Below are 57,671 nucleotides of genomic sequence, written 5' to 3' on the forward strand. Positions count from 1 at the left end.
TATCCAGCGAGGAGCTGGCCGAGCTGGCCGGCATCACCGTACGCCAGCTGGAGCGGCTGTTCCGTCATCACCTGGCGACCACACCCTCGGCCTTCTACCTCGGCCTGCGTCTGGACAAGGCACGCCAACTGCTGCGCCAGAGCGACCTCAGCGTGCTCGAGGTGAGCCTGGCCTGTGGCTTCGATTCGGCCTCGTATTTCTCGCGCAGCTACCGCCGGCACTTCGCCGCCAGCCCCAGCCAGGATCGCCACGAGCGCCTGGACTGAAATCCCCCAGTCCTAAAAGCCGGGACGCATCCGGCCTCGCACCGATCGCGCCAACCCCGCAACGCGCACCGACTGAACGTACACCAACCAGTAGGAGTGGGATGTCACATGCAAAGCCACATATCCGTTCGCGACCTCGGCTTGACGCTTTCGGCAAACCCCCAGTCGTTTTTGCACCGGGTCGCCCAGCCCCCCAGGGATAAGCTCTCCCCAAAGCGCCGACGACCGACTCGACGCATCCGTTTAGGGGACAAGCCTGATGAGCCCAGCCGAATTGCACGCCGACAGCATCGTCATCGACGGTCTGATCATCGCCAAGTGGAACCGCGAACTGTTCGAAGACATGCGCAAAGGCGGCCTGACCGCGGCCAACTGCACCGTGTCGGTGTGGGAAGGTTTCCAGGCCACGGTGAACAACATCGTTGCCAGCAACAACCTGATCCGCGACAACAGCGACCTGGTCATCCCGGTGCGCACCACCGCCGACATCCGCAAAGCCAAGGAGCAGGGCAAGACCGGCATCCTCTACGGCTTCCAGAACGCCCATGCGTTCGAGGATCAGATCGGCTACGTCGAGGTGTTCAAGCAGCTCGGCGTGGGCATCGTGCAGATGTGCTACAACACCCAGAACCTGGTCGGCACCGGCTGCTACGAGCGCGACGGCGGCTTGTCCGGCTTCGGCCGCGAGATCGTCGCCGAGATGAACCGCGTCGGCATCATGTGCGATCTGTCCCACGTCGGCTCCAAGACCTCTGAAGAGGTCATCCTCGAGTCGAAGAAGCCGGTCTGCTACTCGCACTGCCTGCCCTCGGGCCTGAAGGAACACCCGCGCAACAAGTCCGATGAAGAACTGAAGTTCATCGCCGACCACGGTGGCTTCGTCGGCGTGACCATGTTCGCGCCGTTCCTGGCCAAGGGCATCGACTCGACCATCGACGACTACGCCGAGGCCATCGAGTACGTGATGAACATCGTCGGCGAAGACGCCATCGGCATCGGCACCGACTTCACCCAGGGCCACGGCAAGGAATTCTTCGAGTGGCTGACCCACGACAAGGGTTATGCCCGCCGCCTGACCAGCTTCGGCAAGATCGTCAACCCACTGGGCATCCGCACCGTGGGCGAATTCCCCAACCTCACCGAGACCCTGCTCAAACGCGGCATGCCCGAGCGCGTGGTGCGCAAGGTCATGGGCGAGAACTGGGTAAGGGTACTGAAAGACGTCTGGGGCGAATAAGCCCTTCCACCCCAATTTCTGTAGGAGCGGCTTCAGCCGCGAGCCGTCCCGAAGGACGGTATGCCCTGAAGCTTCGCGGTTAAAGCCGCTCCTACGATTCGAACTCAGGAGTTTCCGTACATGGCCACCCACGCCCCCGAAATGCCCATCCAGGTCGACGACGAAACTGGCGTCTGGACCACCGACGCGCTGCCGATGCTCTACGTGCCGCGGCATTTCTTCGTCAACAACCACATGGGCATCGAGGAAGTGCTCGGCGCCGACAAGTACGCCGAGATCCTCTACAAGGCCGGCTACAAGTCCGCCTGGCACTGGTGCGAGAAGGAGGCCGAGTGCCATGGCATTTCTGGCGCCGCCGTATTCGAGCACTACATGAAGCGCCTGTCGCAGCGTGGCTGGGGCCTGTTCGAAACGCAGAAGCTCGACCTGGAGACTGGCTATGCCGAGGTCAAGCTCAAGCACTCGGCCTTCGTTTACGTCTACGGCAAAGTGAATCGCAAGGTGGATTACATGTTCACCGGCTGGTTCTCCGGTGCCATCGACCAGATCCTGGCCGCCAAGGGCAGCCCGATCCGCACCGTCACCGTGCAGGAATACAGCGGCGCCGAAGAGGGCCATGACGACGGCCTGTTCGTTACCCGCCCGCTTTAAAGCCGAACGCCACGGTGGGTGGCGCGAGCCATCCACCCCACGAAAGAACACCGCGCACCGTGAGCGCGTAGCAGCCGAATCGAGGAGAAGGTCATGGCCTTCGAAGCAATGTTCCAGCCGATCCAGATCGGCAAGCTGACCATCCGCAACCGCGTGCTCTCCACTGCGCACGCCGAGGTCTATGCCACCGACGGAGGCATGACCACCGAGCGCTACGTGAAGTACTACGAGGAGAAGGCCAAGGGCGGCATCGGCCTAGCCATCTGCGGCGGTTCGTCGGTGGTGGCCATCGACAGCCCGCAGCAATGGTGGAGTTCGGTGAACCTGTCCACCGACCGCATCATCCCGCACTTCCAGAATCTCGCTGACGCCATGCACAAGCACGGCGCCAAGATCATGATCCAGATTACCCACATGGGCCGCCGCTCGCGTTGGGATGGCTACCACTGGCCGACCCTGATGTCGCCGTCCGGCATCCGTGAACCGGTGCACCGAGCCACCTGCAAGACCATCGAGATCGAGGAAATCTGGCGCATCATCGGCAACTACGCCCAGGCTGCGCGTCGCGCGAAGGAAGGCGGTCTCGACGGCGTCGAACTGTCCGCCGTGCACCAGCACCTGATCGACCAGTTCTGGTCGCCGCGCGTGAACAAGCGCACCGACGAATGGGGCGGCACCTTCGAAGGCCGCATGAAGTTCGGCCTGGAAGTGCTCAAGGCCGTGCGCAAGGAAGTCGGCGACGACTTCTGCGTTGGCATGCGCATCACCGGTGACGAATTCCACCCGGACGGCCTGTCCCACGAGGACATGAAACAGATCGCCGCCTACTACGACGCCACCGGCATGCTCGATTTCATCGGCGTAGTCGGCTCGGGCTGCGACACCCACAACACCCTGGCCAACGTAATCCCCAACATGAGCTTTCCGCCGGAGCCGTTCCTGCACCTGGCGGCTGGCATCAAGGAAGTGGTCAAGGTACCGGTGCTGCACGCGCAGAACATCAAGGACCCGAACCAGGCCACGCGCATTCTCGAAGGCGGCTACGTGGACATGGTCGGCATGACCCGCGCGCACATTGCCGACCCGCACCTGATCGCCAAGATCAAGATGGGCCAGATCGACCAGATCAAGCAGTGCGTTGGCGCCAACTACTGCATCGACCGCCAGTACCAGGGCCTGGACGTGCTGTGCATCCAGAACGCCGCGACCAGCCGCGAGTACATGGGCGTGCCGCACATCATCGAGAAAACCACCGGCGTGAAACGCAAGGTGGTGGTCGTCGGTGGTGGCCCGGCCGGCATGGAGGCGGCACGTGTCGCAGCCGAGCGTGGCCACGACGTGACCCTGTTCGAGAAGCAGGACAGCCTGGGCGGGCAGATCAGCATCGCCGCCCGCGCTCCGCAACGCGACCAGATCGCCGGCATCACCCGCTGGTACCAGCTGGAACTGGCACGCCTGGGCATCGACCTGCGCCTGGGCACTGCGGCCGACGAGGCGACCCTCCTCGACCTGCGCCCGGACATCATCGTCCTGGCCAACGGCGGCCATCCGTTCCTCGAACAAAACGAGCACTGGGGCGCCGACGAAGGCCTGGTGGTGAGTAGCTGGGACGTGCTCTCGGGCAAGGTCGAACCAGGCAAGAACGTACTGGTGTACGACACCATCTGCGAGTTCACCGGCATGTCGGTCGCTGACTACCTGGCGGACAAAGGCTCGCAGGTGGAGATCGTCACCGACGACATCAAGCCGGGCGTGGCCATCGGCGGCACCAGCTTCCCTACCTACTACCGCAGCCTGTATCCGAAAGAAGTGATCATGACCGGTGACCTGATGCTGGAGAAGGTCTACCGCGAAGGCGACAAGCTGGTCGCCGTATTGGAGAACGAATACACCGGTGCCAAGGAAGAGCGCGTGGTCGACCAGGTGGTGGTGGAGAACGGCGTTCGTCCGGACGAGTCGCTGTACTACGCCCTCAAGGAAGGCTCGCGCAACAAGGGTCAGATCGACGTCGACGCACTGTTCGCGATCAAACCGCAGCCGTGCCTGAGCGAGTCGGGCGATGGTTACCTGCTGTTCCGCATCGGCGACTGCGTGGCCCAGCGCAACACCCACGCGGCGATCTACGACGCCTTGCGCCTGTGCAAGGACTTCTGACGGCGTTCTGATTCACGTAGGAGCGGCCGGGCGGCGATCCGCTTCAGCCACGAAGCGATGTCACTCGGAGAGTCGACGGCATCGCGGCTGAAGCCGCTCGTACAGAACTGCGCTGCGTTTCGATGAGTTCGCCAGGAGCCATCATGCTAAACACCATTCTCCCCATCCTGCTCTTCGCCGCCCTGGCCCTCGCGGTCATCGGGGCGGCCAAGCGCTTCTTCATGTGGCGTCGCGGCCGACCAGCCAAGGTCGACTGGATCGGCGGTCTGCTGAAGATGCCGCGTCGCTATCTGGTGGATCTGCACCATGTGGTCGAGCGCGACAAATACATGTCCAAGACCCACGTCGCCACCGCCGGTGGCTTCGTGCTGGCGGCAGTGCTGGCCATCGTCGTGCACGGTTTCGGCCTGCATAACCGTATCCTCGGCTTCGCCCTGCTGGCGGCCACAGTGCTGATGTTCGTCGGCGCCCTGTTCGTCGCCAAGCGTCGTCTCGATCCGCCCTCGCGGCTGTCGAAAGGCCCATGGATGCGTCTGCCGAAAAGCCTGCTGATGTTCGCCGTCAGCTTCTTTATCGCCACGTTGCCGGTTGCCGGGATTCTTCCCGCTGGTTTTGGTGGATGGATTCTCGCCGCCATCCTCGCAGTGGGTGTGGCCTGGGGCGTGTCCGAGTTGTTCCTGGGCATGACCTGGGGTGGGCCGATGAAACACGCCTTCGCCGGTGCCCTGCACCTGGCCTGGCACCGTCGCAGCGAACGCTTCGGTGGTGGTCGCTCTACGGGCTTGAAAGCCCTCGATCTGGACGACCGCAAAGCCCCGCTGGGCGTGGAGAAACCCACCGACTTCACCTGGAACCAACTGCTCGGCTTCGACGCCTGCGTGCAGTGCGGCAAGTGCGAGGCCATGTGCCCGGCCTTCGCCGCTGGCCAGCCGCTGAACCCGAAGAAACTGATCCAGGACATGGTCATCGGCCTGGCCGGCGGCAATGACGCCAACTTCGCCGGCTCGCCCTACCCTGGCAAGCCACTGGGCGAGCACAGCGGCGGCCCACACCTACCAATCGTCGCCCTCGAAGGCAAGGCGCTGGTCGATGCCGACACCCTGTGGTCGTGCACGACCTGCCGCGCCTGCGTCGAGGAATGCCCGATGATGATCGAGCACGTCGACGCCATCGTCGATATGCGCCGTCATCTCACGCTTGAGAAGGGGGCGACGCCGAACAAGGGCGCCGAGGTATTGGATAACCTGATCGCCACCGACAACCCCGGCGGCTTCAACCCCGGCGGTCGCCTGAACTGGGCCGCCGACCTGAACCTGCCGCTGCTCGCCGATAAGGGCGAAACCGATGTGTTGTTCTGGGTCGGTGACGGCGCCTTCGACATGCGCAATCAGCGCACCCTGCGCGCCTTCGTGAAGATCCTCAAGGCTGCCGACGTCGACTTCGCCGTGCTCGGCCTGGAAGAACGCGACAGCGGCGACGTGGCTCGCCGCCTGGGTGACGAGGCGACCTTCCAGAACCTGGCCAAGCGCAACATCGCCACCCTGGCCAAGTACCGCTTCAAGCGCATCGTCAGCTGCGATCCTCACAGCTTCCACGTGCTGAAGAACGAATACGGCACGCTCGGCGGCAACTACCAGGTTCTGCACCACAGTACCTTCATCGACGAGCTGGTGCGCAAGGGCGCGCTGAATCTCGGCCAGAGCAAGGCTGCCAGCGTCACCTATCACGACCCCTGCTACCTCGGCCGTTACAACGGCGAGTATGAAGCGCCACGCGCGGTGCTCAAGGCCATCGGCATCGAGGTCAAGGAAATGGAACGCTCGGGCTTCCGCTCACGCTGCTGCGGCGGCGGTGGCGGCGCACCGATCACCGACATTCCTGGCAAGCAGCGTATCCCCGATATGCGCATGGTCGACATCAAGGAAACGGGCGCCGAGTTGGTCGCCGTCGGCTGCCCACAGTGCACCGCGATGCTCGAAGGTGTGGTCGCGCCGCGTCCGGAGATCAAGGACATCGCCGAGCTGGTGGCCGAGGTACTGATCGAAGCCACCGAGGTGCCGGCCAAGCGGCCCGCCGCCAAGCGCGAAGTGGCGGAGGTGCAGTGATGAAGCCGCAAACCGCTTGTCTCCCCTCTCCCGCTTGCGGGAGAGGGGCCGGGGGAGAGGGTATGTCCGGCCACGCCGACGTCGCCTGCTTCCCCCTCTCCCTAACCCTCTCCCCCAAGGGGGCGAGGGAACCGTCCGTGCCTGACCAGGAGAGCGCAGCATGAGCGACATCATCCGCCGCGACCCTCGCGCCGAGTGGATCGCCCGCAACCGTCTGCACCCGTTGCATGCGTCGATGCAGAAGGCCGAAACCAGCTGGATGGGCCCCAATGGCATCATCCGCAAGAACCCGCATGCCATCGCCGCTGGATTCATCGGCCCGGCCGGGCTCAAGCGCATCGACCGCAGCGGCGCCCAGCAGGGCACCAGCAGCAAACGCAGCAGCGCCAGCGTCGCAGTGCAACTGCCGCTGCATATCCTCGAACAACCGGCGTTCCACATCTGCGTGGTGCCGGACATGGTCGGCGGCCGTCTGTCCAGCCATGACAAGGATCTGCTCGGCCTGGCCCGCAAGCTGGCCGGTGAAAGCGGCGCCGTGGTCGCCGTGGTGTTCGGCGAGGACAAGGAAGGCGCCTTCGACACGGCCGGCGTCGACCGCCTGTTGCGCATCGCGGGCGAAGCCTTCGACGGCTACGCCCCGGAAGCTCGCGTGCTCGCGCTGAGCGCAGTGGAAAGCCACCTAGCACCGCGCCATTGGCTGCTGCCCGACAGCCGCAGCGGTGGCGGCGAACTGGGCCGCCGCCTGGCCGCCAAGCTCGGTGAGCGCCCGGCCACGCGCGTCTGGCAGGTCGCCGGCGAGCAAGCCATCGGCCGTGCCGGCAGTGGCCAGCAGGATATCCAGCGCACGCTGCCACGCCTGATCCTGGCCGCCGCCGAATGCGCCGAACCGGTCAGCGAAACCCGCCATGAAGTCCGCTCGCTGGAGCTGGCCGAAAAGGTCGCCCACAGCCTGCCGCGCATCGAAGATCTCGGCCCGGTGGCCGTCGACCCGGCGCAGATCCCCCTGGCCGAAGCCGAGTTCATTCTCTCCGGCGGCAACGGCGTGAAGAACTGGGAGCTGTTCCACCAGGCCGCCGTTGCCCTCGGCGCCACCGAAGGCGCCTCGCGCGTTGCGGTCGACGACGGCTTCATGCCGCGCAACCGCCAGGTCGGCGCTACCGGCACCTGGGTCACCGCCCGCGTCTATCTGGCCGTCGGCATCTCCGGCGCCATCCAGCACCTGCAGGGCATCGGCGCCTGCGACAAGGTGGTGGCAGTGAACATGGATCCCGGCTGCGACATGATCAAACGTGCTGACCTTTCGGTGATCGGCGACTCGGCGGCAATCCTGGCGGCGCTGATGGAGCGCGTCGCTGCCTGGCGCCAGGAGGGCAAGCGCGATGCTGCCTAAGAACTGTGTAGCCCGGATGCAATCCGGGGCCCTCAACACCGATCCCCGGATTGCATCCGGGCTACGGGTGAAGCATGACTGATCTGAATATCGTCGCCCTGGTCTCGGTGGGCGCTCACCCGACCTCCGGTCGCCCACGGCGCGCCGAGCAGGACGCCCGTGCAGTGGAACTCGGCCTGCGCCTGGCGGGACAGAACCTGCAATTGCTGCACGCTGGCGACCCGCAGGCCGAAGCCCTGCGCGGTTATCTGGGCATGGGCCTGGAACAGCTCGATGTACTGGAGCAACCAGACAGCGCCGACGCCCTGCCGCTACTGGTCGACTACCTGCAAGGCAGCCGCACGCAGTTGGTGCTGACCGGCAGCCAGGCGGAAACCGGCGAGGGTTCGGGCATGCTGCCGTTCCTGCTGGCCGAGCGCCTGGGCTGGCCGATGGTCGTCGGCCTGGCCGAAGTGGAGAAAGTGGAAAACGGCGTGGCTCAGGTATTGCAAGCCTTGCCACGCGGTCAGCGGCGCCGGCTCAAGGTACGCCTGCCCTGTGTCGCCAGTGTCGACAACGCCGCGCCGGTCGCGCGGCAGAGTGCCTTCGGCCCGGCCCGCCGCGGGCAGGTCGAAGCGCATGAAGTGACAGTGGTGGATGACACACTGCTGGCCGAGGCTAGCCTGCAGCCGGCAAAGCCCCGCCCCAAACGTCTCAAGGTGATCAAGGCCAAGACCGGTGCGGAACGGATGAAGGCAGCGACGGCCAAAGCCAGCGGGGGTGGCGGCCAGATCCTCAAGGACGTCTCGCCACAGGAGGGAGCAGAGGCTATCTTCAAGCTGCTGATCGAAGAGGGCGTCCTGCGCTAGCAGGCAGTTTAAAAACTACCTGCGTTGCCATTGCGGCGTTAAAAACAGGCTCAAAATGCTCATTTACAACTCGTAAACTCCGCTTTTTCGCCTGTTTTTGCCTTGCACTGGCTGCCTCGCCTACGTTTTTAAACGCCTGCTTTTCCACAAGGAGTCACGACCATGATGCATGCCGATCTGATCGACCAGGAAGACTTCCGCGAACGCCTGGTAGCACTGGGCCTGAGCATTCCCGATGGTACGTCGCCAGAGCACGCTTGCGAGCTGGCCGTCAGTGGCCTCAGCGCTGAACGCGCCGTGGCCCTGCGCCATCTGGTGGAAGAGTTGCTCGGTGGCAGCGCCACCCTGCTGCCCAACGTGCGCGAAGCCATCAGCCGGCATCTATTGCCGGCGCTGGTACCGAAACCGACCTGATATTGCTCGGTGCGCACGGCGCACCCTACGGACGGACACCCTACAGCAACGACGCAATGAAAACGGGGTGCCACTGGCGCCCCGTTTTCATTGCAGTTCGAGTCAGATACGTACGCTGGCGAAAGTCGATTCACCCTGGGCGCGGTTCAGCGCCAGCACGGCACTGGAGTTGACCTGCTGCTCGGGGATTGGCAGCAGCACCACCAGGTTGTTGCCCTGCTGGCCGGCACGTTCGTCGCGCGGCGGAATGCCGAAGTATTCGCGGTAGCACTTGGAGAAATGCGGCGTGGAAACGAAGCCGCAGACCGAGGCCACTTCGATGATCGACATGCTGGTTTGCTTGAGCAGCTGGCGCGCACGGATCAGGCGCAGCTTGAGGTAGTAACGCGACGGCGAGCAGTGCAGGTACTTCTGGAACAGGCGTTCGAGCTGGCGACGAGAGATGTCGACGAAGCAGGCCAGCTCGTCGAGATCTATCGGCTCCTCCAGGTTGGCCTCCATCAACGCGACGATTTCCTGCAGCTTCGGCTGGTTGCTGCCGAGCATGTGCTTGAGCGGCACGCGCTGGTGGTCCTGCTCGTTGCGGATGCGCTCGTAGATGAACATCTCGGAGATGCCGGCGGCCAGTTCACGACCGTGCAGCTGGCCGATCAGGTGCAGCATCATGTCCATCGGCGCGGTGCCTCCGGACGAGGTGTTGCGATTGCGGTCGATGGAGAACAGGCGAGTAGTGATGGCCGCGCGCGGGAAGGCTTCCTGCATCGAGGCCAGGCACTCCCAGTGCACACTGCAATCGTAGCCATCGAGCAGACCGGCCTTGGCCAGCGCCCAGCTGCCGGTGCATACCGCACCGAGCTGACGGCCCTGGCGCGCCTGCAGTTGCAGCCAGCTGACGTGCTCACGCTTGACGCTGTGCTGGATGTCCACGCCACCGCAGACGATCACCGCATCCAGCGCCGGAGAATTCTGCATGGCGGCGTCCGGGGTGATCTGCAAGCCATCGCTGGCGCAGACCGGAAGGCCGTCATGCGTGAGGGTGTGCCAACGATACAGTTCCTTGCCGGAAAGCTGGTTGGCCATGCGCAGGGGTTCCACCGCCGATGCGAGGGAAATCAGGGTGAAGTTGTCCAGGAGCAGGAAGCCGATGGACTGGGCGACACGGTTCTGGGGTTGCGCCCCTTGGCTGAACTGCGGCATTGATGAAACCCTCACGCTAAGCACGGTATGAGCCCAATCGAGATGGGCCTCTGTTTTCTTCTCGCCCGGATTTGCTGCCCGAGCTGCTATCCATACTAAGGCAAAGGTCATGCCTAAATTGAATGGGCGTTCAATAAAAAATAGACCATGGATGCACGACGCACCAGACGGGCCTTCCAACCCTGTCTCAAGGGCCTGAGAAACGCTCTCAAAGCCTCACGGTAAAAGGCTTTGAGCATTTCGGTAGCACGGACCGAACAGCCTGCTACGGCGTCCCGGGCTGGCAGTAACGGACGGACGGTAACAACGTCGACCAGCCGGTCACACCTGACACGACCGATAGTCGCGAGCACCGCACCAAAATCTCGCGAAACCAGGGGTTTTCCAGAATCGCTGCACCAGCAAAGATCAGGACAAATCAGTGCCAGAGCAGTCGACACTCCGTCAGTCCCACAAGACGTGACGAGCACCCGGTATTACCTGGCTCGTTGGCGATAATGCAGTTTTGACCAGCGCGCCCAAACCTCCAACCGACTCCCCCTTATCCAATCACGCCGTGAGCCAAGGTCTTTTCTCGACATGCCAGTGTCGCTTCTCGCCCAGGGAGCGGCCCACCTCTTGCTGTGAAATAACCCATCGTCCTTCCCAGGAATCTTCCAGCGGTTTCAGCCGCCCGAACAGAGGCACGACCCATGAACAGATTCGCTCGCTGGCTGCTCGTGATTGCCCTCACCACCTCCAGTGCATTGCACGCCGCCGAAGCCGAGCGCTGCGAGCTGGTGCGGCTGAGCGATGTCGGCTGGACCGACATCACCATGACCACCGCTGTCGCACGCCTGGTACTGGGCGAGATCGGCTACCGCACACAGATCCGCCGCATGTCGTTGCCCGACACCTACCGCAGCTTGTCCGAAGGCCAGCTGGACGTATTCCTCGGTAACTGGATGCCGGCGCAAAGCGAGCAGGTGCAGCCGCACCTGGACAGCGGCAAGATCGAAAAGCTGCACACCAACCTGCCCACGGTGCGCTACACCCTGGCGGTGCTGGCACCAGGTTATGAAGCCGGGCTCAAGGACTTCGCCGACATTCATCGCTTCAAGGACGAGCTCGGCGGGCAGATCTTCGGTATCGAGCCCGGCAACGAAGGCAACGAAATGGTCAAAGGCATGATCCGCGACAACGTATTCGGCTTGCAGGGATTCACCCTGGTGGAGTCCAGCGAAAGCGGCATGCTCAACCACGTCGAACGCGCTCAGCGCCTGGGCAAATGGGCAGTTTTTCTGGGCTGGGAACCGCACCCGATGAACGAGCGTCTGAAGATGAGCTATCTGGCCGGTGGCGATGATTATTTCGGTCCCAATTACGGCGCAGCGCAGGTCAACACGGTGGCACGCGGCGGCTTCAGCCAGCAGTGCCCCAACCTGGCCAGGCTGTTTCGCAACATGACCTTCACCATCGCCGCAGAAAACCACTTGATGAGCGCCGTGCTGGAAGGCAATACCAATCGCCGCCGCGTGGCCAAGCAATGGATCGAAGACAATCCGCAGATGGTCGCCGCCTGGCTGGAGGGCGTCACCCGCTACACAGGCGACCCCGTCAGCAAGGTGTTCGACATATCACTGGTAGCTAATGACTGATAAATTCAACGAAATAGCCGAGAAAAACCAATAAAAATGGCAGAAAGCAGAGAGCACGCCGAAGCTCGAAGCCTCGTGTACTCCTCTCACCGACAATCACGGGCAGGCTCGCAAGAGAGATCCACCGTGACCACCTGGTCACATTGCGCCGACTTTCGCGTTTTCAGCGCTTTTCTGCACACCTGCGCCCCTGCATGTAAATTTTTTTCAACATCGCCACAGCCCCCGCAGTACGCTGCCTGCGCCTTGCCCGAAGAGCTGAAAACCAGCATCGGCGCGGCTTTGAGCCTTGGCCAAGGGACAAAAAAGTCTGTTAAGGTTTTTAAGGCACGTTCTCGAAAGCGCACTTCGATGCTCGCATCGAGCGCTATTCGCAACGGCATGCTGCAGTGCTTTCAGGAGCCGGGGAAACAACCAAAACACTGGAAAAGATGTGTCGTGATGGGCCGTGTCGTCGCCCAACACGTCAGGGTCGCAAATCGATAATTGCGCATACCCCAAGACTATATCGTTGAGTCAGCTGATGACGTCGCTGCCGTCTCCCGAGGGGAACGGCAGACTGGGGCCCACCGCCCCGGACCGAAGAACATACAAGCGCTGGCCCACTATCGATAGGGCGCCAGCCCAACAAGAAATTTCGGATGTACGCATGCGCCAGGACGACGCATGAAACCCCAAGGGAATGGGCTTCGAAACACTGCCAGAGGGTTTGGAAAGCGGTTTGCAGCACGGCAAGACAGTGGTCACTCATCGACATATTGCAACGACGCAGCGGGCAGCCTTTGCCACCAGCCGCGTCCGTTGCAGCGTGCCCGAGCGCCACATCCGACGCCTGCCGCGAAGCGCTCGTCAGCCCCGAAACTCAGCAAACACCCACACAGGTATCAGAGGCCTGACACAGCTGTTCTACGCTTCGAAGATGCGTACTCAGCCGTGCCAGCGCGAACTGGATGCCGATTGAAGGGGAAATGTCCCATGCAGTCTGGAAAGATCGTGGTCGAACACCTGTACAAGGTTTTCGGCTCCAACCCACAAGAAGCCATCGACCTGCTCAAGGAAGGCTGGAGCAAGGAAAGGATTCTGGCCGAGAAAGGCGCCGTGATCGGCGTCAGCGATGTGTCGTTCAGCGTCGAAGAGGGCGAAATCTTCGTGCTCATGGGCCTGTCCGGTTCTGGCAAATCCACCCTGATTCGTCTGATCAACCGTCTGGTCGAGCCCAGTGCCGGTGATGTCTTCATCGATGGTCAGAACGTAGCCAAGCTGCCGCAATCGCAACTGATCGATCTGCGCCGTCGCGACATGAGCATGGTCTTCCAGTCCTTCGCCCTGATGCCTTCGCGCAGCGTGCTGGACAACTCCGCCTTCGGCCTGGAAGTGGCCGGCACCGGCCGCAAGGAGCGCGAGAAGCGCGCCATGGAAGTGCTCAAGCAGGTCGGCCTGGACACCTTCGCTCACAAGTACCCGCACGAACTCTCCGGCGGTATGCAGCAACGGGTCGGCCTGGCCCGTGCACTGACGGTGAACCCGTCGATGATCATCATGGACGAGGCCTTCTCCGCCCTCGACCCACTCAAGCGCCGCGAGATGCAGGACGTGCTGCTGGAGCTGCAGAAGACTCATCGCCGCACCATCATTTTCGTCTCCCACGACATCGAAGAAGCCATGCGTATCGGTACCCGCATCGGCATCATGGAAGGCGGCAAGCTGATCCAGGTCGGCACCCCGCAGGAGCTGATCGAGAAGCCAGCCAACGAATACGTGCGCAACTTCTTCGACACCGTCGACACCAGCCGTTACCTCACGGCAGGCCAGCTCATGGCCGACAGCGTGCCAACCTACGTCTACAACGGCAGCGCGCCGGACGCTGCGAAAATCTGCAAGGAGCTGCAGGCGCTGGACAAGCACTACGCCTTCATCGTCGACGAGCAAAACAACTTCCAGGGTTCCATCAGCCTGGAGAAGATCGCTCTGATGGTCGACGGTGACGAGCCCAGACCACTCGAAACGGATGCGCTCAAACAGGTGGTGCCGGTACCCGAAGACATGCCACTGGAAGACGTCATCACCCGTCTGGTGGACAACGAAGGTCCGATCCCGGTGGTAGACGCCGACGGCCATTACTGCGGCGCCATCAGTAAGGGCCGCCTGCTGACCCGACTGCAGGGGGAATCCAATGAGTGACAAGAAACTCGACCTGGGTAGCTGGGTCAACGACGTCGTCCAGCACCTGCTGGATAACTACAGCGGCGCCTTCGACAGCATTGGCAGCGTGGTCGCCGGCTTCTCCGAGGCCATCGAGAAGGTGTTGATGCTGCCGCCGGCCTGGCTGCTGATCGCCATCTTCGTCGGCCTCGGTCTCTGGCGCATTGGTGCACGCTTCGCGGTATTCACCGCGGTGGCCTTCATCCTGATCGTCATGACCGGCTTCTGGGAGCAGACCGTGGTCACCCTCGGCCTGACCTTCTCTGCCACCCTGATCAGCCTGCTGCTGGGTATCCCACTGGGCATATGGGCCGCGCGCAGCGAGCGCGTCGCGATGATTATCCGCCCGGTGTTGGATTTCATGCAGACCATGCCGGCGTTCGTCTACCTGATTCCGGCGGCCATGCTGTTCGGCCTCGGCCGCGTACCCGGCATCATCGCCACGGTGATTTTCGCCATGCCGCCGGCGGTACGCCTGACCAGCCTGGGCATCCGCCAGGTGAACAAGGAAATCGTCGAAGCTGGCCAATCGTTCGGCTGCACCAGCCGCCAACTGCTGTTCAAGGTGCAACTGCCCAACGCCATGCCGTCGATCATGGCCGGGGTCAACCAGACCATCATGATGGCCCTGTCGATGGTGATCATCGCCTCGATGGTCGGCGCCGGCGGCCTGGGTAACGATGTGCTGGCGAGTATCCAGCGCCTGGACATCGGTCTAGGCTTCGAGAGCGGCATGGCCGTGGTGCTGCTGGCGATCATCCTCGACCGCATCACCGAAAGTTTCGGCACGCCGCAAACCGCCAAAGGCGGCATATTCGCCTGGTTCAGTGGCAAGCTGCAGCGCCAGTCTAGCTAATCCGTTTTTTCACTTCACAGGGAACCGCAGATGAAAACGATCAAGACCACCGCCGCCATCGGCCTGCTGTCCTGCGTACTGATGCAGGGTGCCATGGCCGCCGAGCCGGCGAGCTGCAAACAGGTCCGCTTCGCCGAGATCGGCTGGGCCGACATCGCCGCCACCACCGGTGTGGCCATGACCCTGGTCGAAGGCTTGGGCTACCAGCCACGCAAGATCATGGCCTCGGTGCCTATCGCCTTCACCGGCGTGAAGAGCGGCCAGGTCGATGTCTTCCTCGGCTACTGGGCGCCGTCGATGGACTCGGTGATCGAGCCCTTCCTCAAGGGCGACGGGGTCAAGGTACTGCCCAAGGCCAACCTCGAAGGCGCCAAGTACACCCTGGCCGTGCCGACCTACGCGGCCGAAGCCGGCCTGAAGAGTTTCCAGGACATCGCCAAGTTCAAGGATCAACTGGGTGGCAAGATCTACGGCATCGAGCCGGGTAACGACGGCAACCTGTTGATCGACGGCATGATCAAAAACAACCAGTTCGACCTGGGCGACTTCCGCATGGTCGAGTCCAGCGAAGCCGGCATGCTGGTACAGGTGTCGCGCGCCATCAAGAAGAAAGAGCCGGTCGTCTTCCTGGGCTGGGCACCGCACCCGATGAACACCCAACACGACATCACCTACCTCTCTGGCGGTGACGACGTCTTCGGCCCCGACTACGGCGCTGCCAAGGTCTATACCGTGGTACCGCCGGATTACGAAGCGCGCTGCGAGAACGTTGGCAAACTGCTGAACAACCTGCAGTTCACCGTCGATATCGAAAGCCAGCTGATGGAGAAGGTGCTGGAGAAGGAAAACCCGCAGGACGTCGCCAAAGCCTGGATCAAGGCCAACCCGGCGATCCTCGACCAGTGGCTGAGCGGCGTGACCACCTTCGACGGTCAGGACGGGGTTGCCGCCGTGAAGAAACACGTCGGGCTGTAACAGGCCGCGACCCGATACAGGCCCGCAACCCAAGGTTCGGGCCTGGTACCTCCTCGTTGAACGCTAGCGGCTGATTTCTGGCCGTGACGGGGAGACTTTGCCCGCGAACCGGCAATCTGCTGCGCAACACGGTTTCGCAAGGCCCGCAATGAGAACGAGCCAGTCAACGATTTTGCAACTGCCACTCACTGATGGAGCACAATAAACATGCGCGTACTTAAGCATCTCTGCCTCGGCGCTGCCGCCCTGGCCATTGGCATGGGCAGCGCCCTCGCCGCCGACAAACCCACCCTGAAGATCGGCTACGTCAACGGCTGGGACGACAGCGTCGCCGTGACCCATGTCGCCGGAGAAATCCTGCAAAGCAAACTCGGCTACAGCGTCGAACTGAAGCCGGTCGAACCCGCCATCATGTGGCAGGGCGTAGCCCGCGGCGACCTCGACGCCACCCTCTCCGCCTGGCTGCCGGCCACCCACGGCGAGTACTACGAGAAACTCAAGGACAAGGTGGAAATCCTAGGCACCAACTACTCCGGCGCCAAGATCGGCCTAATCGTACCGGACTACGTACAAGCCAAGTCCATCGAAGACCTGGAGAAATACGCCAAGGACTTCGACGGCAAGATCACCGGCATCGACGCCGGTGCCGGCGTGATGCGCCGCACCGAAGAGGCCATCAAGGAATACAACCTGGCCAGCATCAAACTGATGCCAAGCTCGGGCCCGGCCATGGCCACCGCCCTGACTCGTGCCGAGAAGGCGCAAAAACCGATCGTGGTCACCGGCTGGATTCCGCACTGGATGTTCGCCAAGTGGAAACTGCGCTTCCTCGAAGATCCGAAAAAAGTCTTCGGCGACGACGAGCGCGTCGACACCGTGGCCAACCCGGCACTGAAAGAAAAAGCCGCCGACGCGGCCGCCTTCCTCAGCAAGATTTCCTGGAGCGGCGAAGAAGTCGGTTCGGTGATGCTGGCCATTCGCGAAGGCGCCAAGCCGGATCAGGCCGCCAAGGACTGGATCGCCAAGAACCCGGATCGCGTTGCGGAGTGGCTGAAGTAAGCCTTCCTCCAGTCACATCACAAAGCGGGCTTCGGCCCGCTTTGTCGCTTACCCTAGGGTGCGCCGTGCGCACCCGGCTCCATCAGCGACAAGCCGGTGCGCATGGCGCACCCTACCCATGTAATTGATCGATCGATCAAAATCCGCCTAGACTGCGCTCCACTCGTTCCCCGTGGAGACACCCATGCCCAAGGTCGGCATGCAGCCCATTCGTCGTTCGCAATTGATCGCCGCTACCCTGGAAGCCGTCGACCAGGTCGGCATGGCCGATGCCAGCATCGCCTATATCGCCCGCCTGGCAGGGGTGTCGAACGGCATCATCAGCCACTACTTCAACGACAAGAATGGCCTGCTCGAAGCCACCATGCGCCACCTGATGCAGGCGCTCAGCGAGGCCGTGGGCGCACGCCGCCGTGCGCTGCGCGAGGACAACCCGCAAGCACACCTGAAGGCGATGATCGATGGCAACTTCGATGAAAGCCAGGTAAGCGGCCCGGCGATGAAGACCTGGCTGGCGTTCTGGGCCAGCAGCATGCACCAGCCGGCCCTGCGCCGCTTGCAGCGGGTCAACGACCACCGCCTCTATTCCAACCTGTGTGGCCAGTTCCATCGCGTACTGCCGCAAGATCAGGCACGCTTCGCCGCCCGCGGCCTGGCTTCGCTGATCGACGGCCTGTGGCTGCGCGGCGCGCTCTCCGGCGAGGCCTTCGATACCGAACAAGCGCGGCGCATCGCCTATGACTACCTCGACCTGCAGCTGAGCAAAGCCCTGTAAGGCAATCCATCCTGCCCTTGTGGGCTGAAGCCCACCCTACGGGCTGAGCAAAGCTCAGTAGCGTAGGGCGGGTGTAACCCGCCGCCCAAGATGGCGGGTTACACCCGCCCTACCTGACTGTGATGCCTGGCAGGCGTGCAGCTCTATGATTTTTAGCCTCTCAAGATCGCTCGGTGCGCACAGCGCACCCTACGGCCATGTACATGGCGTGCATGTCGCGTTTGGCTGTGCGCTGTCGTTTTTATTGATTGATCGTTCAATTTAAATAAAATAGGCTGTTCTTCAAGCAGATTGCCAAGTGCAGAGGACAGCCCATGCCCCGTTTCGCCGAACAGCAGCTCTACATCGGTGGCCAGTACGTCGCCGCCAGCAGTGGAGAAACCTTCGACAGCATCAACCCGGCCACCGGTGAGGTGCTGGCCAAGGTGCAACGCGCCAGCCAGGCAGACGTCGACCACGCCGTGGCCAGTGCAGCCGAAGGGCAGAAGGTGTGGGCAGCGATGACTGCCATGCAACGCTCGCGCATCCTGCGCAAAGCCGTAGATATCCTGCGTGAGCGCAATGATGAGCTGGCCGAGCTGGAAACCCTCGACACCGGCAAGCCACTGTCCGAAACCCGTTACGTCGACATCGTCACTGGCGCCGACGTGCTGGAGTACTACGCCGGCCTGATCCCAGCCATCGAAGGCGAGCAGATCCCGCTGCGCGAGACCGCCTTCGCCTACACCCGCCGTGAGCCGCTGGGTGTTGTCGCCGGCATCGGCGCCTGGAACTACCCGATCCAGATTGCCCTGTGGAAATCCGCCCCGGCCCTGGCCGCCGGCAACGCGATGATCTTCAAGCCCAGCGAAGTCACCTCGCTAACCGCGCTGAAACTAGCCGAAATCTACACCGACGCCGGCCTACCCGACGGCGTGTTCAACGTGCTCACCGGCAGCGGTCGCGAAGTCGGCCAGTGGCTGACCGAGCATCCGGGTATCGAGAAGATTTCCTTCACCGGCGGTACCGTCACCGGCAAGAAGGTGATGGCCAGTGCCTCCAGCTCCAGCCTCAAGGAAGTGACCATGGAGCTGGGCGGCAAGTCGCCGCTGATCGTGTTCGAGGACGCCGACCTGGACCGCGCCGCCGACATCGCGGTGATGGCCAACTTCTACAGCTCCGGCCAGGTGTGCACCAACGGCACCCGCGTATTCGTGCCGCGCATGCTGCAAGCGCGCTTCGAGGCCAAGGTGCTGGAGCGGGTCAAACGCATCCGTCTCGGCGATCCACTCAGCGACGCCACCAACTTTGGCCCGCTGGTGAGCTATGCGCACATGGACAGCGTGCTCGGCTACATCGAGAAGGGCCGCAGCGAGGGTGCACGCCTGCTGATCGGCGGCACACGCGTCACCGATGGCGACTACGCCAAAGGCGCCTACGTGGCGCCGACCGTATTCACCGACTGCCGGGACGACATGACCATCGTCCGCGAGGAAATCTTCGGGCCGGTGATGAGCATCCTCGTCTACGACAGCGAAGAGGAAGTGATCCGCCGCGCCAACGACACCGACTACGGCCTGGCCGCCGGCGTGGTGACCCGTGACCTCAATCGCGCGCACCGGGTGATCCACAAGCTGGAAGCCGGTATCTGCTGGATCAACACCTGGGGCGAATCGCCGGCCGAGATGCCAGTGGGCGGCTACAAGCAGTCCGGCGTTGGCCGCGAGAACGGTCTGGTCACCCTCGGCCACTACACCCGTATCAAGTCAGTCCAGGTCGAACTTGGCGGCTACAGCTCGGTGTTCTGATCGCCGCGAAAAGCCCGTGGGAGCGGCTGGGCAGCGTACTGCTTTAGCCGCGAAAGGCATCGCGGATGAATCCGCTCCTACAAGAAATCGCCGCCCGTAGCCCGGATACCGTCCGGGGACATTCATCCACGTTCTCCCGGGTTGCTCCCGGGCAACAGGAGGAATCATGACGCAGGAATTCGACTACATCATCATCGGTGCTGGTTCGGCCGGTAACGTTCTGGCCTCTCGTCTGACCGAGGACGCGGACGTCAGCGTGCTATTGCTGGAAGCCGGCGGCCCCGACTACCGCCTCGACTTCCGCACCCAGATGCCTGCCGCCCTGGCCTTTCCACTGCAGGGCCGGCGCTACAACTGGGCCTACGAGACCGACCCCGAGCCGTACATGAACAACCGCCGCATGGAATGCGGACGTGGCAAGGGCCTGGGCGGCTCGTCGCTGATCAACGGCATGTGCTACATCCGCGGCAACGCGCTGGACTTCGACAGCTGGGCCAAGGCCAAGGGTCTGGAAGACTGGACCTATCTCGATTGCCTGCCGTATTTCCGCAAGGCGGAAACTCGCGATATCGGCCCCAACGATTACCACGGTGGTGACGGCCCGGTGAGCGTGACCACCCCCAAGGCCGGCAACAACCCGCTGTTCCACGCCATGATCGAAGCTGGTGTACAAGCCGGTTATCCGCGCACGGACGATCTCAACGGCTACCAGCAAGAAGGCTTTGGTCCGATGGACCGTACCGTGACCCCGGAAGGTCGCCGCGCCAGTACAGCGCGTGGCTATCTGGACCAGGCACGGGCACGTCCCAACCTGACCATCGTCACCCACGCCACCACTGACCGCATCTTGTTCGACGGCAAGCGCGCCAGCGGCGTCAGTTACCTGATCGGCAACTCCAACGACACCGTCACCGCCCGTGCGCGCCGCGAAGTGCTGCTGTGCGCCGGCGCCATCGCCTCGCCGCAGATTTTGCAACGCTCCGGCGTCGGCCCCGCCGCGCTGCTGAACGAGTTGGATGTGCCATTGGTACACGCGCTACCAGGCGTCGGCCAGAACCTGCAGGATCACCTGGAGATGTACCTGCAGTACGCCTGCACTCAGCCAGTATCGCTGTACCCGGCGCTCAAGCTGCTCAACCAGCCGGGCATCGGCGCGCAATGGCTGTTTGCCGGCAACGGCATCGGCGCCAGCAACCAGTTCGAGGCTGGTGGCTTCATCCGCACCCGCCAAGAGTTCGCCTGGCCCAACATCCAGTTCCATTTCCTGCCGGTGGCGATCAACTACAACGGCAGCAATGCAGTGAACGAGCACGGCTTCCAGGCCCACGTCGGCTCGATGCGTTCGCCCAGCCGCGGGCGCATCCAGATCAAGTCCAAGGACCCGCGCCAGCATCCGAGCATCCTGTTCAACTATATGAGCCATGAGCAGGACTGGCAGGAGTTCCGTGACGGCATTCGTCTCACCCGCGAGATCATGGCGCAGCCGGCACTCGATCCTTATCGCGGCCGTGAAATCAGCCCCGGTGCTCACGTACAGAGCGATGCCGAGCTGGACGCCTTCATCCGCGAGCATGCGGAAACCGCTTTCCACCCCTCCTGCTCGTGCAAGATGGGCGAAGATGATATGGCGGTGGTCGATGCTCAGGGCCGCGTTCACGGCCTGCAGGGGCTGCGCGTGGTGGATGCGTCGATCATGCCGGAGATCATCACCGGCAATCTCAACGCCACCACCATCATGATGGCCGAGAAGATCGCCGACCGGATTCGCGGCCGCCAACCTCTGCCGCGCAGCACCGCGCCCTACTTCGTCGCCGGCGAGCGCCCAGTGCGCGGTACGCCGCTGCGCAGTCAGCAAGACAGGTTAGTCGGGTAACTCCTGACGGATCATCCAGTGCCCCTCGGGCGGCATCAGCCGGCCGAGGTCGAAGCGATCCAGTGAGTCCGCGTCGAGCATTTCGATTTGCGGGCTCACCAGTTGCGGCAGTTTTTCGCCCTGCAGGCCACGAACGGCCAGATCCAGCGCGATGCGCGCTTGAATCACAGGTGAGTCGGTGGGCGCGGCCAGCACCTGTCCCTCGCGAATCTGTTCCAGCACCCGTTCGGTGGCGTACAGCGACAGCACTTGTGCCTCGGAGCCGATATTGCGCACCAGTTGCGCGGCGAAGGCCGCCGCCTCGGCATTGGCAATCAGGTAATCCAGATGTGGATGCTGCTTGAACAGCTCGCGCGCCAGTTGCGCCTGCCGACTGCGATCCACCGGACCGTAGCCGCCATGGACCAGGGTCACCTTGGTTCCGGGCAAGGCGTCACGCATGCCGAGCTCGGCATCCTGTACCCAGCCTGCATCGGCTGGACCAGGCAGCCAACCGACCTGAATCGGCCGGCCGCCGCTGATGCGCACCAGATACTCGAGCGTGGTACGCGCCATGTCGGCGAAGTCGACCCGTGAATGCGCGCTGAGTCCTTGGCACTCCAGGCGATTGACCAGATCGATGACCGGCCGCCCCGCCTTGCTCTGCACTTCTGCCGCGCTGCACAGGTCATAGGTGTTGATGCTGGCGACGACGAAGGCATCGGCGCCCTCGGCCACGCAATGCTCGAACTGCTCAACCTGCACATCGGCATGCTCGTAGCCACCGGCCTCATAGATGCCCAGGCGCACGCCCAGACGGTTGGCCTCCTGATCCAGACCCCAGGCCACGCCCCACCAGTAGCGGTCCTTGCCATGGGGCAGTAGCGCGCAGATCCGCCAAGGTTGGCTGGCCACCGGCAAAGGCCGGTAATCCAGCAGTCGACCATCGGCGCGTACCGGATACGGAAACCACTCGGCTGCCAGCAGCGGCTGGCAGGCCAACGAAAGCCACAGAGATAACCAGCGCATGAAGCCATCCTTAGCCCTTGCGGGGCGATGTGCCAGTCAACCCAGCGTAGCACCACCTCTGACACCTGCCCGGGCATCGACAACCTGCAGTTGCCCGGGTCCGGCCAGCGGCCTAGAGTGAAGCGTACAGACCATGAGAACAGCATGACCAACCCCGCCCTGCTCGACCCAAGAACCGCCCGCCTGCTGCCCTGGATCGTTGCCATCGCCTTCTTCATGCAGACGCTGGACGGCACCATCCTCAATACCGCCCTCCCGGCCATGGCTGGCGACCTCAACGAAGACCCGCTGCGCATGCAGTCGGTGGTGATCGCCTACATGCTCACCGTGGCCCTGCTGATTCCGGCCTCGGGCTGGATTGCCGACCGTTTCGGCACGCGGCGCATTTTCTTCGGTGCCATCGCCCTGTTCAGCCTCGGCTCGCTGCTTTGCGCGCTGTCGGAGTCGCTCAGCATGCTGATCGGCGCACGGGTCATCCAGGGCCTTGGCGGCGCCCTGATGATGCCAGTCGGGCGCCTCGTGGTGCTGCGCGCCTATCCACGTTCGGAGCTGGTGCGGATCATGAGTTTCATCACCCTGCCCGGCCTGCTCGGCCCGCTGATCGGCCCAAGCCTCGGCGGCTGGCTGGTGGAGGTGGCCAGCTGGCACTGGATCTTCCTGATCAACTTGCCGGTGGGGCTGCTCGGTTGCTGGGCGGCGCTGCGCCATATGCCAGACCTGCGCGGGCCAGAACGCAGTCGTTTCGATACGGCCGGCTTCCTGCTGTTCGGCGCCGCCATGCTGCTGATCACCGTGGCGCTGGAGGGGCTCGGCGAACTGCACCTGCCGATCATGCGCGTGGTGCTGCTGTTGCTCGGCGGAATGGCCTGCCTGGCTGCCTACTGGCTGCGCGCCGGGCGCATCGAACACCCCCTGTTCTCACCAGCGTTGTTTCACACCCGCAGCTTCGCCGTGGGCATCATCGGCAACCTGTTCGCCCGCCTCGGCAGCGGCGCGCTACCCTTCCTCACGCCACTGCTGCTGCAACTGGCGATGGGTTACTCGCCGGCCCAGGCCGGTATGAGCCTGATCCCGCTGGCACTGGCGGCCATGGCAGCCAAACCCCTGGCCAAACCGCTGATCGAACGTCTCGGTTACCGCAATATCCTCACCAGCAACACCCTGCTGCTCGGTGCCCTGATCGCCAGCTTGGCGTTGGTCGATGCACAGACTTCGACGCTGCAGCTGATTATCCAACTGAGCCTGATTGGCGCCTGCAATTCGCTGCAGTTCACCGCGATGAATACCGTGACCCTGATCGATCTGGACAACCGCGACGCCAGCAGCGGCAATAGCCTGTTGTCGGTGGTGGTGCAGCTCGCGATGGGCCTCGGCGTTGCCTCGGCAGCGGCGCTGCTCAGCGGTTTCAGCCGTGAATTCGGCGACACCAGCCACGTGCTCGAAGCGTTCCAGGCTACCTACCTGTGCGTCGGCCTGCTGTCGATGCTGGCGGCGGCGATCTTCCTGCAACTGGACACGAACGATGGCCGTAGCGGCCGCAATATCGAGGTTTCAGCGGACGAATGAGTGGGCCTGCTACACTGCCGGCCTGTTTCTCCATCCCCGAGTTCTTGCCGTGACCGCTACTGCCTTCGCCAGCCTGCCCATTTCTGCCGCCATGCAGGCCAATCTCGCCGCCATCGGCTATGCCGAGATGACGCCCATCCAGGCCGCAAGCCTGCCGCTGATTCTCAAGGGCCGCGATCTGATTGCCCAGGCCAAGACCGGCAGCGGCAAGACCGCAGCGTTCGGCATCGGCCTGCTGCATCCGCTCAACCCACGTTACTTCGGTTGCCAGGCCATGGTGCTGTGTCCGACCCGTGAGCTGGCCGACCAGGTGGCCAAGGAAATCCGCCGCCTGGCCCGCGCCGCCGACAACATCAAGGTGCTCACCCTCTGCGGTGGCGTGCCCTTTGGCCCGCAGATCGGCTCACTGGAGCATGGCGCCCACGTCATCGTCGGCACGCCGGGACGGATACAGGAGCACCTGCGCAAGGGCACGCTGAAGGTCGACGGGCTCAATACCCTGGTACTCGACGAAGCCGACCGCATGCTCGACATGGGCTTCATCGACAGCATCAGCGACATCATCGAACAGACCCCGGCGCGCCGGCAGACCCTGCTGTTTTCTGCCACCTACCCAAGCAGCATCGAGCAACTCGCCGCACGTTTCCTGCGTAGCCCTGAGCGAATCGAAGTCGAAGCGCAGCATGATGACGGGCAGATCGAACAACGCTTCTACGAAATCGCCCCTGGCCAGCGCCTGGAGGCGGTCAGCACGCTGCTGCGGCATTTCCGCAAGCAGCCGGTAGTCGCGTTTTGTGCCACACGCCAGCAGTGCGATGAACTGGCCGCACAACTGGAAGCCGAGAAGATTTCCGCCGCTGCCCTGCATGGCGATCTGGAGCAACGCGAGCGTGACCAGATCCTCGCCCTGTTCGCCAACCGCAGCCTCAGCGTGCTGGTGGCTACCGACGTCGCCGCGCGCGGCCTGGATATCGCCGGGCTGGAGATGGTGATCAACGTCGAGCTGTCGCGTGATGCCGAAGTGCATATCCACCGCATCGGCCGCAGTGGCCGCGCCGGCGAGAAAGGTCTGGCGCTGAGTCTGGTGGCACCGGCCGAAGCTGGCCGTGCCCAGGCCATCGAAACGCAGCAAGGCCGGGAGCTGGCCTGGTACCCGCTGCCGGCAGCCAAGGCGGGCGGTGAAGCGCTGCTGCCGCCAATGCACACTCTGTGTATCGGTGCCGGGCGCAAGGAGAAGCTGCGCCCCGGCGATATCCTCGGCGCCCTGACCGGCGATGCCGGCATTCCGGGCGATCAGGTCGGCAAGATCGCCCTGTTCGATTACCAGGCCTTCGTCGCCGTGCAGCGCGACGTGGCGCGCCAGGCGTTGAAGCGCCTGAGCGAGGGCAAGATCAAGGGCCGCACGCTGCGTGTGCGTCTGCTGTAAGCACCGCCCTCTGCTGCGCTACGTTGAACCCACGCCTGGGCGCTCGCTGAGCGCCTTGCAGGCGAACGCGACGCGATGGCCGTCGCGTTTTTGTGCAGGCGCCATCGGTTTTGTATCACTCTGGCTCGCAAGATCGCGCACGGGCTCTTAGGCTGATATAAAGCATCAAACGGCCTGGGCCGGAGTTACCCATGCGCAATATTCTGGTCATTGAAGACAGTCCACTGGTACTGAAGATCCTCGAACATCTGTTCCGTCAGGAAACCGATCTGGAGCCGATCTTCTGTGCCTCACTGGCAGAAGCAGAGGTGATGCTGGAGACCTCGTCCGAGCTGTTCTTCGCCGCCATCGTCGACCTGCACCTACCGGATGCACCGGACGGCGAAAGTGTCGACCTGGTGATGCGCTATCACCTGCCGTGCATCGTACTCAGTGGCAGCTACAACGAGCAGCGCCGTGACGACCTGCTGATGAAGGGCGTGGTCGACTACGTACTCAAGGAAAGCCAACACTCTTACGAGTATGCCTTCCGCCTGCTGCACCGGCTCGACCACAACAGCCATATCAAGATACTCATCGCCGACGACTCCACCGCGCAGCGCCACTACATTCGCCACATTCTCGAGCCGCACCACTACCAAATCATCGAGGCCAGCGACGGCAAGGAGACCCTGCGCCAGCTCAATGAGCACCCGGATCTCGACCTGCTGGTGCTCGACCACGCCATGCCCGGCGTCAGCGGCTTCGAGCTGGTCAAGCTGCTGCGGCAGAAACTGCGTCTCAACGACCTGATCATCATCGGTGTATCCGCCGACCCCAAGGGCTCGCTCAGTGCGCAGTTCATCAAGCACGGCGCCGACGACTTCCTGCGCAAGCCCTTCTGCCCGGAAGAGCTGAACTGCCGGGTGATGTCGACCCTGGAGCGGCGCGACCTGATGCGCGCGTTGAAGAAAGCGGCGCAGTTCGATGCCCTGACCGGCCTGAACAACCGCCGTGCGTTCTACGAACAGGGCATGCAGATGCTGCAGAAGGCGCAACGCGAGCAGCGCGAAGTCAGCGTGGCAATGCTTGATCTCGATCATTTCAAGCAGATCAACGACGGCTTCGGCCATGCCAGCGGTGACAGCGCATTGGTGGTGTTCGCTCGGGCGATGAGCAATGCCTTCCCCGATATGCTGCTGGGGCGCCTCGGCGGCGAAGAGTTCGCGCTGCTCACCCTGCACAGTGCCGAGCATGTGGTCCAGGCGCTGGATAAACTGCGTCGGCAATGCGCCGGCCTGCACTATGCCGTCGGCGCGCCGGCACTGTCGTTCAGCGCTGGGCTCTACAAGGGCGAACCGGAAGACCTGGAAAGCCTGCTGCACGAAGCCGACATTCGCCTGTATCGAGCCAAGCAGCAGGGTCGCGCGCGTACCGTACTGGTCTGATCAGGGGCTGTGGCGCTTCAATGTCGCGGCATAGCTGCCGTCGTCGCTCATGGCCTGAATCGCCGCATCGAAGCGCCGAGCAATTTCTCGATGCTGAGCCAGGCTGCGGCGAACCAGGATATGCAGGCCGTTCTCGCTCAAGGGCAGCGGCAGGAACTCCAGCTCATCGCGAATGCTGCTCAACTTGCGCCCGAGCAAGTGGCGCGCAACCAACTCGTCCTCCAGTGCCAGCTGCACGCGTCCGGCGTGCAGCATGCGCGCGGCGATCTCGAAACTGCTGACCCCGACCTTGAGCAACTGCGGGTCGCTGTCGAACTCTTTGGAATAGGCATACCCCCTGACCACCGCGATGCTGTGCGGGTAGAGGTCGGCCAGGGTCTCGAAACGAATGTTGCTCCCCTTGCGCTGCATGAAACGGATGCGATTGACCAGATAGGGCTGGGAGAAATAGCCATACTCGGTGCGGTCAGCGCTGTACCAGGCGTTGATCAGTACATCGTAATCCCCACGCTTGAGCCCCAGCACTGCCCGCTCCCAGGGCACCTCCACATAGCTGGTGGTGTAGCCGGCACGGGCCAACGCCTGCTCCACCAGATCACTGGCCAGACCTTTGCCGGGCAGGCGCTGGTCATTGAACGGCGGCCAGGGGTCCGCCACCAGACGCAACAGTTCAGCCGAGACCAGTGTCGGCGACAGCAGCAAGAGCAAGAGCCAGGCACGCAGAGCGAGCATTGGTGGCGACCCATCAGAAATGATCAGTTCTAGTGATAGCAGGCACAACGCCACTCGTCACTGTCTCATATCTGAGACAGTCATTCGGGCGCCCCATAACGGCCGCCAACGCATTGTTCAGGACCGGCGGCCCAGAGCGGCTTCGGGTAAACTTCAGCGGTTTTCGCGCGGCGCTGGCTGCGTCAGCTGATTCATCTGAGGACATCTCGTGTTGCAAACCGACGTACTGATCATCGGCGCAGGGGCCGCCGGCCTGATGTGTGCAGCCAGCGCGGCCGCCCGTGGCCGCCGCGTGCTGGTGCTCGATCACGCCAACAAGGCCGGCAAGAAGATCCTCATGTCCGGCGGTGGGCGCTGCAACTTCACCAATATGTACTGCGAGCCGAGCAATTTCCTCTCCGGCAACCCGCACTTCTGCAAGTCCGCCCTGGCGCGCTTCACCCAGTGGGACTTCATCGGCCTGGTGGCCAAACACGGCGTGCCTTACCACGAGAAGAAGCTTGGCCAGCTGTTCTGCGATAACAAGTCCAGCGACATCCTCGAACTGCTGCTGGCCGAATGTGCTGAAGCTGGCGCGCAGATTCGCCTCGATACGGCAGTGCAGAGCATCGCCAAGACCGAAGGCGGCTTCCTGCTGCAAAGCGATATTGGCGAGATAAGCTGCCAATCACTGGTGATCGCCACTGGCGGGCTATCGATCCCAACCCTGGGCGCCAGCGGCTTCGGCTATCAGGTGGCCAAGCAATTCGGCCACGAACTGCTGCCGACCCGCGCCGGGCTGGTGCCTTTCACCATCACCGATCCACAGCTGAAGAAGCTGTGCAGCGAACTGTCCGGTACCTCGGTGGAAGACTGCCGGGTGAGCTGCAACGGCCAGAGCTTCGTCGAGAATATCCTCTTCACTCACCGTGGGCTGTCGGGACCGGCGATCCTGCAGATCTCCTCCTACTGGCAGCCGGGCGATACCCTGCACATCGACCTGCTGCCGCACATCGACCTGCCCGAATGGCTGGCGACACAACAGCGCGAGCGCGGCAACAGCGAGCTGAGAACCCTGCTGGCCGAGCTGTTCACCAAGAAGATGGCGACCCTGCTGGTCGACGCCTGGTTCAGCAACAAGCCCATCAAGCAGTACACGCCTGGCGAGCTGAAGGCGATTGCCGAGCGCCTGTCCGACTGGCAATTGGTGCCGGCCGGCACCGAAGGCTACCGCACCGCGGAAGTGACTCTGGGCGGTGTGAATACCGACGAGGTGTCATCGAAGACGTTGGAATCGCTCAAGGTTCCGGGGCTGTATTTCATCGGCGAAGTGCTCGACGTTACCGGGCATCTCGGCGGCTTCAACTTCCAATGGGCCTGGGCCTCGGGTTACGCCGCCGCGCAATACGTCTGAGGCCAAAATATTGGTTCTTCGCACAGTTTGGGGGAAGTGCTTGTTGACGCCGGACTGGCAAGTTTGTGTGTTCTGTACGCAGCGCTATTTATCTACGGGCCAAGATCATTGGCGTGTCGATCTTGCGTCTTGGTTTCGCCCCTCACGGGCGAGTTACTTTCTCTTGCTTGCCCAAGAGAAAGTAACCAAAGAGAAGGGCACCCCTTTCTTGGGCAAGCAAGAAAGGTGTGGCGCCCGTAAGGGGCGCAACCCAAACGTTCAGTGAACTCGGTAATGGATAGTGCTAAGCCAGTAAGCAATACGCACACAAACTTGCCAGTCCGGTGCCAAGCGCATCCTACCCGCGAGAATGCGAAGAACCAAAATATTGCGCCCCGCTTGATGGCGCGCTGGGAACTGCCGACGCCGTCCAGACTCTGCTATGAACAGCAGATGCAAAGCTGCAATCACAGGGACGGCGCCGCTTCATGACTCTCGAACAAGGCCAGATCTTCGTCATTCTCGTCGCCAGCATGGGCTTGTTCATCTGGGGCCGCTGGCGCCACGATGTGGTGGCTATTGCGGCACTGCTAGCCTGCGTAATCGCCGGCCTTGTGCCGGAACGTGAAGCCTTCGCCGGCTTCGGTCACCCGGCGGTGATCACCGTCGCCTGCGTGTTGGTGCTCAGCCATGGCTTGCAGCGCACCGGCGCGGTCAACCGACTGGCGCAACGCCTGCTGCCCAGCGGCGCAGGCGTGCTGCCCTCCATCGCCGCGCTGACCAGCCTTGGCGCCCTGCTCTCGGCGTTCATGAACAACGTCGGCGCTCTCGCCCTGCTGATGCCCATCGCCCTGCAGATTGCTGCACGCCTGGAGTTGCCGCCGGGCCGCGTGCTGATGCCGCTGGCCTTCGGCACCATCCTCGGCGGCATGACCACCCTGATCGGTACGCCGCCCAACCTGATCGTTTCCAGCTTCCGCGCCCAGCATGGCGGCGGCCCCTTCGAAATGTTCGACTTCAGCCCGGTCGGCGTCGCCGTGGCCTTGGCTGGCGTCCTGTTCATCAGCCTGCTCGGCTGGCGCCTGGTGCCCAAGCGCGAGGTGGGCAACGCCGCCAGCTTCGACACCGGCCATTACCTGACCGAGGCGCGGGTCAAGGAAGGCGGCAAGGCCCAGGGCAAGACGCTGCGCGAAATCGAACAGTTGCTCGATGAAGCCGATGCCCAGGTGGTAGCCATGGTACGCAACAAACTGCGTCTGACTGCGCCCAACCCGAGGCGCGTGCTGCAGGCCGATGACGTGCTGGTGATCGAAGCCGATCCTGAAGAGCTGGGCGAAGTACTCGGCAAGCTGGACTTGTTGCTGGAGGCCGAACGCGAAGCCAAGGAGGCCGAACAGCGCGAGGACAAGGACGGCGAGGCAGAGAAGAAAGCCAGTACCAGTGAAGACCGCGCCATGCTGGAATTGCTGGTCAAACCTGACTCCTCACTGATCGGTCGCTCCGCCAGCAGCACGCGCTTGCGCAGCCGCTACTCCATCAACCTGCTGGCTATTTCGAGGCAAAGCCATCGTTCGATCAAACGCCTGCGCTCGACCCTGATCCAAAGTGGTGACGTGCTGCTGATGCAGGGCAGTGCCGAGGATATCGGCGAGTTCGCCAGCGATTATGACTGCGTGCCACTTGCCGAGCGCGCCATCAATATTCCCGACCCACGACAGGCCAACCTGGCCCTTGGCATCATGATCCTGGCCATCGTCGCGGCGGCGTTCGGCCTGCTGTCCACGGCGATCGCCTTCGCCGGCGGGGTGCTGTCCTACATGCTGCTGCGCCTGGTGCCGCTGCGCGCCGTCTACGAGTCCATCGACTGGCCGGTGATCGTGCTGCTCGGCGCGTTGATCCCGGTGGCGGGGGCAATGTCCACCACAGGCGCGGCAGACCTGCTGGCGCGGGTGCTGATGGAAACGCTGGCACAGGGCAATGCGGTGATCACCCTGGGCCTGTTGCTGATCGTCACCATGACCCTCTCGGACTTCATGAATAACGCCGCGACCGCAGCGGTGATGTGCCCGATTGCCCTGAGTGCCGCCAGTCAGCTCGGTGTGAGCCCGGACGCCTTGCTGATGGCCGTGGCCATCGGCGCCTCGTGTTCGTTCCTCACGCCCATAGGCCACCAGAACAACACCCTGATTCTCAGCCCTGGAGGCTTCCGTTTTGGCGACTACTGGCGCCTGGGCCTGCCACTGGAAATCCTCGTAGCGCTGGTCAGCATCCCGTTGCTGCTCTGGGTTTGGCCGCTGTGATTCGGGAGGATACAGCGCTATGGACGCGCAGGAGCCAGCTCGCTGGCGATGCTGTTCGCCAACGGGCCTGATGACTGTCGGCACGATGGATCGCCAACAAGCTGGCGCCTACACACTCGCGTTCCACGCTTGAGCGACCGCCACTAGCCACCGCGCGGTATCGCACCGAGGGCCACCCGGCCGAAAAGACGCCGACGACCGCGCTCTCAAAGCTGCTCGAGCAGGCTGGCAGGCGACTGGAAGCGCAGGTCATGCGCCTCGGCGACGCTGGCACAGGTGATGATGCCGCGCGCGACGTTGAGGCCAGAGAGCAGATGCGGATCTTCCTGCAAGGCTCGACGCGTGCCCTTTTGTGCCAGCGCCACGACGAACGGCAGCGTGGCGTTGTTCAGCGCCAGGGTCGAGGTGCGCGCCACCGCACCAGGCATGTTGGCCACGCAGTAATGCACCACATCATCGACCACATAGGTGGGCTCGGCATGGGTGGTGGCGTGCGAGGTCTCGGCGCAGCCACCCTGGTCGATGGCGACATCCACCAGCACCGCGCCCACCTTCATCTGCCGCACCATGTCCGCAGTGATCAGCTTCGGTGCGGCGGCACCGGGGATCAGCACGCCGCCGATTACCAGATCGGCCGCCAATACCTGCTCGCGCACCGCCGCGCGAGTGGAGTAGAGCGTGGTGATGCGATTGCCGTACTGGGCATCGAGCCGGCGCAGTGCATCGACGCTCTTGTCCAGCACCGTGACGTCGGCGCCCAGACCAACCGCCATGGCCAAGGCATGGCTGCCAACCACGCCACCGCCGAGGATCACCACCTTGCCCGGAGCAACGCCTGGCACACCGCCCAGCAGGACGCCGCGCCCGCCGCGGGCCTTCTCCAGGCAGCCGGCCCCGGCCTGAATCGACATGCGTCCGGCCACTTCCGACATCGGCGCCAGCAACGGCAGGCGGCCCTGTGCATCGCTCACCGTTTCATAGGCGATGCAGGTGGCACCACCGGCCATCAGCTCTTCGGTCTGCGCCCGATCCGGCGCCAGGTGCAGGTAGGTGAACAACGTGTGGTGGGCGCGCAGCCTGGCGCGCTCCACCGCCAGCGGTTCCTTGACCTTGACGATCAACTGGCCGTGCTGGAACACCTCGGCCGAAGTCCTGGCGAGCTGCGCGCCGGCCTCGAGGTAATCCTCGTCGGCAAAACCGATGGCCGCGCCCGCATGAGTTTCGATCCACACCTCATGGCCGAGCGCGGTCAGCTCGGCTACCGATTGTGGGGTGAGACCGACGCGATACTCGTGGTTCTTGATTTCCTTGGGTACGCCGATTCGCATAACCATCTCCAACCATTGCGGGCCAACAGTGTGAAGTCTAGGAAAGCGTGAGCCAGCTCACAGGAAAATCCACGAAAAATTTCGCCCGCTCGTCACTGGCCGAACAGCAGGCGCCGCGCCTCTACGCTGAGCAACGCTTGCGGATCGGCGTTCACCTGCTCCACCAGGGCATAGGCACGCTGCACCGCCGGGCGTGCATCGATGCGTTCGAGCCAGGCAGCCATGTTGGGGAAGTCCTCCAGTTTCTGCTGCTGCATCTTCCACAGCTTGGCCCAGGGGTAGATGGCCATGTCGGCGATGGAATACTCGCCTGCGACGTAATCGCGCCCGGCCAACTGGCGGTCGAGCACACCATAGAGACGCGCAGTTTCCTTCACGTAGCGGTCGATGGCGTAAGGGATCGGCTCCGGTGCGTAGCGCACGAAATGATGATTCTGCCCCGCCATCGGTCCGACGCCACCCATCTGCCAGTACAGCCACTGCAGCACGTTGAAGCGGGCACGCGTCTCGCGCGGCAGAAACTGCCCGCTCTTGTCAGCCAGGTATTCGAGAATCGCCCCGGACTCGAACAGGGCGATGGGTTCGCCACCATCGGCCGGTGCATGATCGACGATGGCGGGAATGCGGTTGTTCGGCGCGATCTTGAGAAACGCCGGCGCGAACTGCTCGCCCTTGCCGATATGCACCGGGACAATGCGGTAGTCGAGCCCGGCTTCCTCAAGAAAGATGCTGACCTTGTGGCCGTTGGGCGTGGTCCAGTAGTACAGGTCGATCATGGCTTTTCCTCCAGATGAATCGAAGCCCGCTTGACCGGGCCATGGGTCGCTTCATACGCCTGCAGGATGCGCGCGAACCAGGCGCCCAGTGCCGAATCGTCGGCCCAGGGCTGCGCGCCCAGGCACCAGGCCCACAGCAACATGCCGGCCAGCAGGTAGTCACAGCCGCCCGGCGCCTGGCCTTCGAGGAAGGGCTGATCGCGCAGCCACATTTCCAGCGGCGCCACGCCGTCACGGAACAACTGCTCAGCACCCTGCGGATCGGCGAACGCCTCCAGGCTCATGCCCAGCGCCTTTTCCCGGCTGCTGCGGAAATACTCACGGTCAGCAGGGTCGATCACCTGCCAGACGCGCGGAATCAGCATCTTCAACAGCGGCACGCGCACCATGTGAAAGCTCAGGCGCTCTACCAGGCGCGCGCGCTCGGCAGCCAGCGTATCGCCGAGCAAGGGCTGCTGCGGATAACGCTGGTCGAGGTAGGCGAAGATGGCCAGGCTGTCGTGCACGGTTTCATCACCGTCGCTCAGTACCGGCACCAGCTTCTGCCCGGAAAAGGCGATCAGCTCCTTGTCGGTGAAGCGTATCGGCCGGCTCTGCCAGTCCAGCCCCTTGTGCGCCAAAGCCAACCGCACACGCCAGCAATAGGGCGAAAACACCAGCTCAGGATCGGCGCCGCACAGCTCGAACAACTCCCGCATATCACCTCCTTTAAAAACCAATCAGTCCAAAATTAGCCGAAAAAAAGCCGCTAGGTCGCTCAAGCGCAATCCAGGCCGGCCATCACCACAGCCACGGTGGCGCGGATCGAATCCGCCGACACCGCGGATTTCACCTGGGTACGCAGCCCGCTCATCACGCATTGCAGATAAGCGGCGCGGGCGCCAAGGTTGTTGCCATTGCTCAGCTCACCGCCGGCCACGGCACGTTCGAGTGCCTGCTCGAAAATCTGGCAGACACCCGCCGTAGCTTGTTGCAGCACCGGCACCAGCGCCGGTTCTGACAGAGAGAATTCATTGGCCACATTGACCAGCATGCAACCGCGCGGCACGCCGTCGGGGCCATCGTCTTCGAGCACGCTGAGCAGTCGCTCGCGGATGAACGCAAGCGGCGAGGCGCTGGCCTGCAGCTGCTCCAGCAGCAGGGCGCGGCGCTGCGCCACGTACAGGCTGAAGGCCGCGACGAACCATGCCTGTTTGCTCGGGTAGGTTTGATAGAGGCTGCTCTTGGATAGCCCGGTTGCCGCCTGCAGGTCCTGCAGCGACGCGGCTTCGTAACCGCGCTGCCAGAACAGCTGCATGGCGTTTTCCAGGGCCCGGTCCGGGCAGAAGCTCTTGGGGCGTCCACGTGTCGTCATGGGGTGAATTTAGAACCAATCGGTCCATAAAATCAATAGCCTCTGCGCAGCCCTGCTGGATACCCAGTGACTGACGAGTTCCGGTAGGCTGCACGCATCGCCCCAGATCAGGCTTCGTATGCCCCGCCCTCGTCTTCGCCAATCGCTACGCCGCCTCTGGGCGCTGGACAAGTTCAGCGCCAGCCTGCGGGTGTTCATCGCCCTGGCCGGTGCCCTGGCGCTGTGCTGGTGGCAGGGCTGGATGCATGGGTTGATTCCGCTGTTTCTCGGCATCATCGCCAGCGCCCTGACCGAAACCGACGACAGCTGGCAAGGCCGCCTCGGCGCGGTACTGGTGACCCTGGTCTGCTTCAGCGCAGCGGCCTACGCAGTCGAATTCCTCTTTCCCTATCCCTGGCTGTTCGTCGTCGCTCTGGCGCTGTCGGCGTTCTGCCTGACCATGCTCGGCACCCTCGGCGAACGTTTCGCCACCCTGGGCTCGGGTACGCTGATTCTCGCCGTGTACAGCATGATCGGCGTCGAGCAACGCGGTGGCGTTACCGGCCTGTGGCTGGAGCCGTTGCTGCTGGTGGCGGGCGCCGCCTGGTACGGCCTGCTGTCGGTGATCTGGCACGGCCTATTCGCCCATCAGCCGGTGCAGCAGAGCCTGGCCCGGCTGTTTCGCGAACTGGGCAAGTACCTCAAGCTCAAGGCCGCCCTGTTCGAACCCCTGCGCCAGCTGGATATCGAGCAGCGTCGCCTGGATCTGGCGCAGCAGAATGGACGCGTGGTGTCAGCGCTCAACGCAGCCAAGGAGATCATCCTGCACCGGGTTGGCGGCGGTCGCCCGGGCCCCAAGGTCAATCGCTACCTGAAACTGTACTTCCTCGCCCAGGACATCCACGAGCGCGCCAGTTCGTCGCACTACCCCTACAACGAACTGGCCGAAGCCTTCTTCCACAGCGATGTGCTGTTTCGCTGCCAGCGTCTGCTGCGCCTGCACGGCGAAGCCTGCCAGCGCCTCGGCAGCGCCATCGAGTTGCGCCAGCCGTTCGAGTACCGCGAGCTGTGCAGCCAGGCCCTGGAAGACCTGCATGCCTCGCTCGACCATCTGCATCTGCAAAGCAACCCGGCCTGGCGCCGCTTGCTGCGCTCGCTCGGCGCACTTGCCGGCAACCTCGCCAGCCTCGACCTGCTGCTGGGCAACGCCAGCAACCCCGACGCCCTGGCCGATGAGCAGGACAGCAGCCTGCTGGACCGCGAGCCGCATTCGTTGCGCGAGGTCATCGAGCGGATCGGCCAGCAACTGACACCCACCTCGCTGCTATTCCGCCACGCACTGCGTCTGTCCATCGCCCTGGCCGCCGGCTACGGCCTGCTGCACCTGATTCACCCGACCCAGGGCTACTGGATTCTGCTGACCACCCTGTTCGTCTGCCAGCCAAACTACGGCGCCACGCGTCTGAAGCTGGTGCAGCGTATCGTCGGCACGCTGTTTGGCCTGGGGATCGGCTGGGCATTGTTCGACCTGTTCCCCGACCCGCGCATCCAGGCCCTGTTCGCCGTGATCGCGGGCGTCGCCTTCTTCGCCACCCGCAGCACCCGCTACACCCTGGCCACCGCGGCGATCACCCTGCTGGTGCTGTTCTGCTTCAACCAGATCGGCAATGGCTATGGGCTGTTCCTGCCGCGCCTGATCGATACCCTGCTCGGCGGCCTGATCGCCGGCCTGGCGGTGTTCTTGATCCTGCCGGACTGGCAAGGCCGACGCCTGGGCCGCATGCTGGCGAGCACACTGAGCTGCAACAGCGCCTACCTGCGGCAGATCATTGCCCAGTACGCGCGCGGCAAGCGTGACGACCTCGGCTACCGACTGGCCCGACGCAATGCGCACAACGCTGACGCCGCGCTGTCGACCACCCTCGGCAACATGCTGATGGAGCCAGGGCACTTCCGTAAGGACGCCGACCTCGGATTTCGTTTCCTGGTGCTGTCGCACACCCTGCTCAGCTACCTGTCAGGTCTCGGTGCCCACCGCGGCGAGCAGTTGCCACAGGCCGCCCAGGCACAATTGCTGGAGCAGGCCGAGGCACTGGCCACAAGCCTCGACGAGATCGCCACTGGCCTACGTGGCGAACAGCCGCTGGCCATTCACAGCGACGAGGAACAGGCACTGGCGCAGACGCTGGAGCAGATCGCCGATGACGTCGACGAACGCCAGCGCCTGGTGCAGACGCAACTGGCACTGATCTGCCGCCAGCTCGCGCCGCTGCGCACCCTGGCCGTGCACCTGCAGAAAGATCGCCACTAGCAGGCCCACAGGGCTTTCTGCCACTATCTGACGACGCCTATTTCCCAGGCCTTGCCCATGCCAGCCAACCGCCACACCACCCTCGCCTACCTGACTTCGCTGCCGGGCTTGCTGCTGGTGTGCTGCCTGCTACTGACCAGTCACTCATCCCTCGCCAATACCCGCCTGAGTGAAAACAGCGCAGCGCAGGACCTCTACGGCCTGGTCGACTTTCTCGCCGACCCGCAGGGCAGCCTGACGCTGGATGATGTGCGCGCAGCCGACGCCCCGTTTGCCCCCTCGCTGACGCGCCGCGACCTCAGCTTCGGCTACGTGCAAGGCGCGATCTGGCTACGCCTGGAACTGCAGTCGGATGCCCAGGACACACGCATCTGGCGCCTGGAGCTGAACTACGCCTCGCTGGACGAAGTGCGCCTGTACGACATCGGCAGCGATGGCGTGCGCGAGTCACGCAGTGGCGATACCGTGCCTTATACCGAACGCAGCATCGGCCATCGTTATCCGGTGTTCGAGATCGTCCTGCAGCCTGGCGAACAGCGCACGCTGTACCTGCGCGTCGACTCGCGCGGCAGCATGACCCTCAGCGGCGCGCTGATGTCGCTACGTGACTTCGAGCAGCACAGCCAGAACGGCTATTTGGTGCACGCCATCTACTTCGGCGTGCTGATCGCCCTGGGCCTGTACAACCTGCTGCTGTTCCTCGCCCTACGCGAACGGCCCTTCCTCAACTACGTATTGTTCATGTTCGCCTTCGCCCTCAGCGTGCTCTCGCTCAACGGTTTTGGTGCTCAGTACCTGTGGTCAGAGGCCGCGCCCTGGAGCAACCGCATGCTGCCGGTCAGCCTGACCTCGGCAGCGCTGCTGTCGGTGGTGTTCGCCCGCAGCTTCCTCGATACCCGGCAATGGCTGCCGCGCTGGGACAAGGGCCTGCTGCTGCTGTGCATTACCATCGGCGCTGCCGTGCTGGCCACGGTACTGCTGCCGGTACAGCGTGCACTGCAGCTGATGTCGCTGACCGGTCTGACTGCCACCCTGACGCTGCTGCTCACCAGTTTCGTCTGCGTCGGCTATCGGGTGCCGGGCGCGCGCCTGTTCGCCCTGGCCTGGCTGATGCTGCTGACCGGTGCAGTGCTGCTGGCGCTGCGTAACTTCGCCCTGATTCCGTCGAACTTCCTCACCCTGTATGCCATGCAGATCGGCTCGGGGCTGGAGATGATCCTGCTGTCCTTCGCCCTGGCGGCGCGCTTCAACGAACTCAAGCGCCAGCGCGAGGCGGCGCTGCAGCTCAACGAGCAGATCCTCGCCAAGCGCGTGACCGAACGCACCATGGCACTGGAGCAAGCCAATCAGCGTCTCAGTGAGCTGGCACTGCAGGACCCACTGACCGGCCTGGCCAATCGCACTGCCCTGCAACAGCATCTGGATCAGGCGCTGGCGCGCAGCCTGCGGCGCAACGAGCTGCTCGCGGTAATGCTCATCGACCTGGACGGTTTCAAACCGGTCAACGACCAGCACGGCCACGGTTTTGGCGATCAGGTACTGGCGGAAATCGCCAGGCGTCTGCGCCAGTACATCCGCGATGCCGACCTGCCGGCGCGCCTGGGCGGTGACGAGTTCGTGGTGATCTGCGAGAACGTGCAATCGGCCGAGGACGCGCAGGACCTGGCCAAACGTCTGCTGGAAGGACTGGACACGCCGATGTATCTGGAAGATCGTGCGGTGCGCGTCGGCGCCAGCATCGGTATCGCCCTGAGTCGCGGCACCGATGACGCCACCACGCTGATTCGCCAGGCCGATGCGGCCATGTACCGGGCCAAGGCCGAAGGTCGCAACCGCGTACAACTGGCGCCCCAGCCTCTTTGAAGAGAGGCCATGGCCCTTCTCTCACCGCGAACTCGATAGCCCATCATGGACAAGAATCTGCTGCTGCAAGACGTGCTCGCCCACCTGCAGGCCGACCTCGAACAGGCCACCCTGGCCGCCCTCAGCGCACACGAAACTGCCACCCACGAAGAGAACGTCGCCGAGAACAAGTACGACACCCTGGGGCTGGAAGCCGCCTATCTGGCCAGCGGCCAGGCGCGCCGCGTCGAAGAGCTGCGTCAGACCCTGATCACCTGGCGCCAGTTACGCCCGCGGCCGTTCGACGAGACCCAGGGCATCGAGCTGGGCGCGCTGGTTCAGCTTGCAGCCGAGAATGGCCACGAACAATGGCTGTTCCTTGGCCCACCAGGCGCCAGCATGAAACTGCAACTGGCCGACCAGTGCATCCAGGTGCTGGGCAATACCGCGCCGCTCGGGAAATTGCTGCTCGGCAAGAAGCCCGGCGACGAGATAAGCCTGCCAGTAGGGAGTCGCCAGCAGGTTTTCGAGGTGCTGGCAGCCACGTAAGTGGAACTATCTGGGCTAGGGTGGGTAATTAGCGATGAACACCACGTCTAGCGAGAGCCAATACCATGGAAAATCCAATCCACAGCCTGCCAGCCCTGTTCAAGCAACTCGGCCTGCCTGACGATGCCGCCAGCATCAACGCCTTCATCAGCACCCATTCGCCACTGCCAGACGCATGCAAACTGTCCGAGGCCCCGTTCTGGACACCCGCGCAGGCCACGCTGCTGCGCGAGGAAATCCTCGAAGACGCCGACTGGGCGCCGGTGGTCGACCAGCTAAACGTACGCCTGCACGGCTGATACCGCCGCTGGCATCAAATACCGGGCCGGACGCGTAGGGTGCGCCGTGCGCACCGTTTTTCCCTATCGCCGAGGCATCGGTGCGCGCGGCGCACCCTACGAAATCATCTCGCGCCAGGTCAGGTACATGCGCAGGTCGAATTCGATCTGCGCATAACCTGGCAGCATGTGCTCGCACAGCTTGTAGAACGCCTTGTTGTGATCGCTCTCTTTCAGGTGCGCCAGCTCGTGCACCACGATCATCTGCAGGAAGGCCGGCGCCGCATCGCGAAACAGCGAGGCAACGCGAATCTCCTTCTTCGCCTTGAGCTTGCCACCCTGCACCCGCGAGATCGCCGTGTGCAGGCCCAGCGCGCGGTGCGTGAGGTCGAGGCGGTTATCGTAGAGCACCTTGTCGATGGCCGGCGCGTTCTTCAGGTGCTCCTGCTTGAGCGCGATCACGTAGCCGTACAGTGCCTTGTCGCTCTGCACCTCATGCCGTCCCGGATAGCGCTGCGCCAGGTAGTCGCCCAGTCGATCATCGGCGATCAGCTGACGAACCTGCTGCTGCAAGGCAACCGGATAACCCTGTAGATACTTCAACGTTACAATCCCGTTTTCATCAGGACCGCCAGTGTAACGGATGCCGCGCTATTCGCTGGGCACCACGCGCAACAGGCGCCCCTGCGGGTTATCGGTGAGCAGATACAGCGCACCATCCGGCCCGCTGCGCACATCGCGAATCCGCTCGCCCAGCTCCTCGAAGAGAATTTCCTCACCCGCCAGCATGCCGTCGCGCACACGAATGCGTCGTACGCTGCGCTCGGCCAGGGTGGCTGCGAACAGATCGTCCTGCCACTCGGGGAACAACTCGCCGCGATACAGCGTCAGGCTCGACGGCGCTACCGATGGCGTCCAGTGCAGCAGCGGCGCGATCAACCCCGGCAGCTCGGTGTAAGGGCTGATACGCGCGCCGGTGTAGTCGATACCGAAGGTCGCCAGCGGCCAGCCGTAGTTGTTGCCGGCCTCGATCAGGTTGAGTTCGTCACCGCCACGCGGGCCATGTTCGTGGCTGTACAGACGATTGTGCTCGGCATCGAAGAAGATGCCCTGAACGTTGCGATGGCCGAGGCTGTAGATCTCCGGCGCAGCGCCTTCCTGGCCGACCAGCGGGTTGTCCGGCGGCACGCTGCCATCGCGGCTCAGGCGCACGATCTTGCCCAGGTGGTTGGCCGGGTTCTGCGCCTCTTCACGCCAGTCGAAGCCGTCGCCCAGGGTCAGCACCAGGGTCTTGTCGGCGAGAAAGGCGATGCGTCCGCCGTAGTGTGCAGCGCCGGCCTTGAGTGGCTGGGCGGTGAATAACACCTCGAAGTCGTGCAGCTCGTCATCCACCAGACGAGCGCGAGCCAGGCGGGTGTTGTTGGCCTCCAGCGAACCGTGTGCATACGTCAGGTACAACCAGCGGTTGTCGCCGTAGTCCGGGTCCAGCGCCACGTCCATCAGCCCGGCCTGTGCAGCGATGAAAGCCTCGGGCAGGCCCGCCACCGGCTCGGGGTCGACACTGCCGTCGGCCTCGACGATGCGCAGACGCCCGACACGTTCGGTGACCAACATGCGCCCGTCCGGCAGGAAGGCCACGGCCCAGGGATTTTCCAGGCCCTCGCTGAGGGTTTCGATACGGTAATCCAGGGCCAGCAACGGCGTGCTGACCAGCAGGGCGCCGAGCAGCAGCGCGCGGGAGCGTCTCAACATGGATAGCGCCTTGTCACAGAGAATCGGAAGAAGTCGGCTGCGTGCGGAAGCGCACACGCCGGCCAAGCAGACCGAACAGCAGCGCACCGACGCTGCCGCAGGCCATCAACCCGAGCGTGCCAAACGGGCTGCGGTCGGCGGCGATCAGCGTCGGCATCGGCGCCAGCGCGTTGGCCAGTGCCAGTGCAGTCCAGATCGCCGCCGCACCGGCCAGCACGAAGATCAGCCAGCGCAGCGCCGGCAGGCGCCGGACCATCCAGGCCGCTAGCGGCAGGGCAACGAGAAAGCCCAGGGCAGCGAGCAAGGCGAAGGTCGGGGCGAAGCCGAGCAGATCGAGGCAGGTGGTGCCAACGCGCACATCCAGCGGCATCGGCGCGCCGAGGGCCTGCAAGGCAGCGAGGTTGGTCTGGGTCTGAAAGATCGAGGCGAGCAGCGAGGCCAGCAACACGGCGAGGAGGAAAGCGAGCAACAGGCGTGGCTTGCTGGACATGGGTGGCAGTTTCCCGGAACGACAGTCCACGAATTATGGCGTACCACGCCTGCCGTCATGCTTCGGGTGTTTTACAGGGTTTTACCTCTCACCGCGTTGCTCACGCCGTACCCCGCCTATAAAAAGCAGAAGCCCCGCACAAGGCGGGGCTCCGGGTCACGCACCAGGCTCAGTTGACCTTGGCGTTCAGCTCACCCTTGGCGTAGCGCTGGTACATGCCTTCCAGGGAGATCGGCTTGATCTTGGAGGCATTGCCGGCGGTGCCGAAAGCTTCGTAGCGGGCGATGCAGATGTCACGCATGGCGACGATGGTCTTGGCGAAGAACTTGCGCGGGTCGAACTCGCTCGGGTGCTCGGCCATCATGCGGCGGATGGCACCGGTGGAGGCCAGACGCAGGTCGGTGTCGATGTTGACCTTGCGCACGCCGTGCTTGATGCCTTCGACGATTTCCTCGACCGGCACACCGTAGGTTTCCTTGATGTCGCCGCCGAATTCGTTGATCACCTTCAGCCATTCCTGCGGAACGGAGGAGGAACCGTGCATCACCAGGTGGGTGTTGGGGATGCGCTTGTGGATTTCCTTGATGCGCTCGATGGAGAGCACGTCGCCGGTTGGCGGCTTGGTGAACTTGTAGGCGCCGTGGCTGGTGCCGATGGCGATGGCCAGGGCATCGACCTGAGTGGCCTTGACGAAGGCAGCGGCTTCTTCCGGGTCGGTCAGCAGTTGGCTGTGATCCAGCACGCCCTCGGCGCCGACGCCGTCTTCTTCACCGGCCATGCCGGTTTCCAGGCTGCCCAGGCAACCCAGCTCGCCTTCCACGGACACGCCGCAGGCGTGAGCGAAGGCAACAGTCTGCCGGGTGACGGCGACGTTGTAGTCGTAGTCGGCCGGGGTCTTGCCGTCTTCTTTCAGCGAGCCGTCCATCATCACCGAGGAGAAACCCAGCTGGATGGAGCGCTGGCACACGTCAGGGCTGGTGCCGTGATCCTGGTGCATGCACACCGGGATATGCGGGAATTCTTCGATGGCAGCCAGGATCAAGTGGCGCAGGAACGGCGCACCAGCGTACTTGCGGGCACCAGCGGAGGCCTGGACGATGACCGGCGAATCGGTCTTGTCGGCGGCTTCCATGATGGCGCGCATCTGCTCGAGGTTGTTGACGTTGAAGGCCGGCACGCCGTAGCCGAATTCGGCGGCGTGGTCGAGCATCTGGCGCATGCTGATAAGTGCCATGGTGTTTCTGTCTCCCGGTTTGGAGGTCGTTAATCGTGCAAGCCTGCCGCAGGGGCAGGCGTTGTTCAAGTTTCGTCGAGTCGGAGCATGTGCCCACGGCTCGTTTCGGCAGCGCCGAAGGTGCTACGGAGCCTTGCAGCCGCGGCCGATCAGGTCATCGGTCGCGGTCCAGTAGACCAGGCCTTCCTCACCCTTGGTATGGAAGGACAGGCGTCCGTCGCTGTACAGCGCGCCGGATGCTGCCGGCTCCTGAGTCAGACGGTAGACGATGTCATCACCGCCCAGGCGTACATCCACCTGGTCGACGCTGCCATTAGCGAAGCGCCACAGCACTTCGGTCTGGCTGTCGCACACCCAGCGATTCCACTGATCCGGCACCTCCGGCTGGCTGCTGCAGGCCGCAAGCAGCAGGGCGGTGGCAGCGAGCCCCGCGAGTCTGATACCGATCATTGTTTCTCCTCGTCAGCAACGCTGTTCCGGTGCCGCGCCAGTGGGCTCACCACTGTTTTGCTCGACACGCTGATCATCCTGCGTGGTCGGGGTTTCGATCTGCGCCGGGCTGAACACCTCGCAGGCCGCTTCACGACCACCGCCGGCACAACCTGCCAGCAACATACCAATGACGCTCAAGGCGGCTAACTTATCCATATCGTGACTCCTTGTTCGATGATCCGGTTTTCTACAGACCACCCGTTCACGTCAGGGTTTTATCCGCCGTGGTGCTGGGTGACTCCTTTCACCCTAGCTGGTGTTTATTGTGCGCGTTGCTCAAGCACTTCCACAGCCGGCAGTACCTTGCCCTCGACAAACTCGAGGAAGGCGCCGCCACCGGTGGAAATGTAGGAAATCTTCTCTGCCACGCCGTACTTGTCGATCGCCGCCAGGGTGTCGCCACCACCGGCGATGGAGAACGCCGAGCTCTCGGCGATGGCCAGGGCCAGGACCTTGGTGCCGTTGCCGAACTGATCGAACTCGAACACGCCGACCGGACCGTTCCACAGAATGGTCTGCGAGGCTTTGAGCATTTCAGCGAACATCGCCGCAGTCTGCGGGCCGATGTCGAGGATCATGTCGTCCTCGGCCACGTCGGCGACTGCCTTGATGGTGGCTTCGGCGTCTTCGGCGAAGGCCTTGGCCACGACCACGTCAACCGGCAGCGGTACGCTGACCTTGGCCGCGATGGCCTTGGCGGTGTCAACCAGATCGGCCTCGTACAGCGACTTGCCCACCGGCAGGCCGGCAGCGGCGAGGAAGGTGTTGGCGATGCCGCCACCGACGATCAGCGAGTCGCAGATATCGGCCAGGGAGTTGAGCACGTCGAGCTTGGTCGACACCTTGGAGCCGGCGACGATGGCCAGCATCGGCCGCGCCGGTTTGTCCAGGGCCTGGCCCAACGCGTCCAGCTCGGCAGCCAGCAGCGGGCCGGCACAAGCGACCTTGGCGAACTTGGCCACACCGTGGGTCGAACCCTGGGCGCGGTGGGCGGTACCGAAGGCGTCCATCACGAACACGTCGCACAGGGCAGCGTACTGCTGGGCCAGCTCGTCGGTGTTCTTCTTCTCGCCCTTGTTGAAGCGTACGTTCTCCAGCAGCACCAGCTCGCCGGCCTTGACCTCGACACCGCCGAGGTAGTCCTTGACCAGCGGCACATCGCGGCCGAGCGCCTTGCTCAGGTAGGCCGCGACCGGCGCCAGGCTGTCTTCCTCGCTGTAGATGCCCTCTTCCGGGCGCCCCAGGTGCGAGCAGACCAGCACGGCAGCGCCCTTCTCCAGCGCCAGCTTGATGGTCGGCAAGGACGCGAGGATACGCGCGTCGCTCTTGACCACGCCGTCCTTCACCGGGACGTTGAGGTCTTCGCGGATCAACACGCGCTTACCGGCGAGGTCGAGGTCGGTCATCTTCAGAACGGTCATAGATTCAGTCCTTCACGGAGCAGGATTGGCTTGATTGGCTTGTAGGAGAAAATGTTCAGCAACATCGAGCATGCGGTTGGCAAACCCCCACTCGTTGTCGAACCAGGCCAGCAGGTTGACCAGGCGCGGGCCGGACACGCGGGTCTGGCTGCCGTCGACGATGGCCGAGTGCGGGTCGTGGTTGAAGTCGCAGCTGGCGTGCGGCAGTTCGGTATAGGCCAGCAACCCCTTGAGTGGGCCACTTTCCGCCGCCTGACGCAGCACGCGATTGATCTCTTCTGCAGAGGTATCGCGTGCGGTCTGCAGGGTGATGTCCAGGCACGAGACGTTGACCGTCGGCACCCGAATGGCCTTGGCCTGGATACGCCCGGCCAGTTCCGGCAGCAAGCGCTCGATACCGCGCGCCAGGCCGGTGGATACCGGGATCACCGACTGGAAGGCCGAGCGCGTGCGGCGCAGGTCTTCGTGGTGGTAGGCATCGATCACCGGTTGGTCGTTCATCGCCGAGTGGATGGTGGTAATGGAGACGTACTCCAGACCCACCACCTCATCGAGAAGTTTCAGCAGCGGCACGCCGCAATTGGTGGTGCAGGACGCATTTGACACCAGGCGCTCGGCGCCGCTCAGGCATTGCTGATTGACGCCGTAGACCACCGTGGCATCGATATCCGCCTCACTGGCCATCGGCTGCGACAGCAGCACGCGCGGCGCACCGGCAGCGAGGAATCGCTCGGCATCGGCACGCGTGGTGTATTGCCCGGAGCATTCCAGCAGCAGGTCGATGTCCAGCGCCGCCCAGTCGATAGCCTCGGGTTCGCTCTGGCGCAGCACCTTCACGCAATCGCCGTTGATATGCAGGCAGTCGCCATCGACCTTCACCTCGCCGGGAAAACGCCCGTGAGTGGAGTCGAAGCGAGTCAGATACTCGATGCTGGCCTGATCGGCCAGGTCGTTCAGCGCGACGATTTCCAGGCTCGCTGAATTGCCACGCTCGTGCAGCGCGCGCAGCACGCAACGGCCGATTCGGCCATAGCCGTTGAGGGCGACACGATAGGGGCGTTGTCGTGACATAGGCGCTCGCAAGGCAAAAGGAACCCGGTAGGAGCGAGCTCTGCTCGCGAACCCTGCGCGAGGCAAACAGCTTCGCGAGCAGAGCTCGCTCCTACGGAAGGGTCAGGCGTCCAGCAGTTCTTCGGCGGTGGCGACGATGTTGTCGACGGTGAAACCGAAGTGCTCGAACAGAGCCGGAGCCGGGGCCGACTCGCCGAAGCTGGTCATGCCGATGATGCGACCCTCCAGGCCCACGTACTTGTACCAGTAGTCGGCATGCGAGGCCTCGATGGCGATGCGCGCACCAACCTGCAGCGGCAGCACGTCCTGCTTGTAGCCAGCGTCCTGGGCATCGAACACGCTGGTCGACGGCATCGACACCACGCGCACCTTGCGGCCGGCAGCGGTCAGTTTGTCGTAGGCGGCAACGGCCAAGCCGACTTCCGAACCGGTGGCGATCAGGATCAGCTCCGGCTCGCCGGCGCTGTCCTTCAGCACGTAGCCACCGCGCGCGACATCGGCCAGTTGCTGGGCGTCGCGTGCTTGGTGCGGCAGGTTCTGGCGGCTGAACACCAGGGCGCTGGGGCCGTCGGCGCGCTCGATGGCGTATTTCCAGGCCACGGCGGATTCCACGGCATCGGCCGGGCGCCAGGTGTCGAGGTTCGGCGTGCCACGCAGGCTGGCCAATTGCTCGATCGGCTGGTGGGTCGGGCCGTCTTCGCCAAGGCCGATGGAGTCGTGGGTGAACACGTACAGCACACGCTTCTTCATCAGCGCGGACATACGCACGGCGTTGCGCGCGTACTCCATGAAGATCAGGAAGGTCGCGCCGTACGGCACGAAGCCGCCATGCAGGGCGATGCCGTTCATGATCGCGCTCATGCCGAACTCACGCACGCCGTAGAACATGTAGTTGCCGGAGGCGTCTTCAGCGGAGACGCCTTTGCAGCCTTTCCACAGGGTCAGGTTGGAGCCGGCCAGGTCGGCCGAACCACCGAGGAACTCCGGCAGCAGCGGGCCGAAGGCATTCAGCGCGTTCTGGCTGGCCTTGCGGCTGGCGATGGTCTCGCCCTTCTCGGCGACGTCCTTGATGTAAGCAGCGGCCTTCTCGGCGAAGTCGGCCGGCAGCTCACCGGCAATGCGGCGCTTGAACTCGGCAGCCAGCTCGGGATGGGCAGCGGCGTAGGCAGCGAACTTGTCGTTCCAGGCGGCTTCGGCGGCAGCGCCGGCGGCCTTGGCGTCCCACTCGGCGTAGATTTCGGCCGGGACTTCGAACGGGCCATGGTTCCAGCCCAGGTTGGCGCGGGTCAGGGCGATTTCGTCGTTGCCCAGCGGCGCACCGTGGCACTCTTCCTTGCCCTGCTTGTTCGGCGAACCAAAACCGATGGTGGTTTTGCAGCAGATCAGGGTCGGTTGATCCGTGGTCTTGCGGGCGGTATCGATGGCGATCTTGATTTCTTCGGCGTCGTGGCCGTCGACGTTGCGAATCACCTGCCAGCCGTAGGCTTCGAAGCGCTTCGGCGTATCGTCGGTGAACCAGCCCTCGACTTCACCGTCGATGGAAATGCCGTTGTCGTCGTAGAAAGCGACCAGTTTGCCCAAGCCCAGGGTGCCGGCCAGCGAGCAGACTTCATGGCTGATGCCTTCCATCATGCAGCCGTCGCCGAGGAACACGTAGGTGTTGTGGTCGACGATATCGTGCCCTTCACGGTTGAACTGCGCGCCCAGCACCTTCTCGGCGATGGCGAAACCGACGGCGTTGGCGATGCCCTGGCCGAGCGGGCCGGTGGTGGTCTCGACGCCCGGGGTGTAGCCGTATTCCGGGTGGCCCGGCGTCCTGCTGTGCAGCTGACGGAAGTTCTTCAGGTCGTCGATCGACAAGTCGTAGCCGGTCAGGTGCAGCAGCGAGTAGATCAGCATCGAACCATGGCCGTTGGACAGCACGAAGCGGTCACGATCGGCGAAGTTCGGGTTGCTCGGATTGTGTTTGAGGTAGTCGCGCCACAACACTTCGGCGATGTCCGCCATACCCATGGGGGCACCGGGGTGGCCGCTGTTGGCTTTCTGCACGGCATCCATGCTGAGGGCACGAATGGCATTGGCTCGCTCACGACGGCTGGGCATCGCTGAATCTCCTACGGGGGCTGCTTCTGAATGAAGGGGGCGAAAAAGGCGTCCATTTTCGCCCAGCCGAGCCCCGCGGGGCAATGACAGATGGTCGTAGAGCGCAAATCAGCTCGTCTGTTCGCTCAGCACGCTCACCGCAGGACTGCCCGGCCCGCCCAGACAGGGCGCCTGAAACAACTCGCCATGCCAGACGCCAGCTAGCGTGCGACTGAACACCAGCGACCACACCGCCGCCAGTTGAATCGCCAGTGCCACGCCGACCAGGGTGAAGAAGGTCAGCCCGGTCAGTGCCTGCAGCTCGAAAGTAGCCAGGGCGAACACCCCCAGCGGGAAGGTGAAGCCCCACCAGCCGAGGTTGAACGGCATGTTGTCGCGAATGTAGTGACGGGTGAACAGCGTCGCGATCACCAGCCACCACAACCCTGCGCCCCACAGCGCCAGGCCGCCGATCAAACCGAGATCACGCGCCAGTTCGGCAGCGCTGGCCAGGGGCGTACCAGCGAACGCCAGCGGCGCCGCCTGGCCCATGCTCAGCAGCCCCAGGCAGCCGGTCGCCAGCGGCCCCAACGGCAGCCAGCTGGTGGCGGCAAAATCGGTATCCGGCAATTTGTGCAGGGCCAGGCGCAGCAGCACCAGGGTGATCAGCGAGAACGCCAGCGACAGCGACAGGCCCCAGAGCACGAAGCCGGCCACCAGCAATTGCTGCGCGGCCGCGGCGCCCAGGTGCGGCGCCAGCGCACCCGCCGTACTGGCGGCGACCTCGGGTGCGACGATAGGTAGCAGCCACACCGCAGTGAGTTTCTCCAGCGCATGATGCTGACGGGTGAACATCAGATAGGGCACCAGCAAGGCACCGAGCAGCGCCAGTGCCGCATCCAGCCACCACAAGGCATGCGCCAGCGCGTAGACACCCTCGCCCCAGCGCGGCACGCCAAACAGCAGCAGCCCCTTGATCAGCACCGCCAGGCCCATCGGGATGGCGCCAAGGAACATCGACTGCACCGGATGCAGCAGCATCGGCCAGACGGTGTCGCGAAACAGCGCCAGGCGCAGCAGAAACAGCGCCGTGAACAGGGCGAACAGGCTGACAGCGAAGAACCACAGGCCTTCGGCCAGCAGCGCCAGGCCGGGCAGGCGCCAAGGCAGATGGGCGATCACTAGCGCCAGCACACCGGTGCCCATGGTCATGGCGAACCAGTTGGGCGTGAAGTGACGGATGAAGGCGAGAGGCTCGGGCAAACGACTGAAAGGGCGCGGCATGAATCGGGTTGTCCCGTGACATGAGTGATGGCGCAAGGTTAAGAATTGGCTTGCCATATGAAAAATACATATTCAGCATCCAATGCATACCTTTTGTTTATGCATGGCCCATGAATCTCCATCACCTGAAGGTCTTCCTTGCCGTGGCAGAAGCCGGCAGCATCAGTGCCGGCGCCGAGCGCCTGCACATCAGCCAGCCGGCGGTCACCCGTGAAATTCGCGACCTCGAAGTCAGCCTTGACCTGCGTCTGTTCGACCGCCTGCCGCGCGGTGTGCAACTGACCGAAGGCGGCCTGCGCCTGCTCGACTACGCCCAGCGCATCTTCAGCCTGGAGCGCGCCGCCGAGCGCGACCTGCGCGACTTCGCCCAACTGGAACAGGGCGAACTGCACCTGGGCGCCAGCGCCACGCTCGGCTCCTACTTGCTGCCGCCTCTGCTCACCCGCTTCCGCGCCCTGCATCCACAGATATTCGTCAGCCTGGAAGTGAGCAATACCGACGTCGTGACCCGGCAACTGGACGAAGGCCGCATCAGCCTGGGCTTCGTCGAAGGCCCGTTCGCGCGCACCGACTACGCGCATCGCCTGCTGGCGCGCGACGCCTTGCTGCCGGTGGCTGCGCCGCACCATCCGCTGGCCGCCAGCGACACGCTCGCGGCCGAGAGACTGCAGGATTACCCGCTGTATATGCGCGAGCCAGGCTCCGGCGCGCGCGTCAGCGTCGAGCAGGCCTACCGCGCCCACGGCCTCGAACCCCGTACCGGTATGGCTATCGGCAGCACCGAGGCGCTCAAGCGCCTGCTCGCCGACGGCCAGGGCATTGCCTGGCTGTCGCAGCGGGTGGTGGAGCGCGAACTGGCCAGCGGCGAACTGCGCCATCTGCCAGTGCAAGACCTGCAGATCGAGCGTGAACTGCATGTGCTGTGGCGCCTGGGCGCCAGCCTGAGCCCGGCACCCGCGGCTTTCCTGGCGTTGGCTCAGGTGCCGGAGTAACAGCAATACCAATATCAAAACTTTTTGATATTGGTATTGCTGTATGAAAAATGACCGACTAGACTGCGCCACCATGACCCTGCGCGCACCCCAGCTGGAATTCGACCCCTGCGACGAGCTCGCCGCCCTGTGCAAGGCCGGCGGCGATTCGCTGCGCCTGAACGTGCTGCGTGTGCTGAGCAACGATTCGTTCGGCGTGCTGGAGCTGGCGCAGATCTTCGCCATCGGCCAATCGGGCATGAGCCATCACCTCAAGGTCCTGGCCCAGGCCGGCCTGGTCGCCACGCGCCGTGAGGGCAACGCGATCTTCTATCGCCGCGCCCTGCCCAATGGCCGCCTGCACGCCGCCCTGCTGGACGATATCGACGAGCTGCCGCTACCTGGCGATGTGCAGGCGCGTATCGCCACCGTGCACCAGCAGCGCGCCACCGTCAGCCGCGATTTCTTCGCGCGTATGGCCACCAGCTTTCAGGCCCAGCAGGATTTGATCGCCGGCTTGCCGCAGTACCGCGACAGCCTGCTGGCGCTACTCGACGCACTGGGCTTCGCCGCCAGCGCCACAGCGCTGGAAATCGGCCCTGGCGACGGCGCCTTTCTGCCCGAGCTGGCGCGTCGCTTCGCGCAGGTCACGGCACTGGACAACAGCCCGGCCATGCTCGAGCTGGCCCGCCAGCGCTGCGCCGCTGAAAGCCTGCATAACGTCGAGCTGAAACTGGCCGATGCACTGCAGGACGAGCAGCTTGCCGCCGATTGCGTGGTGCTGAACATGGTGCTGCACCATTTCGCCACGCCGGCCGACGCCTTTCGCAAACTGGCCGGCCTGGTCGCGCCGGGCGGCAGCCTGCTGCTCAGCGAGCTGTGCAGCCACGACCAGAGCTGGGCACGCGAAGCCTGCGGCGACCTCTGGCTCGGCTTCGAACAGGAAGACCTGGCGCGCTGGGCGACGGCCGCCGGCCTGACGCCAGGCGAAAGCCTCTACATAGGCCTGAGAAACGGCTTTCAAATTCAATTACGGCACTTTGCCAAACCCGATGCGCACAGCGCCTTCAGCCTCCGGCAAGAAAGGAACCGATAGATGAGCGAATATTCCCTGTTTACTTCCGAGTCCGTGTCCGAAGGGCATCCGGACAAGATCGCCGACCAGATCTCCGATGCGGTGCTCGACGCCATCATCACCCAGGACAAGCATGCCCGCGTGGCCGTGGAAACCCTGGTCAAGACCGGTGTGGCCATCGTCGCCGGCGAAGTCACCACCAGCGCCTGGGTCGACCTGGAGCAGATCGTCCGTGACGTGATCTGTGACATCGGCTACACCAGCAGCGAAGTCGGTTTCGACGGTGCCACCTGTGGCGTGCTCAACATCATTGGCAAGCAGTCTCCGGACATCAACCAGGGCGTCGACCGCGCCAAGCCGGAAGACCAGGGCGCCGGCGACCAGGGCCTGATGTTCGGCTACGCCAGCAACGAAACCGACGTGCTGATGCCGGCGCCGATCTGCTTCTCGCACCGTCTGGTCGAGCGTCAGGCCGAAGCGCGCAAGTCCGGCCTGCTGCCGTGGCTGCGCCCGGATGCCAAATCCCAGGTCACCTGCCGCTACGAGAACGGCAAGGTCGCGGCCATCGACGCCGTGGTGCTGTCCACCCAGCACAACCCGGAAGTGAAATACGACGACCTGCGCGACGGCGTGATGGAGTTGATCGTCAAGCACGTGCTGCCGGCCGAACTGCTGCACAAGGACACCCAGTTCCACATCAACCCGACCGGCCAGTTCATCATCGGCGGCCCGGTGGGCGACTGCGGCCTGACCGGGCGCAAGATCATCGTCGACAGCTACGGCGGCATGGCCCGTCACGGCGGTGGCGCCTTCTCCGGCAAGGACCCGTCCAAGGTCGACCGCAGCGCTGCCTATGCCGGTCGCTACGTGGCCAAGAACATCGTTGCCGCCGGCCTGGCCGAACGCTGCGAGATCCAGGTGTCCTACGCCATCGGCGTGGCCCAGCCGACCTCCATCTCGATCAACACCTTCGGCACCCACAAGATCGCCGAAGAGAAGATCATCAAGCTGGTGCGTGAAGTGTTCGACCTCCGTCCGTACGCCATCACTAAGATGCTCGACCTGCTGCACCCGATGTATCAGGAAACCGCAGCTTACGGTCACTTCGGCCGCGCGCCGCAGTCCAAGACTGTTGGTGATGACAGCTTCACCACCTTCACCTGGGAACGCACCGACAAGGCTGCCGACCTGCGCGCCGCTGCCGGCCTGTAAACCCGCCGCCGTACGCGAAAACAAAAAACCGATGCCGGCAACGGCATCGGTTTTTTCATGCCTGCAGATCGCGGCGGCTTACCAGCTCACCTCGATACTGCTGGCCTGCATGGTGCCCTGCACATTGCTCATGCGCAGGGGCAAACCGGCGAACTTGCCCGAAGCGATGATCCACTGCTGCCAGGTGGTTTTCGGCACCATGCTGCCTTCGGTCGAGAACTCCATCTTACAGGTATCGAAGGCACCGAACGCCGTCTCGATACGCTCACGCCCTTGGTACGTCACCGTGTTGGTCAGCTTCATGACGAAGGGCTCCGCCCCTGGCTGCACCGTGATCGAGTCGAAGCTGACCGAATGGGTCTGGTCCTGAGGCAAATCCGCAGGCACGGAAAAGCTCGGCTGGTTATAGCTTTCGTTGATGGCCGGCTGGGTCATCACGCTGCCATACCAATGAACGACGCCATCGACGACGTTGCCGTAAGCATCCGCCACCGTACCCACGCTGTTCTCGGTATGAGTGCGATAGGCACTCTGCCCACGATAGGTCGCCAGCTCTGCAACCGTATTGACGTCGCGCTGGCCATCGGTGGTGATCGTCCAGGTATTGCCGACCGTGCGCATGGCCGGCGCATCGAGACAGGCCGCACTGCCGCCGCTGGCGGCTGCCGCAACGTGAACGGCCTCGGCAGGCACGACAACTGCAGCCTCGCTGGCAGCACCGGCCTCGGCGACCGGTTTGTCAGCGCCATCACCACAACCGACTAGCACCGCCATGGCCAGTAGAGGCGTGATTCGCTTGATGAAACGCATATCCTGCATATGAAAGTCCCTCTGAATGAACGAGCGCCCTGCCAACCCTGATCGGGCTACCGTCGAACAGGGTAGTAGACATGCTTCGCAGCTTGCCGTGCCTCGGTCATGTTTTCGCATCGACGCCTGACACTGGTGAGCAGCACAGGCTGGTCTAGACTGCCTTGTACGCCGCGACCTGGCGAGCCCGCCACAGGCCCAGGTCACTCGACCAATCGGAGCAAGGATGCTCGATATGACGCGCTGGATCGCTCTGCTGCTGTTGCCCCTCACCGCCCAGGCGACCGTCTGTCCCGACTGGCCCGCCAGTCGCGCCAAGTCCGAACTCACCGCGCTCGGTCAGCAGATCGCCGCGTGGGATGACGCCTACCACAATCACGGCCGCTCGCTGGTGGCCGACGAACTCTACGACCAGGCACGCGAGCGTCTGCAAGGATGGCAGCAGTGCTTTCCCGACGCGCTCAAGCGCTTGCCCGAACCGCTGGCAGGCAGCACCGGCAAGCTCACTCATCCCGTGCCACAGACCGGCCTGCGCAAGCTGAACGATGACGCGGTGGCGCAATGGATGGCTGAGCGTGATGACCTGTGGATTCAGCCCAAGGTCGATGGTGTCGCGGTCACCCTGGTCTATCGCGACGGCGTGCTGCAGCAAGCCATCAGCCGCGGCGATGGACACCACGGGCAAGACTGGACAGCCCGAGCCAGGCAGCTGACGGCCATCCCTACGCACCTGAAACAGCCACGCGATGCCGTACTGCAGGGCGAACTCTACTGGCGCCTGGACGGCCACGTACAAAGCCGCGACGGTGGTGCAGGCGCCCGCGGCAAGGCGGCAGGCCTGATGGCGCGGCAGACGCTCGACCCGCAACAGGTCGACGCCATTGGCCTGTTCGTCTGGGACTGGCCGGACGGCCCGGAGTCGATGCCTGAGCGCCTGCAAGCCCTGCACGAACTGGGTTTCAGCGACAGCCTGCGCTACACCCAGCCACTGCAAGATGCAGGGGACGCCCGCCGCTGGCGCCAAGGCTGGTTCGATCAGGCGCAGCCGTTCGCCAGCGACGGCGTGGTTCTGCGTCAGGGTAAGCGGCCACCGGGGCAGCGCTGGCAAGCCGAAGCACCGCGCTGGGCAATTGCCTGGAAGTATCCGGCCAGCCAGGCACTGGCCGTGGTGCAGGCGGTGGATTTCAATATCGGCCGCAGCGGACGCATCACACCAGTATTGCGCCTACAGCCGGTCGACCTCGACGAGCGCCGCATCAGCCGCGTCGCGCTCGGCTCGCTGCAAACCTGGGAAAAGCTGGATATACGCCCCGGCGATCAGGTGGCGATACGCCTGGCCGGCCTGACCATTCCACGCCTCGACCAGGTGATCTGGCGCAGCCCGCAACGCGCCACCGTACAAGCGCCCGACCCCGCCCGGTATCACGCCCTGAGCTGCTGGCGGCTCAGCAGCGAATGCCAGCAACAGTTCCATGCACGGCTGAGCTGGCTCGCCGGCAAGCAGGGCCTGAACCTGCCCGGCGTCGGCCCCGGCACCTGGAACGCACTGCTGGCGGGCGAACGCCTGCACGGCCTGCTCGATTGGCTGGAGCTCGACAACGAGCAGTTACAACAGCTACCGGGCGTCGGCAGCCGGCGCGCCAGCCAGTTGCAGCACGCCTTCGCCCAGGCTCAGCAGCGTTCGCTGCAGCAATGGCTAAAGGCCCTCGGCGTCCCGCCGGGCCTCAACCTGGGCGCGGATGATGACTGGGCCACACTACAGGCGCGTAGCCACGCCGACTGGCTGCGCCAACCGGGAGTAAGCCGCCAGAACGCCGAGCGCCTGCTGGCGTTCTTCAGCCACCCGGAGGTCCGGCGCCTGGGCTCACAACTGCAGCGCGCCGGGGTCGAGGGATTCCAAAGCCTGGAAAATCCGCCTCATAGCTGACTCGGATCAGTAGATGCGGCGCTCGGGTCGAACCTCGCGCAGTAACCGGGGTCACTTCGAATAGACATTCAGGAGGAGAGATCATGATTCGTCAAACCGCCTTGCTCGGCCTGCTACTGGCCGCCAATCTCAACGCCACGCCCATCCTCGCTGCGGAAGCCGACGGTGGCTGCGCAGCCAAGCGCCAGGTCATCGAGGAGAAGATCGAAGCCGCGCGCAAGCACGGCAACTCGCAGCAACTGGATGGCCTGCAAAGGGCGCTGGGCAATGTGGAAATAAATTGCGATGACGCCACCCTGCACAGTGATCGCCTCGCCAGCGTCGAAGAGGCCCGCCAGGAAGTCCAGGAGCGCGAGATGGACCTGCGCGAAGCGCTAGGCAAAGGCGATCAGGACAAGATCGCCAAGCGTCAGGCCAAGCTGGCTGAGGCGCGCGCTGAGTTGGAACAGGCCGAGGCCGAAGCGCGCGCCGATCAGTAAGCGCGAAACGCCTTGTGGCAGGCCTCGCAACTGTCCTCGACGGCCTGCACCGCCGGCTCCAGTTCGGCGCGACGTAACGGCGGCGCCGTCGTCGCCTGCACCAGTGCAGCAGTGGCCTGCTCCAGATCGCGGGCCATTTTCTGGAACTGCTCCTGGCGCTCCCACACATCAGGATTGGCCTTGCTGCGTTCGTCATCACGAACCTGCGGAAAATGCTGCCAGGGCTCGTGCGATAGTCGCTCCAGCTTGGCGGCGCCAGCGATGAAACCGGCTTCGTCGTAGGGAATGCGGCCACGCAGCATGCCGCCGAGGTCTTCGCTGACCTTGAGCATCTCCTTGAACGCCGCCTGGCGCTTGCCCAGCGGCGAATTGGGATCGACCCCACCACAGGCGGCCAGAGCCAAGCAGACGCAGGTGAGCAGGAGAATTTTCTTCGGGGTCATCGACACGACTTCCGGGCGACAAGGGGCCGCCAGTATCGCGGCTCATCCTGGCCTGGCCAAGCGACCTCTTGTCACAACTGCTGCCGTTTGTGTGCATTGGTCAGCCTGGGTTCAGGTACGGAAGCGCCCCAATTGGCTGTTGAGCTGCTGCACCTCGCCCTGAATCTGCGCACTGACCTGCACCACGCTCTCGGTCTCACCCTGGCTGCGCTCGGCCAGACTGGAGATATGCGTTACCCGCTGGTCGATTTCCTGCGCCACCTGACTCTGCTGTTCTGCGGCCGTGGCGATCTGCGCGTTCAGGGCATTGATGCCATCCACCGCGCCGACGATGGTCTCCAGCGCCTCACTGGCCTGACGAATGTGCTGGAGGTTGCCATCGGCCAGGGTCGCACTGCGCTGCATCGCCAGAACCGCATCGCGCGCACCGCCCTGCAAACGCTGGATGATCGCCTGAATTTCACCAGTGGACTGCTGGGTGCGACTGGCCAGGGTTCGCACCTCGTCAGCGACTACGGCGAAGCCACGTCCTGCCTCACCGGCGCGCGCTGCCTCGATGGCCGCGTTGAGCGCCAGCAGATTGGTCTGTTCAGCGATACCGGTGATCACTTCGAGCACCTTGCCGACACCACCGGTTTCGGCCTCCAGGCGCTGTACCTGCTCGCCACTGCGCTGCAGTTGCTCCACCAGCTCGGCGATCTGCGCCGCACTGCGCTGCACCACCTGTTTACCACTCTGCGCACAATCATCGGCACTGCGTGCCGATTCGGCGGCATGTGCAGCATGACGCGCCACCTCGGCCACAGTGGCACTCATCTCGTTCATTGCGGTGGCGACCTGGTCGAGATCCTCGTACTGACGCCGTACGCCATCGCCTGCCGAGTGCGCGGCGCCGACCACACTGCTGACATGCACCCCGGTACGCTCGCCGCTGCGTTTGACCTCCGCCAACAAGCCACGCACCTGCTCTTGCATGCGGTTGTAACCAGCGAAGATACGGCCGATCTCGTTGTCACCCTGCCGACCTTCCAGGCTGCGCGTGAAGTCGCCGGAACCAACCCGAGTCAGCGCGCCCTCCACCGCATTGAGGTTGTGCATCAGCGGACGCAGACCGAACTGACGGCCCAGCACCACCAGCGCCAGAATGCCCAGCACGCAACCGAACGCCAGCCACATCTGGCGACGCTGGCTGCCTTCAGCGTGCGCGGCCATCAAGCCGACAGCCTGGTTCATTTCGCGCAGCAGCTCGACCGA

The 57,671-nt window shown here is 63.8% G+C and carries 51 protein-coding genes (2 of these 51 running past the window's edge); 30 read left to right on the forward strand and 21 right to left on the reverse strand.

Features of this window, described 5'->3' with window-relative positions; genetic code table 11:
- The 8 genes from BM059_RS03030 to BM059_RS03065 all read left to right on the forward strand — a co-directional run.
- On the forward strand, positions 1-266 hold the 3' portion of the coding sequence (locus BM059_RS03030; RefSeq protein ID WP_074936625.1) for a GlxA family transcriptional regulator. 679 nt of this gene lie to the left of the window's left edge; the window shows 266 of its 945 coding nt (coding positions 680-945); the start codon falls outside the window, past its left edge; its stop codon occupies positions 264-266.
- A gap of 259 nt (positions 267-525) precedes the next feature.
- On the forward strand, positions 526-1,503 hold the full coding sequence (locus BM059_RS03035; RefSeq protein ID WP_037004493.1) for a dipeptidase: 978 nt from the start codon (positions 526-528) through the stop codon (positions 1,501-1,503).
- A gap of 120 nt (positions 1,504-1,623) precedes the next feature.
- Positions 1,624-2,154 (forward strand): DUF5943 domain-containing protein, encoded by a 531-nt coding sequence (locus BM059_RS03040; protein ID WP_074936627.1) that lies wholly within the window; start codon positions 1,624-1,626, stop codon positions 2,152-2,154.
- Positions 2,155-2,247: 93 nt separating this feature from the next.
- Positions 2,248-4,308, forward strand: a complete 2,061-nt coding sequence (gene dgcA, locus BM059_RS03045; protein ID WP_074936629.1) for a dimethylglycine demethylation protein DgcA — start codon at positions 2,248-2,250, stop codon at positions 4,306-4,308.
- A 143-nt stretch (positions 4,309-4,451) separates the two neighbouring features.
- Positions 4,452-6,413, forward strand: a complete 1,962-nt coding sequence (gene dgcB, locus BM059_RS03050; protein ID WP_074936631.1) for a dimethylglycine demethylation protein DgcB — start codon at positions 4,452-4,454, stop codon at positions 6,411-6,413.
- A gap of 160 nt (positions 6,414-6,573) precedes the next feature.
- A complete protein-coding gene (gene etfA / locus BM059_RS03055) occupies positions 6,574-7,803 on the forward strand; it encodes an electron transfer flavoprotein subunit alpha (RefSeq protein ID WP_074936632.1) in 1,230 nt (409 codons plus the stop codon).
- A 74-nt stretch (positions 7,804-7,877) separates the two neighbouring features.
- On the forward strand, positions 7,878-8,651 hold the full coding sequence (etfB, locus tag BM059_RS03060) for an electron transfer flavoprotein subunit beta (protein ID WP_074936634.1): 774 nt from the start codon (positions 7,878-7,880) through the stop codon (positions 8,649-8,651).
- 162 nt (positions 8,652-8,813) lie between these two features.
- Entirely contained in the window at positions 8,814-9,065 is a 252-nt protein-coding gene (locus tag BM059_RS03065; protein WP_037004484.1) for a hypothetical protein, read from the forward strand.
- 102 nt (positions 9,066-9,167) lie between these two features.
- Here the strand turns inward: BM059_RS03065 and gbdR are convergent, their stop codons facing one another.
- Positions 9,168-10,262 (reverse strand): choline metabolism transcriptional regulator GbdR, encoded by a 1,095-nt coding sequence (gbdR, locus tag BM059_RS03070; protein WP_037004483.1) that lies wholly within the window; start codon positions 10,260-10,262, stop codon positions 9,168-9,170.
- A 692-nt stretch (positions 10,263-10,954) separates the two neighbouring features.
- On the opposite strand from gbdR, the gene BM059_RS03075 reads away from it, so the two are divergent.
- Positions 10,955-11,899 (forward strand): ABC transporter substrate-binding protein, encoded by a 945-nt coding sequence (locus BM059_RS03075; RefSeq protein ID WP_074936636.1) that lies wholly within the window; start codon positions 10,955-10,957, stop codon positions 11,897-11,899.
- 86 nt (positions 11,900-11,985) lie between these two features.
- On the opposite strand, the gene BM059_RS25135 is transcribed toward BM059_RS03075, so the two are convergent.
- The gene (locus tag BM059_RS25135; RefSeq protein ID WP_139220696.1) at positions 11,986-12,282 is read right to left on the reverse strand and encodes a hypothetical protein; all 297 of its coding nucleotides are present in this window, start codon (positions 12,280-12,282) and stop codon (positions 11,986-11,988) included.
- A gap of 592 nt (positions 12,283-12,874) precedes the next feature.
- On the opposite strand from BM059_RS25135, the gene BM059_RS03080 reads away from it, so the two are divergent.
- The 7 genes from BM059_RS03080 (at position 12,875) to betA (ending at position 21,426) form a co-directional block, all read left to right on the forward strand.
- Positions 12,875-14,080 carry a quaternary amine ABC transporter ATP-binding protein gene (locus BM059_RS03080; RefSeq protein WP_074936638.1) on the forward strand — a complete coding sequence of 402 codons (1,206 nt, stop codon included), beginning with the start codon at positions 12,875-12,877 and terminating at the stop codon, positions 14,078-14,080.
- A complete protein-coding gene (locus BM059_RS03085) occupies positions 14,073-14,957 on the forward strand; it encodes an ABC transporter permease (RefSeq protein ID WP_037004477.1) in 885 nt (294 codons plus the stop codon). The genes BM059_RS03080 and BM059_RS03085 overlap by 8 nt, the downstream gene beginning before the upstream one ends.
- A 30-nt stretch (positions 14,958-14,987) precedes the next feature.
- Positions 14,988-15,932, forward strand: a complete 945-nt coding sequence (locus BM059_RS03090; RefSeq protein ID WP_037004475.1) for a choline ABC transporter substrate-binding protein — start codon at positions 14,988-14,990, stop codon at positions 15,930-15,932.
- A gap of 207 nt (positions 15,933-16,139) precedes the next feature.
- The gene (locus BM059_RS03095; RefSeq protein WP_037004472.1) at positions 16,140-16,991 is read left to right on the forward strand and encodes a glycine betaine ABC transporter substrate-binding protein; all 852 of its coding nucleotides are present in this window, start codon (positions 16,140-16,142) and stop codon (positions 16,989-16,991) included.
- A 184-nt stretch (positions 16,992-17,175) separates the two neighbouring features.
- Entirely contained in the window at positions 17,176-17,766 is a 591-nt protein-coding gene (gene betI / locus BM059_RS03100; RefSeq protein ID WP_037004468.1) for a transcriptional regulator BetI, read from the forward strand.
- Positions 17,767-18,080: 314 nt separating this feature from the next.
- Positions 18,081-19,553, forward strand: a complete 1,473-nt coding sequence (gene betB / locus BM059_RS03105) for a betaine-aldehyde dehydrogenase (RefSeq protein WP_074936640.1) — start codon at positions 18,081-18,083, stop codon at positions 19,551-19,553.
- A gap of 166 nt (positions 19,554-19,719) precedes the next feature.
- Complete coding sequence (gene betA, locus BM059_RS03110) at positions 19,720-21,426, forward strand: choline dehydrogenase (protein WP_074936642.1); 1,707 nt, start codon at positions 19,720-19,722, stop codon at positions 21,424-21,426.
- Here betA and torT read toward each other — a convergent pair.
- On the reverse strand, positions 21,415-22,434 hold the full coding sequence (torT, locus tag BM059_RS03115; protein ID WP_074936644.1) for a TMAO reductase system periplasmic protein TorT: 1,020 nt from the start codon (positions 22,432-22,434) through the stop codon (positions 21,415-21,417). The genes betA and torT overlap by 12 nt on opposite strands.
- Before the next feature lie 144 nt (positions 22,435-22,578).
- On the opposite strand from torT, the gene mdtD reads away from it, so the two are divergent.
- From mdtD to BM059_RS03130, 3 genes are all read left to right on the forward strand, one after another.
- Complete coding sequence (mdtD, locus tag BM059_RS03120; protein WP_037004457.1) at positions 22,579-24,000, forward strand: multidrug transporter subunit MdtD; 1,422 nt, start codon at positions 22,579-22,581, stop codon at positions 23,998-24,000.
- Between the two features lie 49 nt (positions 24,001-24,049).
- On the forward strand, positions 24,050-25,426 hold the full coding sequence (gene dbpA / locus BM059_RS03125) for an ATP-dependent RNA helicase DbpA (RefSeq protein ID WP_037004454.1): 1,377 nt from the start codon (positions 24,050-24,052) through the stop codon (positions 25,424-25,426).
- Positions 25,427-25,617: 191 nt separating this feature from the next.
- Positions 25,618-26,853 carry a GGDEF domain-containing response regulator gene (locus BM059_RS03130; RefSeq protein ID WP_074936646.1) on the forward strand — a complete coding sequence of 412 codons (1,236 nt, stop codon included), beginning with the start codon at positions 25,618-25,620 and terminating at the stop codon, positions 26,851-26,853.
- On the opposite strand, the gene BM059_RS03135 is transcribed toward BM059_RS03130, so the two are convergent.
- Complete coding sequence (locus BM059_RS03135) at positions 26,854-27,585, reverse strand: substrate-binding periplasmic protein (RefSeq protein WP_074936648.1); 732 nt, start codon at positions 27,583-27,585, stop codon at positions 26,854-26,856.
- 208 nt (positions 27,586-27,793) lie between these two features.
- On the opposite strand from BM059_RS03135, the gene BM059_RS03140 reads away from it, so the two are divergent.
- Together BM059_RS03140 and BM059_RS03145 are read left to right on the forward strand one after the other, a co-directional pair.
- Positions 27,794-28,978: a BaiN/RdsA family NAD(P)/FAD-dependent oxidoreductase gene (locus tag BM059_RS03140; RefSeq protein ID WP_074936649.1), complete on the forward strand. Its 1,185-nt coding sequence runs from the start codon at positions 27,794-27,796 to the stop codon at positions 28,976-28,978.
- Positions 28,979-29,445: 467 nt separating this feature from the next.
- Positions 29,446-31,257, forward strand: a complete 1,812-nt coding sequence (locus tag BM059_RS03145; RefSeq protein WP_074936651.1) for an SLC13 family permease — start codon at positions 29,446-29,448, stop codon at positions 31,255-31,257.
- 206 nt (positions 31,258-31,463) lie between these two features.
- Here the strand turns inward: BM059_RS03145 and ald are convergent, their stop codons facing one another.
- From ald to BM059_RS03165, 4 genes are all read right to left on the reverse strand, one after another.
- Positions 31,464-32,585, reverse strand: a complete 1,122-nt coding sequence (ald, locus tag BM059_RS03150; RefSeq protein ID WP_074936652.1) for an alanine dehydrogenase — start codon at positions 32,583-32,585, stop codon at positions 31,464-31,466.
- Positions 32,586-32,677: 92 nt separating this feature from the next.
- Positions 32,678-33,361, reverse strand: coding sequence for a glutathione S-transferase N-terminal domain-containing protein (locus tag BM059_RS03155; RefSeq protein WP_074936655.1), 684 nt, complete (start codon positions 33,359-33,361; stop codon positions 32,678-32,680).
- A complete protein-coding gene (locus BM059_RS03160) occupies positions 33,358-34,059 on the reverse strand; it encodes a glutathione S-transferase family protein (RefSeq protein ID WP_074936657.1) in 702 nt (233 codons plus the stop codon). The genes BM059_RS03155 and BM059_RS03160 overlap by 4 nt, the downstream gene beginning before the upstream one ends.
- A gap of 59 nt (positions 34,060-34,118) precedes the next feature.
- On the reverse strand, positions 34,119-34,658 hold the full coding sequence (locus tag BM059_RS03165; protein WP_083413221.1) for a TetR/AcrR family transcriptional regulator: 540 nt from the start codon (positions 34,656-34,658) through the stop codon (positions 34,119-34,121).
- 175 nt (positions 34,659-34,833) lie between these two features.
- On the opposite strand from BM059_RS03165, the gene yccS reads away from it, so the two are divergent.
- The 4 genes from yccS to BM059_RS03185 all read left to right on the forward strand — a co-directional run bounded on the left by yccS (position 34,834) and on the right by BM059_RS03185 (position 39,695).
- On the forward strand, positions 34,834-37,005 hold the full coding sequence (yccS, locus tag BM059_RS03170) for a YccS family putative transporter (RefSeq protein WP_074936662.1): 2,172 nt from the start codon (positions 34,834-34,836) through the stop codon (positions 37,003-37,005).
- A 57-nt stretch (positions 37,006-37,062) separates the two neighbouring features.
- Positions 37,063-38,868, forward strand: a complete 1,806-nt coding sequence (locus BM059_RS03175) for a diguanylate cyclase (protein ID WP_074936664.1) — start codon at positions 37,063-37,065, stop codon at positions 38,866-38,868.
- A gap of 45 nt (positions 38,869-38,913) precedes the next feature.
- The gene (locus BM059_RS03180; protein ID WP_037003828.1) at positions 38,914-39,396 is read left to right on the forward strand and encodes a GreA/GreB family elongation factor; all 483 of its coding nucleotides are present in this window, start codon (positions 38,914-38,916) and stop codon (positions 39,394-39,396) included.
- 65 nt (positions 39,397-39,461) lie between these two features.
- Positions 39,462-39,695, forward strand: coding sequence for a DUF2789 domain-containing protein (locus BM059_RS03185; RefSeq protein WP_037003826.1), 234 nt, complete (start codon positions 39,462-39,464; stop codon positions 39,693-39,695).
- Positions 39,696-39,791: 96 nt separating this feature from the next.
- Here the strand turns inward: BM059_RS03185 and BM059_RS03190 are convergent, their stop codons facing one another.
- From BM059_RS03190 to BM059_RS03235, 10 genes are all read right to left on the reverse strand, one after another.
- Positions 39,792-40,286: a YgjP-like metallopeptidase domain-containing protein gene (locus BM059_RS03190; RefSeq protein WP_122950767.1), complete on the reverse strand. Its 495-nt coding sequence runs from the start codon at positions 40,284-40,286 to the stop codon at positions 39,792-39,794.
- Between the two features lie 39 nt (positions 40,287-40,325).
- Positions 40,326-41,426, reverse strand: coding sequence for a PQQ-dependent sugar dehydrogenase (locus BM059_RS03195; RefSeq protein WP_074936666.1), 1,101 nt, complete (start codon positions 41,424-41,426; stop codon positions 40,326-40,328).
- Positions 41,427-41,439: 13 nt separating this feature from the next.
- Positions 41,440-41,916, reverse strand: a complete 477-nt coding sequence (locus BM059_RS03200) for a hypothetical protein (protein WP_074936668.1) — start codon at positions 41,914-41,916, stop codon at positions 41,440-41,442.
- Positions 41,917-42,085: 169 nt separating this feature from the next.
- Positions 42,086-43,150, reverse strand: a complete 1,065-nt coding sequence (gene fba / locus BM059_RS03205) for a class II fructose-bisphosphate aldolase (RefSeq protein ID WP_037003821.1) — start codon at positions 43,148-43,150, stop codon at positions 42,086-42,088.
- A gap of 123 nt (positions 43,151-43,273) precedes the next feature.
- Entirely contained in the window at positions 43,274-43,600 is a 327-nt protein-coding gene (locus BM059_RS03210) for an MliC family protein (RefSeq protein ID WP_037003817.1), read from the reverse strand.
- A gap of 12 nt (positions 43,601-43,612) precedes the next feature.
- Complete coding sequence (locus BM059_RS03215; protein ID WP_074936669.1) at positions 43,613-43,798, reverse strand: hypothetical protein; 186 nt, start codon at positions 43,796-43,798, stop codon at positions 43,613-43,615.
- A 104-nt stretch (positions 43,799-43,902) separates the two neighbouring features.
- Positions 43,903-45,063, reverse strand: coding sequence for a phosphoglycerate kinase (locus BM059_RS03220; protein WP_074936671.1), 1,161 nt, complete (start codon positions 45,061-45,063; stop codon positions 43,903-43,905).
- Between the two features lie 12 nt (positions 45,064-45,075).
- A complete protein-coding gene (epd, locus tag BM059_RS03225) occupies positions 45,076-46,134 on the reverse strand; it encodes an erythrose-4-phosphate dehydrogenase (RefSeq protein ID WP_074936673.1) in 1,059 nt (352 codons plus the stop codon).
- Positions 46,135-46,236: 102 nt separating this feature from the next.
- The gene (tkt, locus tag BM059_RS03230; RefSeq protein ID WP_037003812.1) at positions 46,237-48,237 is read right to left on the reverse strand and encodes a transketolase; all 2,001 of its coding nucleotides are present in this window, start codon (positions 48,235-48,237) and stop codon (positions 46,237-46,239) included.
- A gap of 108 nt (positions 48,238-48,345) precedes the next feature.
- Complete coding sequence (locus tag BM059_RS03235; RefSeq protein ID WP_074936675.1) at positions 48,346-49,500, reverse strand: TDT family transporter; 1,155 nt, start codon at positions 49,498-49,500, stop codon at positions 48,346-48,348.
- A gap of 110 nt (positions 49,501-49,610) precedes the next feature.
- Between BM059_RS03235 and BM059_RS03240 the strand changes: the two genes are divergently transcribed.
- The 3 genes from BM059_RS03240 to metK all read left to right on the forward strand — a co-directional run bounded on the left by BM059_RS03240 (position 49,611) and on the right by metK (position 52,758).
- A complete protein-coding gene (locus BM059_RS03240; protein ID WP_074936677.1) occupies positions 49,611-50,492 on the forward strand; it encodes a LysR family transcriptional regulator in 882 nt (293 codons plus the stop codon).
- A 73-nt stretch (positions 50,493-50,565) separates the two neighbouring features.
- Positions 50,566-51,567, forward strand: a complete 1,002-nt coding sequence (locus BM059_RS03245; RefSeq protein ID WP_037003808.1) for an ArsR/SmtB family transcription factor — start codon at positions 50,566-50,568, stop codon at positions 51,565-51,567.
- Entirely contained in the window at positions 51,568-52,758 is a 1,191-nt protein-coding gene (metK, locus tag BM059_RS03250; protein ID WP_074936679.1) for a methionine adenosyltransferase, read from the forward strand.
- A 78-nt stretch (positions 52,759-52,836) separates the two neighbouring features.
- Here metK and BM059_RS03255 read toward each other — a convergent pair whose 3' ends face one another.
- Positions 52,837-53,577 carry a hypothetical protein gene (locus BM059_RS03255; RefSeq protein ID WP_074936681.1) on the reverse strand — a complete coding sequence of 247 codons (741 nt, stop codon included), beginning with the start codon at positions 53,575-53,577 and terminating at the stop codon, positions 52,837-52,839.
- A gap of 226 nt (positions 53,578-53,803) precedes the next feature.
- Between BM059_RS03255 and ligB the strand changes: the two genes are divergently transcribed.
- A complete protein-coding gene (gene ligB, locus BM059_RS03260) occupies positions 53,804-55,495 on the forward strand; it encodes an NAD-dependent DNA ligase LigB (protein WP_074936682.1) in 1,692 nt (563 codons plus the stop codon).
- Between the two features lie 83 nt (positions 55,496-55,578).
- Positions 55,579-55,974: a DUF1090 domain-containing protein gene (locus BM059_RS03265; RefSeq protein ID WP_074936684.1), complete on the forward strand. Its 396-nt coding sequence runs from the start codon at positions 55,579-55,581 to the stop codon at positions 55,972-55,974.
- Here the strand turns inward: BM059_RS03265 and BM059_RS03270 are convergent.
- Positions 55,968-56,417: a c-type cytochrome gene (locus tag BM059_RS03270; RefSeq protein WP_074936686.1), complete on the reverse strand. Its 450-nt coding sequence runs from the start codon at positions 56,415-56,417 to the stop codon at positions 55,968-55,970. The genes BM059_RS03265 and BM059_RS03270 overlap by 7 nt on opposite strands.
- Before the next feature lie 111 nt (positions 56,418-56,528).
- Positions 56,529-57,671, reverse strand: the 3' portion of a protein-coding gene (locus BM059_RS03275; protein ID WP_074936688.1) for a methyl-accepting chemotaxis protein. 447 nt of this gene lie beyond the right edge of the window; 1,143 of the gene's 1,590 nt are visible here — the last part of the coding sequence; its start codon lies beyond the right edge, outside the window — the gene reads right to left on this strand; its stop codon occupies positions 56,529-56,531.

Source organism: Ectopseudomonas composti (genome assembly GCF_900115475.1).
GTDB lineage: Bacteria > Pseudomonadota > Gammaproteobacteria > Pseudomonadales > Pseudomonadaceae > Aquipseudomonas > Aquipseudomonas composti.

Bases quoted from the DNA above. Each gene is read 5' to 3' on its own strand.
- BM059_RS03165 (WP_083413221.1), bottom strand. From the start codon at position 34,658: ATGCAGCTGTTCTGGCAGCGCGGTTACGAAGCCGCGTCGCTGCAGGAC.
- BM059_RS03220 (WP_074936671.1), bottom strand. From the start codon at position 45,063: ATGACCGTTCTGAAGATGACCGACCTCGACCTCGCCGGTAAGCGCGTG.
- BM059_RS03175 (WP_074936664.1), top strand. From the start codon at position 37,063: ATGCCAGCCAACCGCCACACCACCCTCGCCTACCTGACTTCGCTGCCG.
- BM059_RS03080 (WP_074936638.1), top strand. From the start codon at position 12,875: ATGCAGTCTGGAAAGATCGTGGTCGAACACCTGTACAAGGTTTTCGGC.
- BM059_RS03195 (WP_074936666.1), bottom strand. From the start codon at position 41,426: ATGTTGAGACGCTCCCGCGCGCTGCTGCTCGGCGCCCTGCTGGTCAGC.
- BM059_RS03135 (WP_074936648.1), bottom strand. From the start codon at position 27,585: ATGCTCGCTCTGCGTGCCTGGCTCTTGCTCTTGCTGCTGTCGCCGACA.
- mdtD (WP_037004457.1), top strand. From the start codon at position 22,579: ATGACCAACCCCGCCCTGCTCGACCCAAGAACCGCCCGCCTGCTGCCC.
- etfB (WP_074936634.1), top strand. From the start codon at position 7,878: ATGACTGATCTGAATATCGTCGCCCTGGTCTCGGTGGGCGCTCACCCG.
- BM059_RS03145 (WP_074936651.1), top strand. From the start codon at position 29,446: ATGACTCTCGAACAAGGCCAGATCTTCGTCATTCTCGTCGCCAGCATG.
- betB (WP_074936640.1), top strand. From the start codon at position 18,081: ATGCCCCGTTTCGCCGAACAGCAGCTCTACATCGGTGGCCAGTACGTC.
- dgcB (WP_074936631.1), top strand. From the start codon at position 4,452: ATGCTAAACACCATTCTCCCCATCCTGCTCTTCGCCGCCCTGGCCCTC.
- fba (WP_037003821.1), bottom strand. From the start codon at position 43,150: ATGGCACTTATCAGCATGCGCCAGATGCTCGACCACGCCGCCGAATTC.
- BM059_RS03210 (WP_037003817.1), bottom strand. From the start codon at position 43,600: ATGATCGGTATCAGACTCGCGGGGCTCGCTGCCACCGCCCTGCTGCTT.
- BM059_RS03130 (WP_074936646.1), top strand. From the start codon at position 25,618: ATGCGCAATATTCTGGTCATTGAAGACAGTCCACTGGTACTGAAGATC.
- BM059_RS03255 (WP_074936681.1), bottom strand. From the start codon at position 53,577: ATGCAGGATATGCGTTTCATCAAGCGAATCACGCCTCTACTGGCCATG.
- BM059_RS03235 (WP_074936675.1), bottom strand. From the start codon at position 49,500: ATGCCGCGCCCTTTCAGTCGTTTGCCCGAGCCTCTCGCCTTCATCCGT.
- BM059_RS03065 (WP_037004484.1), top strand. From the start codon at position 8,814: ATGATGCATGCCGATCTGATCGACCAGGAAGACTTCCGCGAACGCCTG.
- BM059_RS03035 (WP_037004493.1), top strand. From the start codon at position 526: ATGAGCCCAGCCGAATTGCACGCCGACAGCATCGTCATCGACGGTCTG.
- gbdR (WP_037004483.1), bottom strand. From the start codon at position 10,262: ATGCCGCAGTTCAGCCAAGGGGCGCAACCCCAGAACCGTGTCGCCCAG.
- dgcA (WP_074936629.1), top strand. From the start codon at position 2,248: ATGGCCTTCGAAGCAATGTTCCAGCCGATCCAGATCGGCAAGCTGACC.
- BM059_RS25135 (WP_139220696.1), bottom strand. From the start codon at position 12,282: ATGCCGTTGCGAATAGCGCTCGATGCGAGCATCGAAGTGCGCTTTCGA.
- BM059_RS03270 (WP_074936686.1), bottom strand. From the start codon at position 56,417: ATGACCCCGAAGAAAATTCTCCTGCTCACCTGCGTCTGCTTGGCTCTG.
- betI (WP_037004468.1), top strand. From the start codon at position 17,176: ATGCCCAAGGTCGGCATGCAGCCCATTCGTCGTTCGCAATTGATCGCC.
- etfA (WP_074936632.1), top strand. From the start codon at position 6,574: ATGAGCGACATCATCCGCCGCGACCCTCGCGCCGAGTGGATCGCCCGC.
- BM059_RS03160 (WP_074936657.1), bottom strand. From the start codon at position 34,059: ATGCGGGAGTTGTTCGAGCTGTGCGGCGCCGATCCTGAGCTGGTGTTT.
- torT (WP_074936644.1), bottom strand. From the start codon at position 22,434: ATGCGCTGGTTATCTCTGTGGCTTTCGTTGGCCTGCCAGCCGCTGCTG.
- epd (WP_074936673.1), bottom strand. From the start codon at position 46,134: ATGTCACGACAACGCCCCTATCGTGTCGCCCTCAACGGCTATGGCCGA.
- betA (WP_074936642.1), top strand. From the start codon at position 19,720: ATGACGCAGGAATTCGACTACATCATCATCGGTGCTGGTTCGGCCGGT.
- BM059_RS03265 (WP_074936684.1), top strand. From the start codon at position 55,579: ATGATTCGTCAAACCGCCTTGCTCGGCCTGCTACTGGCCGCCAATCTC.
- BM059_RS03180 (WP_037003828.1), top strand. From the start codon at position 38,914: ATGGACAAGAATCTGCTGCTGCAAGACGTGCTCGCCCACCTGCAGGCC.
- BM059_RS03075 (WP_074936636.1), top strand. From the start codon at position 10,955: ATGAACAGATTCGCTCGCTGGCTGCTCGTGATTGCCCTCACCACCTCC.
- tkt (WP_037003812.1), bottom strand. From the start codon at position 48,237: ATGCCCAGCCGTCGTGAGCGAGCCAATGCCATTCGTGCCCTCAGCATG.
- BM059_RS03040 (WP_074936627.1), top strand. From the start codon at position 1,624: ATGGCCACCCACGCCCCCGAAATGCCCATCCAGGTCGACGACGAAACT.
- ligB (WP_074936682.1), top strand. From the start codon at position 53,804: ATGACGCGCTGGATCGCTCTGCTGCTGTTGCCCCTCACCGCCCAGGCG.
- metK (WP_074936679.1), top strand. From the start codon at position 51,568: ATGAGCGAATATTCCCTGTTTACTTCCGAGTCCGTGTCCGAAGGGCAT.
- BM059_RS03090 (WP_037004475.1), top strand. From the start codon at position 14,988: ATGAAAACGATCAAGACCACCGCCGCCATCGGCCTGCTGTCCTGCGTA.
- BM059_RS03245 (WP_037003808.1), top strand. From the start codon at position 50,566: ATGACCCTGCGCGCACCCCAGCTGGAATTCGACCCCTGCGACGAGCTC.
- ald (WP_074936652.1), bottom strand. From the start codon at position 32,585: ATGCGAATCGGCGTACCCAAGGAAATCAAGAACCACGAGTATCGCGTC.
- yccS (WP_074936662.1), top strand. From the start codon at position 34,834: ATGCCCCGCCCTCGTCTTCGCCAATCGCTACGCCGCCTCTGGGCGCTG.
- BM059_RS03085 (WP_037004477.1), top strand. From the start codon at position 14,073: ATGAGTGACAAGAAACTCGACCTGGGTAGCTGGGTCAACGACGTCGTC.
- BM059_RS03095 (WP_037004472.1), top strand. From the start codon at position 16,140: ATGCGCGTACTTAAGCATCTCTGCCTCGGCGCTGCCGCCCTGGCCATT.
- BM059_RS03215 (WP_074936669.1), bottom strand. From the start codon at position 43,798: ATGGATAAGTTAGCCGCCTTGAGCGTCATTGGTATGTTGCTGGCAGGT.
- BM059_RS03240 (WP_074936677.1), top strand. From the start codon at position 49,611: ATGAATCTCCATCACCTGAAGGTCTTCCTTGCCGTGGCAGAAGCCGGC.
- BM059_RS03185 (WP_037003826.1), top strand. From the start codon at position 39,462: ATGGAAAATCCAATCCACAGCCTGCCAGCCCTGTTCAAGCAACTCGGC.
- BM059_RS03155 (WP_074936655.1), bottom strand. From the start codon at position 33,361: ATGATCGACCTGTACTACTGGACCACGCCCAACGGCCACAAGGTCAGC.
- BM059_RS03200 (WP_074936668.1), bottom strand. From the start codon at position 41,916: ATGTCCAGCAAGCCACGCCTGTTGCTCGCTTTCCTCCTCGCCGTGTTG.